We start from the raw sequence: 57671 nt of genomic DNA on the forward strand, positions 1-57671 counted from the left end.
GGGGGGGGGGGGGGGGGGGGGGGGGGGGGAAGGGGGGGGGGGGGGGGGGCGGGCGCGCTCCCCCCCCCCCCCCCCCCCCCCCCCCCCCCCAGGCCGGCCCCTTCAGGCGCGCACGCGCAGCACGAGCTTGCCGTGCACCTTCCCCTCGTCCAGCCGGCGGTGCGCCACGGCCGCCTCGCTCAGCGCCAGCACCTCGGTGGCGCGCGGGGCGAGCCGGCCCGCCGCCAGCAGCCCGTTGATGCCCCGGGCGGCGTCGGCGAGCTGGGCGGTGTCGGCGTGCGAGATGGCGAAACCGTGCACGGAGCGGTCCCGCAGATACAGCGCTCCCGCGGGCAGCACCGGGCGGGAGCGCAGCCCGGCCAGGATGACGATGCGGCCCCGGCTCGCCAGCAGGTCCACCGCCGTCTCCAGGTCGTTGCGGCCGGAGGTGTCGACATGGACGTCCAGGCCGTCCGGGGCGGCGGCCCTGATCTGCCCGGCGACGTCGGGGGAGCGGTAGTCGATCACGTGGTCGGCGCCCAGCGACCGTACGTAGGGCTCGTCGCGGGCGGAGGCGACGGCGATCACCCGGGCGCCGGCCCGGGCCGCCATCACCACGGCCGCGCTGCCCACGTTGCCGCCCGCGCCGAGCACCGCGACGCTCTCACCGGCCCGCAACCTGCCGTGGGTGAACAGCGCCAGGTGCGCGGTGGCGGCCGGATGGGCCAGCGCCACCGCGTCCACCGGGTCGACCCCCTCGGGCAGGTGGTAGAGCCGGTCCACCGGCACCACCGTCTGCTCGGCGGCCGCCCCCTGGCGGCCGTCGTGGCCCAGGCTGTTGCACCACACCCGGTCACCGGCCCTGAAGCCGGTCGCCCCGGGGCCGGCCGCGGCCACCGTGCCGACCAGGTCACGGCCGATGACGAAGGGAAACTCCAGCGGAGTGCGCCACGCTCCGGACCGCACGAAGGTGTCCACATGGTTGACGGCGCTCACCTCGACGTCGACCAGCACGTCGTGCGGACCGGGCACGGGCGGCGGCAGTTCACCGTGACCGATGACGTCGGGGGAGCCGAGCTGGGTTATGTAAGCGGCACGCATGGTCGCCGAGTCTGGCACCGCCCAGGGCCCTGCGGCCGGACCGGCGCCGATCGCGGGCCACGGTCCGTCAGGTCGACCCATCGTGTGTCAACTCCGGCCCCACGCAAGCAGAAAACGCGCTTACGCTGCCGGCCGTGTCCTACACCCTGACCGACGTGAGGCCCGACGCCCCGCAGATGTCGGCGCACCTGCGGCCCCTGCTGCGCGCGCTGCGGCCCGCCCTCACCGATGACGGCTTCGACCGGTTCGCCTTCGAGGCGCACGCGCAGGGCCTGGTGTTCACCGCCGCCTACGACGCCGGCGGCCACTGCGTGGCGGTGGCCACCCACCGCGTCCTGGCCACCAGCCGCGGCCGGATCCTGTTCGTCGACGACCTGGTCACCGACCCCGCCCGCCGCTCGGCCGGCATCGGCACCACCCTGCTCACCCACCTGAGCGAGCGTGCCCGAACACTCGGCTGCCGGCGCATCGAACTCGACTCCGGCACCACCAACCTCGCCGCCCACCGCTTCTACCACGCCCGCCGACTCGGTATCACGGCCCTGCACTTCGCGCTGGACGTCGAGGACAGGTGACCGGATGCCGCGAGGGCGGCGGGCGAGGGCGGCGGGCGAGGGCGGCGGGAGGGCAGGTCCGAAAGGCTCCGGGGCCGTGGCCGGCGGCGCGGCCGGTCTCAGCCCACCGCCTTCCTGACCAGCGCGCTGATGCGTTCCTCGTCGGCCGCGGTCAGTTCTTTCACGGCGTAGGCGGTCGGCCACAGGGCGCCGTCGTCGAGTGCCGCCTGGTCGCTGAAGCCGAGCGTGGCGTACCGCGACTTGAACTTCTCCGCGCTCTGGAAGTGGCAGACGACCTTGCCGTCTCTGGCGTACGCGGGCATCCCGTACCAGAGCCTGGGCGCGAGGTCCGGAGCGGCGGCCCTGACGATCTCGTGGATCCGTTCGGCGAGGACGCGGTCCGCCTCCGGCATCTCGGCGATCTTCGCGAGGACGTCCCGCTCCGCCGCCGCCTCCTTCTCCGCCCGGGACGAACCGCGCCGCGCCGCCGCCTTCTTCTCCTCCCGCGCGTGCTCCTTCATCGCGGCCCGCTCCTCGGCGGTGAACCCGTCGTACTTCCCGGCGCTCGTGCCGGAGTCCTCGGCGGGCGACTTCGTGGACGGCATCGCAGGTTTCCTCTCGTACGGGGTCGGACGGGGCGAGGGGGCGGGGTCAGGACGCTGTGGGGGCCAGGGCCGCCTCAGCTTCCCAGACGAAGCCGTCCGGATCGGTGAAGGCGCCGGCAGTGCTGCCGAGGACGACGCGGTGGGAGCCGGCGCTGTCGGCGGCGACGCCGAGATCCCTGGCCAGGGCACGGCGCTTGTACAGCGCCAGCTTGAGGGGGCTGGAGTCGCCGGGGGCGAACTCGGCGTACCTGCCGCCGAAGCTCCTGGCCACGCTCAGGCCCCGGCCGGCGTAGAACTGCCTGGTGGCCTTCACGTCCTCGACGCCGAGCAGCAGGACGACCTCGTCGATGTCGCGGGTGGCCGGGCCGGTGTCCTTCTTCGCCGAGGTCGCGATCTTCCAGATCGTCCCGTCCGGGGCCCGGACGACACCGCCGTAACCCCACAGCGACCTCGCGGCGGGCTTCAGCACCGTGGCACCGGCGTCCACGGCGGCGCCGACGAAGCCGTCGACGGTGGCCGGCCCGGACACCGTGAGCGCCAGCGTGAAGCCGCGGAATCCGGTGGAGGGCGCCTCGCGGGCCCGCAGGCGCAGGTACGTCTCCACGCCGAAGGCGCGGTAGAAGCGGCGGGCGGCCCCGGGGTCGGCCACCTCCAGGGTGACGGACGCGAGGGACACGGTGGCGGTGGAAGCGGTGGTTGCCATGCCTCTCACGCTAGGGGCTGTACGGCGGCCGGCGCTTCTCGATTCCTGACCGGTTCCAAGACCTTGATCGATCCGGCCACCCGCGGACGGTCACCGCCACGGCCTGCGCGGCGTGCTCGCTTCCCCCGCCCGCGCGCCCGACCCCCCGCCGGTCACCGTCCGGGGACAACGGAGGCTGAACGCCGGTTGACACGTGCGGGGCGGAAGGGGCCGGCGGTTGCGGTGGAGGTAGTGTGTTCGAGGCTTGAACGGATCTTCGTACGCGCCGCGTTGGCGACCGCGTAGGGCAACGCGTCTGTCCGGGCCGCCTGCACACGACCTCTGAGACTGGAGCCGGATGAACGTGTCGAGCGGCGGCAGACGGCTGCGCAGCCGTGCCACCACAGCAACCCTCGTCTTAGCGACCGCCCTGATGACCGGGCCGAGTTACGCGGCTCCCGGCGACCCCGGCCCGCAGGGCGACACCTCGATCGAGGCCGTCCACACCCAACTCGACGGCCTCTACCGCCAGGCGGAGGTGGCCACCGAGGCCTACAACGCCGCCGACGAGAAGGCGAGCAGGCAGGAGAAGCGGCTGACGTCGCTGCGCCGGGGCCTGTCCCGCGCCGAGCGGCGGGTGGACGATCTGCACGACCTCTCCGGTGCGGCCGCCCGGACGCAGTACCGCGGGGGCGATCTCGCCGCCACCGGCATCCAGTTGCTGCTCGGCGACCACCCCGACCAGGCCCTGGACGAGGCGTCCCAGGCCCGCCAGGCCCTGCGGAGCCTGGTCAACGTCTCCCAGACGCAGAAAGCCGCCCGCGCGCAGCTGAGCCGGCAGACCGACTCGGCCGCCAGGGAACTGCGGGAGCTGAGGAAAAGCCGCGCGGACAAGGCCGAGGCGAAGCAGAAGATCGAGCAGAAGATCGCCGAGGCCGAGCAGATCGAGGCGGGGCTGAAGAAGGAACAGGCCCGCAAACTCGCCCAGTTGGAGAAGAAGCAGGCGCAGCAGGCCACCTCCCGCTGGACGGGCCCCGACACGAGCGGCACCAAGCCCGCCCCGTCCGGCCCGGGCGGCGGCGGGACGAAGGCGAGCGGAGCGGCCGCGCAGGCCGTCGACTTCGCGCGGGCACAGATCGGCAAACCGTACGTGTGGGGCGCGGTGGGCCCCTCCTCCTACGACTGCTCGGGACTCACCTCCACCGCGTGGGCGGCGGCCGGGCACCCCATACCCCGCACCTCGCAGGCACAGTGGCAGGGACTGACCCGGGTGGCCCTGGCGTCCGCACAACCCGGGGATCTGATCATCTACTTCAGTGACGCCACGCATGTGGGCATGTACATCGGCGGCGGGCAGATCATCCACGCCCCGCGGCCCGGCCGCACGGTCACCATCGCGCCGGCCGCCTCCATGCCCATTCTCGGCGTCGTACGACCCGGAGTCTGAACCGATGCCCCACTCGCTGACACCCGGTGACGCGGGCAACCTGCCCGCGCGTATCGCGCAGCCGCTGATCCGGCTGGACGCCTACGTGGCCGAGGACGGCTCGACGGTCGTCAACGGCCATCTGCTGGACATGGGCGGCACCCGCCCGGCGAACGAGACGATCCTCGACGCCGTCGCCATGTTCGCCCGCACCGTGGGGGCGCCGGTGGCGGCCACCGTCATCGACCGCACCGAACAGCAGGTGGCCCGCGTGCGGGTGTATCCCGACGGCTCCAGCCGGACCATCGCCGACGAGGACGACCTGCCGCCCGGCCCGGAGCGCACCGCCGCGGAGGAGGGGGCGTTCCCTCCGCTGGCCCGGGTCGAGCGCATCATCCAGCACGCGCAGCGCGAGGAACTGCACGCCGCGTTCGTCCTCGCCAGCGCACTGCGCGAGCACCTCACACTGCGCAGGGGAGCCAAGGACGAACTCGCCCTGGAAGCCCGGTCGATCGAGGCCTACCTGGCGTACCTGCGCGGCGACTACTCGCTGTCGGTGACCCTCGCGCTGGCCGTCGCCCGCATCCGCTGCCGCACCGACCTGGGCCGGGCGGCGCCCGACGTGGCCCGCGCCACCGCGGCGTGGCAGCGCCTGACGGACGGCAGCCAGGTGACCACCCGGGGCCAGGAACTGCTGCACATGTGGGAGCGACTGTCCGAGCACGGCCTGCTGGAAGCCTCCCACCAGGCGATGGCCAAGGCCGTCCGCAGCCGGCTCGAACACGGCGGGTGGTCCCTGCCGGCCCCGGGGCAGACACCGGCCCTGACCGCGGCCCGGGGACCACTGTCGGCCGAGGACAAACCGCTGAAGCCCACCCGACGGGGCCTGCGCCGCTTCACCCGCCGCCCCGGCCGCTCCACCGGGCCGTCCGCCTAGGTGTTCTGTCCACAGAGGTTGGTGACAGGGCGCAGTTCCAACAGGTCCTGGAGGATGCTCCAAGCAGTGCCGGGCTGGCCGGGTACGAAGCTGAACGCGCGGGCGGAGCAGGTGGCTGCCGCTCCTACCCGCACTGGCACTCAATTGCACGATCTTCCAGGGCTTGATCACTGATGTTCCCAGAAGACCCGCAGGCTCGCGGTGGCGTACCGGTTACCGGCCGGCCGCGAGACGGCCGAGCCATTCGTTGAGCAGGTGCTGCTCTGCGCTGCTCAGGGTTGTCTGTTCGGGCAGTGCAGCGCGTAGGGCCCGGGCCGCACCGGCCGGGCCCGGGTCCTGCACGTCGGGCCTCTGGTTGGTGACGGCGGCGACCATGGCTTCTCGCAGGCACATGAGCAGGGCCGGGTCGCGTTGATCGTCGGGCATCGACAACCAGGTAAGCACGGCCCCGCGCGCGGTCGCGTGGATGATCGCGGCCGCGAGGTGCTCCTCGACGCGTAGCCAACCAGCGGCGGCGAGACGGCGAATGCGGCCCAGCAGAATCTGCATGCCTGCCTGGAAAGCGGCAGACGTCGTGCCGCGCCTGGGCTCGCCGTACATCATCGCGTACAGCGCGGGGTTGGCGAGCCCGAACTCGACGGCGAGGTCCCAGCCTGCGCGCAGGTCCTCGACCGGGTCTGTGGGGCTGGGAGCGGCGTGTTTGGCCGCCAGGAACGTGGCGTAGCCGTGCTCGGCCACCGCATCGAGCAGTTCGTCCATGTCGGCGAAGTGGCGGTAGATCGCCGGGGGCTGCAATCCGGCCGCCGCCGCGACCGCACGGGTGGTGACCGCATCGCGGCCCTCGCGCGCGAGCAGGTCCGCGGCGGCCTCGATCACACGTCGGCGGGTGAGCTCGCGCCCGCCGGGGGCGGGGGTGACGTCGTTCTTTGTCCCTCGAGGCATGGATCAATGATAAGAGATTCGATACATCATCGCCAGTATCAATGATACTGTCTAGATGTTTCCGATGGAATCCACGAATGGGTGCCGCTTGGTACCCGAGCCGGCGAGCAGTCCGGACGACGGATTCGGCGAATACCGGCAGACGCGGCAGCACGTACCGCGAGTCGTCTCGGCAAGGCCCCAGGACCCAAGGGCATCGGCCGTTCGGGGCCCGCACGCGCTTGCCCCGAAAGACATCACTGACAACAGGAGTACGCAGTGCCAGACAAGATCAAGATTGTGGCTCTCGAGGAACACATCGCCCTGCCCGCGCTGCTCGACGCGTGGGCCAAGGCTGGGGTGCCGCAGATCCCGCAGCTCGGATTCGGCGACGAGCCCTTCGCCCGGCGGTTGCGGGACTTCGGCGAGCAGCGCCTGGCCGATATGGACGACCAGGGCATCGACGTCGCGGTCGTGTCCCTGGCCTCGCCGGGCGTGCAGAACCTCAGCGCCGCAGACGCCGTCTCCGTAGCCCGCGAGGCCAACGACACGTTGGCCGAGATCGTGGCCGGGCGGCCCGACCGCTTCCAAGCCTTCGCCGCCATTCCCACCGCGGCGCCCGAGGCCGCCGCGGCCGAACTGGAGCGCGCGGTCACCCAGCTCGGGTTCCCCGGCGCGATGCTCTACGGGCGCACCGGCGACAAGCTCGCCGACGCCGGGGAGTTCGACGACCTCTACGCGACCGCCGCGCGACTGGGAGTCCCGCTGCACTTCCACCCGCAGACCCCTACGAAGCCGGTTCTGGACGCGTACTACTCGGGCTTCGATGACGGCGTCGGGCTGGCGCGCAGCACCGGCATGGGCCTCGCGACGGCAGGGCTGGGCTGGTACTTCGACCTGGGCATCCAGTACCTGCGGATGATCTTCTCCGGGGTGTTCGACCGGCACCCCGAGCTTCAGGTGATCGCCGGCCACTGGGGCGAGGTCGTCCTGTTCTACCTGGACCACACCGGGATCATGGCGCACAACGCGAAGCTGGAACGCCCGCTGGCCGACTACTTCACGCAGAACTTCTGGGTGTGCGGCAGCGGCACGGTCAGCGAGCGCTACATGCGGTGGACCTCGGAGGTCGTCGGGACGGAGCGCATGATGTACTCCACCGACTACCCCTATACATTCGGGACCCGACCTGGCGGATTCCCCTTCCTCGACACCTCCAACGGGGTCGCCCGCTCGTTCCTCGAGCAGGCGCCGTTCAGCCATGAGGAGAAGGCCGCGATCGGATCCGGCAACTGGGAGAAGCTGACCGGGCACGTCACGGCCAAACGCTGACCAAGGTACCCGGCTGGGGCAGGCCTAGCCGCGGTGCCACTGCTTCAGCCGTGACTTCGGGTTTCCGCCTGGTCGGGGCAGCCTTGGCGGCCGGCCGACGGTGACCGCGTCGGCCGGTGGACGGCAGGCCGGGGCCAGGGCAGCCAGGCCCCGTTCCTCTCCATGGAGGAGTCAGTACCCCCCGATGGATCCGGCACCGCGGCTTGCGATCGTGGTGAATCCGGCTGGCCGCAGGTCGTCGGTGCAGAGGGGGAGAGCAGTTGAGGGTGTCCCAGAGGCGGCCTGCCGCGCTCGGGTCCGGCCAGGAGGGGCGAGCCTGGCCGTCACAGGGGCGATGGGCTGCCCGCGTACGCCGCGTGGAGGCTCCTCAAGGGGCTGGCCATCGGCACACGCCCTCGGCCTCGCCGAGCGCTACACCGCTCGGGGCGTGTCGTAAGCCCCCGCCCCGGCCGGGTCGGCGGCTCGTCGCCGCTGTGCGGCAGGTGGCCGGCGCAGGTCCACGAAACAGCGCGGCCGGACTCCGGACTCGCCGCCCTCGGGGCGGCCGGCCCCCGGCCACCACGCTTCCCCGGCCATCACCCTGCCCGCCCGACACCCGCGCCTTCACCGGCCCTTGGCCGCGCCTTGGCCCGCCTTGGCCGCGCCTTGGCCGCGCCTCGACCGGCCCCGTCCACCGTGAGGACACGCCGCATGACCCGGCGCCCGCGCGCACGCATCCCCGCGTGGGCAGGTACGACAAGGAAGCGGAAACCCCTCACATGAGCGACACCACCGTTGCCCCGGGCGGGCAGGACACCCTGGCCGTGGACCGGCTCGACACGCTGACAGCCGCCCTGGCCCGGGATGTGGCCGGCGAGGCCTGGCTGCCCGGCCCGCTGGAGCGCTGGAGCGCGCGGCGACTGCTCGACGCGTCGGCGGCGGACGGCGAACCGACCGCGGAGCGTATCCGCGCCGTGCTCTGGGAGGGCGCCATAGCCCTGCCGCACGCCGGCGGGGGCCGCCTCGCCGCCCTGCTCGCGCACCTGCTCGCCGTGGCCGACCTGCCCGCCCACGACGCCACCGCGGCCAGGCAACGGGCCCTGGCCCTGCTGGAGCAGGTCGCCCACCCGGAAGGAGAACACGACCGTGCCCACCACTGACCCCACCCCCACCCCGGTCGATCTGTGGGTCGACCCCGTGTGCCCGTGGGCGTGGATGACCTCCCGCTGGCTGCTGGAGGTCGCCGGACACCGCGCCCTGGACATCCGCTGGCACGTGATGAGCCTGGCCGTCCTCAACGAGGGCCGCGAGGACCTGCCCGAGCGCTACCGCCGGCTGCTGACCGAGGGCTGGGGGCCGGTACGGGTGATGACCGCCGCCCGGCAGAAATACGGCGAGGAGGTGACCGGCCCCCTCTACACCGCGCTGGGCACCCGCATCCACCGCCAGGGCCTCGGCCCGGGCCGGGAGGCGATCACGGGCGCGCTGCAGGAGACGGGCCTGGCACCGGAGTTGATCGACTGCGCCGAGCAGGACACCTACGACCGCGAACTGCGCGCCTCCCACCAGGAGGGCATCGACCAGGTCGGCCAGGAGGTCGGCACCCCGGTGATCGCACTGCCCGGCCCGGACGGCACGAGGAGGGCTTTCTTCGGCCCGGTCGTCACCCCCGCCCCGCGCGGACGGGACGCACTGCGGCTGTGGGACGGCCTGCTCCTGCTGGCGGCCACCCCCGGCTTCTACGAACTCAAACGCTCCCGCTCCCAGGGCCCCGTCATCGACTGACACCCCGGTCCGGCTCGCGTCGCCCGGTCCGGCTCGCGCCGCCCGGCCCGGTCTCCCCACCCACGGGAGCGCGGACCCAGAGCCTGCCGTCACGGTCGCCCGCCACGCCCTCGCAGCCGGCGCCACCTCACCAGCCGGCCAGGCACCCGGCGGTCGGGCCAGGCACCCGGGGTCGGGCCAGGCACCCGGCCGCCGGCAGGCACGCACGAGCGCTGCGCTCACGTCCGGGACCGGCCCGCGACAACGCCCGCCCGCAGTGATGCGGGCCGGCGCGCGACACCGTAGGCCACCCCACGTCATCGCAGCCCGCCCCGGCACCGTGGGGCCGCCCCGGCACCGTGGGGCCGCCCCGGCACCGTGGGGCCGCCCCGGCACCGTGGGCCCGCCCCGGCACCGTGGGCCGGCCCGGTTCTCACACCACGGCTGCCACCGGCCTGCCCGCCGTGCGCAGGGGTGGTTCGGGAACGCGCAGGGCGAGCAGGCCCAGCAGGGCGAAGAACGCCGCCCAGGCAGCCCAGGCCCAGTTGAAGCCGACGCTGACGCTGATCAGCGGCGGCCCGACGACCGTCGTGACCGCGAAGCCGAGGTTGAGGGCGGCGAGATGGCTGGTCTTGTGGCCCTCGGGGATGTGCAGCAGCGCCGCCCCGGTGGTGCCCGCGGTGATCAGCAGTTCGCCCAGCGACAGCAGGACCGCCGCCACGACCACGACCAGCAGGTCCAGCCGGCCGCCGCCCAGCACCGTCAGCGGCACCGCCAGCGCGCCGAGTCCCGCCAGCAGACCCCCGCGGCACATCAGCGCCCTCGCCCGCGTCAGCCGGTCGGATCCCTTGCTCAGCCGTACCTGCAACGCCACCACGACCGCCGTGTTCAGCAGCTGGATCAGTGTCACCGTCCACGACGGCGCCTGGGTGCGCTGCACGATCCACAGCGGCATGCCGATGCCCAGCAGCAGCGCCGACAAGGTGAACGCCCCGTACAGGGCGGTGATGGCGAGGAAGGCGCGGTTGCGCAGGATGCGGGCGCGCCCGCCGTGCCGGGCGGAGACGGCGGCCGCGCAGGCGGGGAAGCCGCGGCAGATGACCGCGCAGCACAAGAACAGCACGGCGGAGGCCACCAGCACCGTCCGGTAGGCCCATGCCTCGCCGGCGGCGATCGCCGCGCCGGTGGGCAGGGCGCCGGCGGCGAGGCCGGCGTTGCGCAGGGTCCGCAGCCTGGCCAGGGTGCCCACGGCCTGGGCGTCGCCGGCCCGGCTGATCACCCCGGACTCGATCAGCGGGCCGATGCCGCGGCTGAGCAGCCCGGCCACGGCCGCCGCGCCCAGTGCCTGCCCGAAGGAGGAGACGGCCGCCATCGCGAGGAAGGCGGCGCAGCGGATGGTGAACAGGGCGCCCAGCGCGGCCCGGACCCCGTAGCGTTCCGCGGTCCGCGCGATGGGCATGGCGCCCAGCAGGGACGCCACGCCCGAGGTGCTGAGGACGACGCCGACCTGCTGGTTGCTCAGGTCGGCGGCGTGGGCGAAGAACAGCACCGACAGCGACAGATACATGCCCAAACCCAGCGCGTCGCACAGGCCGACCGCGTAGAAGCGGCGCAGCCCCGGCACGGCCGCCCTGCCCGCAGGGGGGGAGTCAGTCACGGTCGGCCCCCGTCGTCGCCCCGAAACCCGGCACCAGCCGGATGTCCAGGGCCCTTTCCACCCGGCGCATGACGGCCAGGGCCGCGGCCCGGTCGCCGGCTTTGACCATGAAGCTGGCCAGGTGCATGCTGCGCTGGCGGCTGACGCGCTGTCCGGGCAGGAAGCGGGGGGAGACGTAGACGAGTTCGGGGAAGGCGCGCAGCAGTTCCGCGGCAGGGGTCTGGGCGGCCACCCGCCAGGAACCGGCCGGGATGGGCAGGAACCGCACCAGGGCGACCTGGTCGAAGGCGGGCGGTGCGGCCGGCTGCCGGCCCAGTGCGCTGCGGCCGATCTCGGCGGCGTAGTCGTAGCCGGCGGCCGCCTTGAACATGGTGGGCAGCGGCCCGCCGGCGCGCGCGTTGACCTCGATGACGCGCGGCCCGCCGCCGGTCAGCGCGATCTCGGTGTGTACGGCGCCGCAGGTCAGCCCGATCGCTCTGATCGCCTGGTCGGCGACGTCGATGACGGCCGCCTGGGCCGCCGAATCCAGCCGGCTGGGCAGGACGACGCCCTCCTCGACGTAGCCGTGCTCCAGCGGCAGCCGGTCGGAGATCGCCAGATGGTGGGCGCTGCCGTTGCTGAGCAGCGACTCCACGCTGCAGTAGGCGGCGTATCCGCTGTCGCCGTCGGCCTCCAGCGCCATCTGCTCCTCCAGCAGATACGCCTCGTCGGACTGGAGGAAGGCGGTCTTCTCGGCGCGCGTGACGGTGAAGGAGTGGATCAGTTCCGCGTAGGTGGACACCAGCCGCACGCCCTGACTGCCGGCGCCCAGGGACGGTTTGAACACGCCGGGCAGTCCGACGCGGGCGGCCGCCGCCGCGAGGTCCCGCTCGCTGGTGATGATCTCGAAGCCGGGGCAGGGCACGCCGTGTTCGGCGAAGACCAGACGCTGGCGGGCCTTGGACTGCGCGACGGCCACCGCCTCGGGCGGGTTGCCGGGCAGGCCCAGGCGGTCGGCGATCCGGGCCTGGGGGCGCAGCAGCAGTTCGGAGTAGGTCACCACGCCGTCCAGCGGCCGGCGCCCGTGCAGGGCGACGGCCGCCGTGACGGCCGCGTCCAGGTCGCCGGCGTCCACGAACTCACCGCCCAGGTCCCGCTGTTCGAAGTCGGCGCGGAGCTGGTCGGAGGGGTTCCAGGCGCTCACGTACACGACGCTGACGCTGTCGCAGACGGTGGAGAGCGAGTCGAGGGCCTCGGCAGGGGCGTGACCGCCGATCCCGGCGAGGAGCAGAAGATGGGAGCCCATGATGGGTGAGGCCTTTCAGCTGAGGACGGGGAAGGACGCGGGGGACGTCCGGGAGGTCACAAACGACAGGAGTTCGCCGGCGAGGACGTCGAGCCGGCGCTCCAGCAGGCGCAGCGGCGCTCCGGGGGCCAGGTCGGCGGCGGTGGTGGCGACATGGGTGGGCGCGGCCCATCCGCTGAGCGCCCGTACGACGGTGCGCAGCTGGTCGCAGGCGGTGCCGGCGCCGCGCGGTCCGCCGCCGGCGGCGATCAGGCCGACCGGGCGGCCGGCCAGCGCGTCGCCGGTGAGGTGGTCCAGCGCGTTCTTCAGCAGCGCGCTGTAGGAGCCGTGGTAGACGGGCGTGGCGAGGACGACGGCGCCGGCGGCGGCGACGCGGGCGCGCAGCAGCGCGGTCTGGCTGCCGGGCGGCGGGTGGTCGTAGTCCTCCAGCGCGTGCGCCTTGGGGAACTCCACGGCCAGATCGATCACTTCGAAACCGCCGCCGCCGTCGGCTTGGCCGAGGCGTTCACCGGCGCGCGCCAGGACCTGCCTGCTCACCGAGTTCTTGGCGGCGCTGCCGAGGATGCCGAGGATCATGACGTGGCCCGCCGGCCGGCCGGGCCGGTGACCACGCGTACACCGTGCTCGGCCAGCGCCAGCAGCCGGGTCAGTTCGGCGTGCGAGTCGTGGACGAAGACGTGGGTGCTGACGCCGGTGCCCGAGAACGACGAGGCGGGGACGGTGTCGCCGACGCGGGCGTGCACGGAGCGGGCGTGGGCGAGCGGCGCGACGGCCGAGTCGTCGTACTCCAGCAGCCGGCCGCCGCCGCAGTAGTGCACCGTCCAGCCGGCGTACGCGGCGACGGGCTCGCGCCGCCCGGCCAGGGGGTCCTCGCCGGCGTCCGCGAGGATCTTGGCGTGGCGCAGGTCGACGCCGTTGGTGGCCCGGAACGCCTCGGTGACGCCGGCGCCGCCGGGACGCGCGGCGACCTCGCAGAACGTCATCCTGCCGGGGGTCACGAACGCCTCCAGGTGCAGCACGCCGGTGCGTACCTGCCAGGCGTCCACGACCTGCGCCAGCAGCCGGCCGGCCGCCGCCCGGACCGCCGGGTCGGCCACGGTCGCCGACGACAGCGGCCGGCCCGCTCGCAGCGCCATGGTGTCGCGTTCGTAGAGGGAGACGTTCCACACCGGTTCGCCCGCGCGGACCACGGCGTCGATGTGGCACATCGGGGCGTCGACGAACTCCTCGCACAGATGCGTGCCGGGGGTGAACTCCTCGGCCAGCCAGCGCTGGAGGCGCGGCCACGAGGACAGCACCACCACGCCCTGGGAGCCGGAGGCGGCCCGCGGTTTGAGGACGACCTTGCCGTAGCGGTCGAACAGGCCGGTCACGTCCTGGGGACTGTGCGCGAGCAGCCCGTCGGCGCAGCGGATGCCGTGGCGGCGGGCGATGCGCTTCATGACGGCCTTGTCCACGAAGCGCTCCACCTCCTCAGGCCCCTCACCGGGGGTGCCCAGCAGCTGCCGCAGCCGGGCGGCGGGCTCCAGCAGCCGCTCCGACAGGGCGGCCACCCGGTGCACGGGGTGCGCCGCGTGCACGGCGAGGGCGAGCTGGTCGAGCGCGAAGCCGTCGCCCAGATCGGTGCGGACCACCACATCGGCCGGCCCGCCGGTGTCCGCGGAGCTCAGCACGCTCAGCCGGAAGCGGTCGGCGGCAAGGACCGGCGCGCCGTCCGGCAGGCTCCAGGTGCCGGCCCCCAGCCGGTCCAGCAGCAGGACATGGGTGCGGGACTGGGATGCGGAGCGCAGCACCAGCGAGCGCTCCACACGTCCGGCGGCCCGCTCGGCCTGTTCCCGGTCGGCGGCGGCGACGGTGTGCCGCAGCCATACGGCCGGTCCGGCGCCGTCGTGGACGTGGCCGGCCGCGGTGAACACCTGCGCCCTGAACAGGCCCGGCAGGCCGCCCAGTTCGGTGGTGGTGGGGGCGGCAGTCACCCGCGCCCGGCCGGTGGGTGCCGGCAGGGCGCGCTGCACGGCGACCCTCTCCCGCACCCGGCCGCGCGGGCTGCGGCCCAGCGCTGTTTCGGCGACGGCGCCCACCAGGCTGCGGGTGTGCACGGCGTCGTGGAGGTCGATGGTCGCCGCGTCCAGGCCGGGCAGCAGCACCGGGGCCGCGCCGGTGGGGGAGCCGGCGGGGAACAGACAGCGCACCACCCCGTCGAGGCGGGCCTCGCGCACCGCGTGCGCGGCCCGACCGGTGAGCGCGGCGAGCGGCTGCGCGTCCAGGCCCGAGGGGCACACGCGGGCATCGCCCCTCTCGTCGACGACCGTGAGGACGCGGACGTCACCGCCGTGTGCGGCCACCACGACGGTGTGCCCGCGCGGCGGGCAGCCGGCAGTGGCGGTGGACGGTGGCGGGCCTTGCCGCAACTGCTGTGCGGCGGGGGAGGGGGAGAAGCTCAGCAAGGAGCGCACCGGCCGGGCGGCGTGCACGAGCCGGGCCGCGGCCCGGATGCCGGAGCCGGTGGACGCGCTGTGCCACATTCCGCGGTAGTGCCGCCGCCACAGCGCCCGCGCCTCCCGCTCCCCCTCGACCCCGCCGGTCCACACCACGCTGACGCGCGCGGAGACCGCCCCCAGCGCCGCCAGGATCCGCTCGGCGGGATCCTCCCCGCCCAGCAGCACCAGCAGATGCTCGCCGCAGGGGGCGTCCTCGGGGGAGAGCCCCGCCGCCGCGCCGGGTCCGGCCGTCGTCACTTCGGCCACGGCCGCCACCGCCTCGGCCCCGGCCACTGAGGCCTCGGCCCCGGTCACTGAGGCCTCGGCTCCCGCCGCCTCGGCCCCGGCCGCCACCGCCCCGGCTTCCGCCGCCGTCCCGGCTTCGGCCCCCGCTTCGAGTTCCAGGGACCGCAGGATGCGCCCGGCGGCCTCGGCGGCCGACCGCGCGGCCTTTTCGCCGGTGCGGCCGCGGGCCAGTACGTAGCCGAAGCGGTCATGGTTGGTGCGCAGGCCCGGCACCCGGTCGCCGGGGCCGACACCGACGTAGGTCTCCAGGACCTCCGGGCTCAGCGCGTCCACCGGCTTCCCGCCCCGCACGACCGCGGCCACCGGGCTGTACAGCTGGTGCAGGGCGACGACCGTCTCGGGCGGCCCGGCCTCCTCCACCCGCTCCCCGACGGCCAGCGCCACCAGGTCGCGGGTGAGGGAACGCCCCAGCGCCAAAGACATCTGACGGGCCACCACATGCCCGGCGACCCGGGCGTTGATCTCGATCAGCTCCGGCCCGGTCGGCGTGAGCAGCAGTTCGGCGTGGACGGCGGACGAGCGGATGCCCAGCACGCGGACGACGTCCAGGACGAAGGCGCGGGCGCAGGCCTCCTGCTCGATGCGGGCGGGGAAGTGGCCGCCGAGCTCGGCGGCCTGGCCGGGCGGCGCGGGCAGCCGGGCGGCGAACCCGAGCAGCACGACACGCTCACCCTGCACCAGCAGCTCCGCGCTGACGTGCCGGCCCACCGCGTACTCCTCGACCAGCGCCCGCGGCGGCGCACCGTCACGGCCGTCGCACGCACCCAGGACCTGGGACAGGGCGCGGGCGGCGTCCGCCCGGCTCCAGGCGATGCTCACCCCCACCGACCAGCCGCCCGCGGTGGGCTTCACGACCACGGGCAGCCCGATCTCCTCCACCGCCGCCAGCCCCTCGGCCTCGGTGGCGGCCACCCGCCAGCGCAGCGAGCCGACACCGTGCTCGGCCAGGCGGGCGCGGACGGCGGCCTTGTCACCGAGGATCCGCGCCGCGGCCGGCGATTCATGGGGCACGCCCAGATCCCGGGCGAGTTCGGCGACGGCGAACGGATACACCTCGTCGCGGCAGATCACCCCGTCGGGCGGATTCACACCGAGCCGGCCGCGCAGCCGGCTCGCGAGATCGCCGGCGGCGAGCCGGGGAACCTCCAGGATGCGTGCGGCGCGCGAGGACAGCTCGAATCCCGGCTTTCCCCGATAGGCGTCCAGGTTCGCGGTGACAAAGCTCACCTCGATTCCCGAGTCCGCCATCTCCGCGACCATGTCGAATCCGCGGACGGACGTCGTCTCGACCAAAACTATGTGCACGCCGCTCAGCTCCCTGGCCTCATCCTGCGTTCCGCGTCAGCGTCCGCCCACCACGCCGGACGCCTCAAGGAGCGTGCCGGTAATGGGTCAAGTAGCCCGCCCCGCGCGCCGATTGCACGACCACGGGCCCTGTGGTCAACCCGGCGGCCCGAATACCGGAAGTTGCCAGATTGCGTGCCGGACGCTCGCCACACGCCGACCCTCCCGCCTAACTTCGGCGCTCGGTGAACCCGATAGCCCGGCGATTTCGAGAAGCCGGAAAAAAGAGAAAGACCGAGCGGCCCGAGAAACCTGAGCGACCCGAGAAAAAGGACGAGACGGCGTGCGAACCATTGACCTTCCGGCCTACGGACCAGGCCATTCCGCTCCCCTCACCCATGTGGGATTCAGGCCCGACGGACAGCGCCTGGCCACCAGTTCCTACGACGGCACCGTGATCGTCTGGGACACCGCAGACCCGTCTCGTCCCACCCCGCTGGCCCGGCTGCGCCACCGCCGCCTGGTCAACGCCTCCGCCTGGAACCCCGTCGACCCCGAGGTGCTGGCCACCGCGTCGGCCGACAAGACGGTGGCGATCTGGCGGATCGGCGAAGACGGCGGCACCCACCTCCACGCGGTGCTGGCCCGGCACACCGACGACATCAACTCGGTGGCCTGGCTGCCCGACGGCGAGCGGCTCATCTGCGTCTCCGAGGACGGCCGCGCCACCCTGTGGTCGGCTGCCGACGGCGTCTTCCTCGCCGAGGTCGCCTCCCACGAGGCGCACTGCATGATGGTGTCGGTCAGCGCCCAGGGCCTGGTGGCCACCGTCGGCGAGGACGGCCTGGTCGCCGTCCACGACCCCGACCAGCCGACCACAGCCCTCACCCGCCGCTACGACTCCTCCATCGAGGGCTGCGCCTGGTCCCACTCCGGCCGGATGCTGGCCGTCGCCCGTGACGACGGCGCCGTCGACCTGCTCACCGCCGGCCTGGAGGTGGTGCGCACGGTGGCGGTGTCCACCGCGGCGGCCCGCGCGGTCGCCTGGGCCGAGGACGACTCCTCCTTCGTCGTCGGCGCCTACGACGGCGCCCTGCACCACTTCGACATCGCCGGCACCCGCCTGCACCGGGTCGAGGACCGCCGGCTGTGGCCGCGCTCGGTGGACGTCGCCCACGACCTCGTCGCGGCCGGCAGCTTCTGGAACGGCCCACACCTGTACGACCTGGCGACCGGCCGCGAGATCACCGCCCCCGACCGGCCCACGCACGGCCCCAACGCGCTGGCCCAGCACGGCGAGGAACTCCTCGTCGCCACCGACTCGGGCCTCGTCCTGGCCCTGCGGCCGGGCGCGTCGGGCCGCGGCCCGGCCCGCGTCATCGAGGTCAGCGACGGGCCCGTGCTGTCCCTGGCCGGCGACGGCCACACCCTGTACGCCGGCACCTACTCCGGGCACGTCCTGCGCCACGACGGCACCACCCTCACCACCAGCGCCCGCCTCGGCTCCCCGCTGCCCTCCCTCACCCTCCACGACGGCCACCTCGTCGCCGGCACCTACAACGGCGAGTTCCTCCTGCTCGACCCCGACACCCTCGCCGTACGCGAACGGATCGAGGCCCACGACGGGTCGGTGAAGTCACTGACCGCCCTCGACGCCGGCGGCTTCCTGTCCGCGGCAACCGACCGCACCGTCCAGGCGGGCGGCCCGCGCGGACGCAGCACGCTGTGGGAACACGGCAACCTCGTCAACGCCGTCGCCGCCCTGGGCAGCGAGGCCGCCGCCAGCGCCTCCCGCGACCACACCGTCAAAGCCGGCCGGATCGTCCGCCTGCCCGACACCACCTGGCGCGCCGAGCGGGTGCAGACCCTGCTGGGCCCCGACGAGTCCGTGAAATGCGTGGCCCTGCTGGGCAGCGCGGAACATCCCGTCGTCCTGGCCGGCTCCTACGACTTCGGCCTGTACGCCTGGCAGGTCGACTGGGACGACTCGGCGGCCACCCTCGCCTCCGGCCACGTCCTGGCCGAATTCGCCCAGGGACTGTCCTGCATGCTCCGCCTCGCCGACGGCACGGTCGCCGTCGCCGGCTGGGACGGCCGCATCGACCTCGTCGGCCTCGACCTCGCCGGCCGGCCCGCCGTGCGCAGCTCGCTGCACCTGGCCGACCTGCTGACCGCTTCCCCGGCGACCACCATGCCCGCCGCACCCACGATGGAAAGCAGAGCAGCATGAACTCCCTCACCACACTGCCGCAGGCCGCCTCGATCCGCGCCCGCGTACCCATCACCCTCCAGCGCGCCGCCGGCCGCCCGGCCGAACTGGTCACCTTCCACAACCTGCCCGACGCCCTGGAGCACATCGCCTGCGTCCTGCCGCACACCCCGCACACCGTGCCCCTGGTGCGGCTGCACAGCGAATGCCTGACCGGCGACGTGCTCGGCTCCGCCCGCTGCGACTGCGGACCCCAGCTCGACGAAGCCCTGGCCGCTCTGGCCGACGAGGGCGGCGTCCTGCTCTACCTGCGCCAGGAGGGCCGCGGCATCGGCCTCTACAACAAGCTCGACACCTACGTCCTGCAGGACCAGGACATCGACACCTTCAGCGCCAACCGGATCATCGGCCGCGGCGAGGACGAGCGGGACTACCGGGCGGCCGCCGCCATGCTGCGCGCCCTGGGCCTGACCCGCATCCGGCTGCTGACCAACAACCCCGACAAGGTCGCCCAGCTGCGCCAGCTCGGCATCCGGGTCGAGGCCGTGCTGCCCACCGCCGTCCACCTCACCCCGCACAACTCCCGCTACCTGCTCGCCAAGGCCACCAGCGGCCACACGCTGGCCCTGCTGAAGGAGGCGAGCGCGTGAACCTCGACGACGTCGCCCGCAGCCCGCACTTCCAAGAACGTGCCGGCCTCGCCGACCCGGCCCGCGTCCACACCCTCCCGCAGCAACACCCCGTCTCCGTGGAGCGGTTGCGGCTGGCCGCCGCCGTCGAGGACGCCGCGCTGCCGCTGGCCGAACGGCTCGCCGCCGGCGCCATGCTGGCCCTGCTGGGCGATCCCCGCATCACCGCGCAGCCCGCCGTCTGCTGCGTCCCCGGCGGCGCCGTTTCCATCGGCCTGCCCGCCGAGGAGATCGCCCACGTCACCCGCGCCTGGGCCGGCCACGGCGTGGAGGAGTCCTGGATCGCCAAGGAATGCCCCGAACACACCGTGACCCTGGCCGACTACTGGATCGCCCGCTACCCGGTCACCAACGGCGAATGGCACACCTTCCTCACCGACACCGGCATCGAGGACCGCCCCTCCACCTGGTACCTCGGCGCCTACCCCTGGGACCGCTCCAACCATCCCGTCGCCGGCATCGAGGCCGCCCACGCCGACCACTACGCCCGCTGGCTCAGCGACCGCACCGGCCACCCCTGGCGGCTGCCGTCCGAAGCGGAATGGGAGTACGCCGCCAAGGGCCCCGAGGGCCGCCCCTACCCGTGGGCCGGCGCCTTCGACCCGGACGCCGCCAACACCCGCGAGTCGGGCGTGCACACCACCACACCCGTCGGCGCGTTCCCGGCCGGCCAGGCCCCCTTCGGCGCCCACGACATGGGCGGCAACGTGGAGGAGTTCACCGCCGACGACTACGCCCCCTACCCGGGCGGCGAGCACATCGCCGACCACCTCGTGGAGTCGATGGGCCGCTACCGGATCGCCCGCGGCGGCAGCTTCGCCCGCTTCGGCGACCTCACCCGCACCCGCCGCCGGCACGGCGCCTTCCCCGGCCCCCTCTACCCCGTCGGGTTCCGCCTGGCCACCAGCGAGCGCCCGTCATGACCGCACCCGCACCCACCACCCTCACCCCACCCGCACCCACCGCGCCCGCCGCGGTGCGGCGCACGCACATCACCCAGGTGCTGGCCGCCCGCCGGCCCAGCCGCGCCGACATCGAGGCACCCTTCGCCCCGCTGGAGCGGCGCGCCCACCGCCTGCTGCCCGGCCTCGCCGACATCCGCCCCGCCATCGGCGCCACCCCGCTGGTGCCCGTGCCCAGCCGGGCCGGGCGCGGCACGGTGTGGCTGAAGGCGGAGGCAGCCAACCTGACCGGCACCGTCAAGGCCCGCACCGCCTACGCCCTGCTGTGCGCGGCCCTCGCCCGCGCCGGCACCCGCGACGTGCGGCTGGTGGAGTACTCCGGCGGCTCCCTGGCCCTGGCCCTGGCCGACATGTGCTCCCACCTCGGCCTCGACCTGCACCTGGCCGTACCGCACGGCGCACCCGGCCACCTCGTAGAAACCCTGCACCGCTACGGCACGCCTGTCACCCACGGGCCCGAAGGCGGCGGATTCCTCGGCGCGATGGACGAAGCCGTCCGCATCGCCGCCCGCGAACAGCGCCACCTGCTCCTCCAGCACTGCGCCCCCGAGGCGGCCGCCGTACACCGCGAACACACCGGCCAGGAGATCACCACCCGCCTCGCCCAGCAGGGCGTACGGCCCGTCGCGTTCGCCGCGGCGGTCGGCTCCGCCGGCACCCTCGTCGGCACCGCCCAGGCCCTGCGCGCCCGCTGGCCCGGCTGCCGGCCGCTGGCCGTCTTCCCCGCCGAGGCGCCCTACGGCGACCACCGCGCCCCCACCGCCGCCCGCCGCATGAACGGCACCGGCGGCCTGGGCCACTGCCTCAAACAGCCCCTGCTGGCCCCCTACCAGGACGACTTCACCTTCACCACCATCAGCTATCCCCAGGCGCTGGAGGCGATGCGGCGACTGCGCCGCGGCCAGCAGATCGCCGTCTCCGCCAGCGCCGCGGGCGCCTGGCTGAGCGCCTCCCGCATCGTCGACGAAGGCCCGCGCGGCCGCCACGCCGTGGCCGTCGCCGCCGGCCGCGGAACAGCCGAGGAGTGGGCCCATGCCGCCGACCACTGACACCCCCACCGACCACGACCACCACCACAACCCTGAGAGTGGTTACGGCGACTACCGGCGCGTCGTCGCCGACTCCTTCGGCCACTGGTACGGCCAGGGCCGCGACTCGTGGACCGGCGCCGACACCAACGCCCAGGTGACCGCCTTCGCCCGCGCCCAGGCACCCCCCGCACCGGGCCCGGCCCGCCGGCGCGTTCTGGACGTGGGCTGCGGCCGCGGCCACCAGACCGCCCAGCTCGCCGAACACCTCGACGCCGACAGCACCGGCCTGGACCTGCTCAACGTGTGGGACGCCCCGCCACCCGCCCGCGGCCAGGCCCGCTTCGTGCAGGGCGACTTCCTGGACTTCACCACCGCCGGCCTGGACCTGTTGGTCGACAACGGCTGCCTGCACCACCAGCGCCGCAGCGACTGGCCCGCCTGGGCCGCCCACGGCGCCCGCCTGCTGCGCCCCGGCGGCGTAGCGGTCGTCAGCGTCTTCCTCAGCCCGCACGGCGAGATCACCGAACTGCCCCTGGACGACGGCCGCCTGAACTGGTGGCTGACCGAGCAGGCCGTCACCGCCCTGTACACCGACGCCGGGCTCACCCCCGCCGGCCGCCTGGTGATCGACCGGAACTTCCACTACCAGGGCCACCGGCTCGAATACCTGGTGCTGTCCTTCCGCAAGACCGGGCAGTGAACACGATCCACCGATGAACCCGTCCCCCTGTGAAAGGGACCGACCATGCTCAAGGAAATCGACCTGGAACGGCCCGGCGGCCGCGAGCACCTGCGCGGCGCGCTGCGCGACGGGTTCTTCCTCGTCCGCAACACCGTTCCCGAAAGCCTCCTGGACGAGGCGTACGCCTTCCTGCACGCCTTCTTCGCGCTGGACGCCGACGCCAAGCACACCTGCCGCACGCCCGGCAGCAACGGCCAGTCCGGCTACACACCCGCCCTGGTGGAACACGCCGAGAAAGGCACGGTGGCGGACTGGAAGGAGCTCTTCCACTGGGGTGCCCCGCTGCCCGCCCGCCACCCGCTGCGGCTGCGCTACCCGGCCCGCTACCCCGACCCCTACTTCCCCGACCACCTGGTGCCCGGCATCGGCTCCGCACTGCGCGAACTGCACACCCGCATGGCGCGCTTCCAGCACGACGTGGTCCGCGCCCTGGCCGGCGCGCTGGGCGCCCACCCCGACTACTTCACCGACATGCTGGAGGACGGGCCCGTCGTCAACCGGGCCACCTGGTACCCGCCGATGGACCAGGCCCCCTCCACCCGGCACGTGTGGGCGGTGGAACACCAGGACTTCGATCTCATCACCGCGCTGCCCCGGGCGACCGCGGCCGGCCTGGAAGTCCTCCTCGACGGGCAGTGGCTGGCCGTCGACGCGCCGCCCGGCTACGCCGTCGTCAACGTCGGCATGGTCCTCGACCGGCTCACCAACGGCCTGGCCCGCGCCGCCGTCCACCGCGTCGTGGCCCGCCCCGGCGCCCGGGAAGGGCGCCTGTCCATCGTGCAGTTCTGCCACCCCGCGCCCTGGACCACCCTGTCCCCGCTGCGCATCCCGGACGCCGACAACGGCCCGCAGCGCTTCGCCACCCTCACCGCGGACGAACTCTTCCAGCGCACCATGTACCGCATCAGGCGCCTGGACACCCCGCCCGCCCCCACCCCCATGCCCGCCCGATGACCGGCCCCGGCCCCACACCCCGCGAAAACCCCACCCCCGGACCCCGCGAAGGACGTGCCCCCGCATCCCGTGAGAGCCGTACCCCCGCCTCCGGTGAGGGCCGTGCCCCCGGGCCGCGTGAGAGCCGTATCCCCGCACCCGGCGTGGGCCGTGCCTCCGCGTCCCGTGAGAGCCGTACCCCCGCACCCGGCGTGGGCCGTGCCCCCGGGCCGCGCCAAAGCCGTATCCCCGCCTCCCGCGAAGGGCGTATCCCCGCACCCGGCGTGGGGCGTGCCCCCGGCCCCCGCACGGGCCGTGCCCCCGCATCCCGCAAGGGTCGTGGCGTCCCGCTGATGCGGCTGATCGCCGAGGACCTCAAGGCGGTCCTGGACCGCGACCCGTCCTGCTCCGGCCGGGCGGAGGCGCTGCTGCACGCCGGCTGGCAGGGCCTGGCCCTGCACCGGCTCGCCCACCGTCTGCACACGCGGGGCCGCCGGCTGGCCGCCGCCGCCCTGACCCGGCTGGCGCGGCTCTTGACCGGCATGGAGATCCACGCCGGCGCCCGCATCGGCCGGCGCGCCTTCATCGACCACGGGTTCGGCGTCGTCATCGGTGAGACCGCGGTCGTCGGCGACGACGTGACCCTGTACCACGGTGTCACCCTCGGCTCCCGCGGCTGGCTGCGCGACAGTGCCGGCGAAAGCCGCCGCCACCCCGTCCTGGGCGACCGCGTCCTGATCGGTACCGGCGCCTCCGTCCTGGGCCCGGTCACCGTGGGCGACGGCTGCCGTATCGCCGCCCACAGCCTGGTCCTGCACGACCTGCCGCCGACCCCGCAGGCCACCCGCCGGCCCACCCCCGACAACCCCGCCCGGCCGCCCGCCGAGGCCCGCCCCGCCCGGCCGCCCGCCGACCCGCCGCGACTGCGGCGAAGGTGACGAACTCCGCCCCGATTCCGCTCCGTTGCCGCCGTCCTCACGGATGCTGCACCTGACCCGCACACCCCGTCCCGGCCCGCCGGGACAGCCACGTCCTACTCACGGACAAGACGGAGAGTGATCCACGTGCTCAGCAGACGCTCCCTCATACGGGCCTCGGCCGGCGCCACCGCCGCGGCCGCCCTGACCGCCACCACCGGCGGCCTCGTGCTCGCCGCCGGCACCGCGGTGCCCTGGAACACCCTGCGCAGCACGCTCACCGGCCGCCTCGTCCTGCCCGCCGACACCGGCTACGACACCGCCCGGCAACTCCAGCTCGCCCAGTACGACGCCATCCACCCCCAGGCCGTCGCCTACTGCGCCACCGAGACGGACGTCGCCGCCTGCGTGCGCTTCGCCCGGGACAACGCCCTGGCCACCGCCGTCCGCAGCGGCGGCCACAGCGCCGCCGGCTACTCCACCAGCCCCGGCCTGGTCATCGACGTCTCCCGCCTGGCCGCCGTCCGTCTCGACGGCGCCACCGTCCACCTCGGCCCCGGCAGCCAGGGCGTCGACGTCGTCAACACCCTGTCCGCCTACGGCGTCCAGGTCGCCGGCGGCACCTGCCCCACCGTCGCCATGGGCGGCTGGCTCCAGGGCGGCGGCCTGGGCTACACCTCCCGCAAGTACGGCATGGGCGCCGACCGCCTGGTCTCCGCCCGCGTCGTCCTGGCCGACGGCCGCACCGTCCGCGCCTCGGCCGGAGACAACCCCGACCTGTTCTGGGCGCTGCGCGGTGGCGGCGGCGGCAACTTCGGCATCGTCACCGACTACGAGGTCAAGCCCGTGCAGATCCCGGTGCTGACCCTCTTCAACCTCAACTTCCGCTACGCCGACGCCCTCCAGACGATCCTCGCCTGGCAGGACTGGATGGCTTCGGCGCCGCGTGAACTCGCCTGCGAGCTGATGTTCCTGTACTCCACCGACGCCCCCGCCGGCACGGAGCCCACCGTCGTCCTCACCGGCGCCTACCACGGCGCCAAGGCCGACTGCGACCGTCTCCTGGACCGCCTCACCACCGCCGTCGGCCACCCCGGCACCAGCCGCAGCAGCAGCGAACTCCCGTACGCGCAGGCGATGATGCAGGTCTACGGCTGCGGCGACAAAACCGTCACCGAATGCCACCGCATCGGCTTCACCCCCGAGGCCCAGCTGCCCCGCGACGCCCACACCACCCAGCGCAACCTGTACTTCGCCAGGCCCTGGACCACCGCCGCCGCCCAGGCCGCCCTGGACGCCTTCACCGCCGACGCCGCACCCGGCCAGTTCCGCTTCCTGGGCCTGTTCCCCTACGGCGGCCGCATCAACGACATCCCCGCCGCCGCCACCGCGTTCGTCCACCGCGGCGCCCTCTTCAACGCCGGCTACGCCGTCACCCTGCCCAGTGCCGACCCCGACCCGCAGGACCGCGACCGCGCCCGGGCCTGGGTCGACAGCGCCCACACCACCATGGACGCCCACTCCAACCACGAGGCGTACCAGAACTACATGGACCCGGCCCTCACCACCTGGCGCCAGGCCTACTACGGCCAGAACTACGCCCGCCTGCAGAGCGTCAAGCGGGCCTACGACCCCGACCGCTTCTTCCGCTTCGCGCAGGCCATCGACTGACCCCGCCGCCCCGCCCCGCCCCGGCCGTCGACTGACCCCGCCGCCCCGCCTCGCCCCGGCCATCGACTGACCCCGCCGCCCCGGCCCTGTCTCCGACCGAAGGACCCACCAGTGACCCGCACCGACGACCCTCTACGTGACGTCATCATCATCGGCTCCGGCCCCGCCGGCTACACCGCGGCCCTCTACACCGCCCGCGCCCAGCTGAACCCGCTCGTCTTCGCCGGTTCCCTCCTGGTCGGCGGCGCCCTGACCACCACCACCGACGTGGAGAACTTCCCCGGCTTCCCCGAGGGGATCCAGGGCCCCGACCTGATGGACCACATGCGGGCGCAGGCCGAACGCTTCGGTGCCGAGATCGTCGACGACGACATCACCGCGGTCGACCTCACCGGTGACACCAAGACCGTCACCGACTCCACCGGCACCCGCCACCGCGCCCGCACCGTGATCGTCGCCACCGGCTCCCAGCACCGCAAGCTGAACCTGCCCCGCGAGGACGAACTCTCCGGCCGGGGTGTCTCCTCCTGCGCCACCTGCGACGGCTTCTTCTTCAAGGACCGCGACATCGCGGTCGTGGGCGGCGGCGACACCGCGATGGAGGAGGCCACCTTCCTCACCCGCTTCGCCCGCTCGGTGACCATCGTCCACCGCCGCGACACCCTGCGCGCCTCGAAGATCATGCAGGAGCGCGCCGTCACCAACCCGAAGATCACCTTCGTGTTCGACAGCGAAGTCACCGCCCTCCACGGCGAGGACCGGCTGTCCTCGCTGACCCTGCGCGACACCCGCACCGGCGAACACCGCCCGCTCGCGGTCACGGGCCTGTTCGTCGCCATCGGCCACGATCCCCGCACCGACCTCTTCAAAGGCCAACTCGCCCTCGACGACGCCGGCTACCTCCGGGTGGACGCCCCCTCCACCCGCACCAGCCTGTCGGGCGTCTTCGCCGCCGGCGACGCGGTCGACCACACCTACCGCCAGGCCGTCACGGCCGCCGGCACCGGCTGCGCCGCCGCCCTGGACGCCGAACGCCACCTGGCCACCACCCGCACCGCCTGACAGCGGCGGCGACCTACGTGCCGGGCGGCGGGCGGTCCACCCGCCGACGGTGCGCGCTCACGGCGCCGGCGCCGGGGCCCGTCCACGGCAGCGAGGGTGGCCGTCCACGGCGCCGGTCCACGGCGCCGGGGTGGGCCGTTCACGGCACCGGGGTGGACCCCACGGCGCCGGCGGCGGGGCCGTCCACGGCACCGGGGCGGGCCGTTCACGGCACCGAGGGGAGTGCGGCCCGTTCCACGGGGACGCCGAGCCGGCCGGCGACGGCGGTGAGGACTGTTCCCAGGGGGAGCGCGACACGGGTGAGGGCGTGCGGGTCGCCGCGGGTGGGGTCCCGGTTGACGATGACGACGGGTTTGCCGGCCTGGGCGGCCTGGCGGACGAAACGCAGCCCGGACATCACCGTCAGCGAGGAGCCCAGGACCAGCAGCGAGGCGGCCTCGCCGACCAGGTCGCGGCAGTGCGCGACCCGCTGCGGGGGAACCGTCTCGCCGAAGAACACGACGTCGGGCTTGAGGACGCCGCCGCAGACCGTGCAGGCCACCACCGAGAAGTCGCCGACCTGGTCGTCGGTGAGGTCGGCGTCACCGTCGGGGTTGATGCCCGCGGCCACCGGCGCGAAGCCCGCGTTGGCCTCCTCCAGCCGCCCGGCCAGCTCACGGCGCGCACTGCGCTCCCCGCAGGACAGGCACACGACCCGGGCCAGGCTGCCGTGCAGTTCGACGACGCCCTCACCGCCGGCGGCCTGGTGCAGGCCGTCGACGTTCTGGGTGATCACCCCGGCGAGCAGTCCGCGCCGCCCGAACGCGGCCACGGCCCGGTGCCCGGCGTTGGGGCGGGCCCGCCCGAAGGTGCGCCAGCCCAGATGGCTGCGCGCCCAGTAGCGGCGCCGGGCGGCGGCACTGCCGGTGAACTCCTGGTAGGTCATCGGGGTGTGCCGGCTCAGGCTGCCGCCCTCGCCCCGGTAGTCGGGGATGCCCGACTCCGTGGAGATCCCCGCCCCGCTGAGCACCAGCACACCACCTGAGCCCAGCATGTCGGCGACCGGTGCGAGATCGGTGGTGCCCGGCAACAGCTCCCCAACAGGGGTCCAGCTCAGAGTGGGACGCATGCGCATGCCGCCAGGGTACGGAAAACACGCCGGCATCCCGGTTCGGCCGGCTCCCGGCACACCTCCCCGGGCGGCGTCCGGGGCGAGGCAGAGTTCAGCGACATCGCGGTGGGAGCCACACCCTGGTGGAACTCGCCACCGCCATCAACGCCAGAGCTCACCGACGCGAGATCCGTGGTGCCCGGCAACAGCCCCCGCAGAAGTCCAGCTCAGAGTGGGACGCAGGCGCATGCCGCCAGAGTACGGAACAGTCGGCAACCCCCGCTTCGGGCCGGGGCCGGCCGGCTCCCGGCCACCACGCCCCGCCCGCCCTGCGACACCGCCCCGCGGCGACGGTGCCGGCGAGAAAACGGCTACAGCAGGCCCCCGGGCACATCCGCCGGTTCCGGGTGCAGCGCCCCGTCCTTGCGCAGCAGCGCACTCACCGCGTCGCCCGACGCGCGGTCCAGGCCGGCGTCGGCCGGCAGCGCCCCGAGCGCCGTCGCCACGTCACGCCCGTACAGGTCCACCGCCCCCTCCACCAGATCCGCCAGCGCCTGCGCCGCGTCCCGCGCGCGCACCCACGCCGCGACGAGCGTGACGGCGGCGATGACCGCGGCGGGCCACCACCACAACGCCACCAGGAGGTACATCACCCCCCAGCCCGTCAGCCGGGCGTTCGCCCGGTACGCCGCGTACGCGCCCGTCAGTTCGGCACGCGCCGGGTCCGGCAGCACCAGCCACAGCCTCGGCCACAGGGCCTCCAGATCGACCCGGTACGCGTGGTGCACCCGCAGGTCCACCGCCCGCAGCCGGTCCCCGATCCATGTCGGCCGGTCGGCCGGCACCGGACAGATCCGCCGGCACCGCTCCAGCGCCGCTCGCAGCGCCGCCCGCGCCCGCGGGTCCGCCCCGTGCGGCGGTACGGCGCTCAGCGCCACCGCCCGGCGCGCCGCGACGACCTCCGCGTACGCCCGCCGCCACCGCTTACGGCGCCGCTCGGCCAGCCACCGCCCCGGGCCGCGCCGCCCCTCCGCCGCCCACAGCAGCACCATGCCCTCGCCGAGCGCGGCCGCGGTCAGACCCGCGCCCGCAGCGGCCGCCAGCGCGCCGGCCGCCACGAGCACGACGATCCCGGCCTGACCGGCGCCCCGCGCCGCCGCAAGGCCGTCGATCCAGGAGCTCAGCCCGCGCAGGTCAAGCGCCCGCCCCTGGCCGAGCACCGACGCGACCGTCACCACCGCCACGTACAGCGCGCCCGGCAGCAGGAGCAGCGTCACCCAGCGCTCGGCCAGCTTCCGGCCCAGTTCCCCGAGGAAGGCGTTCACAGCTCGATCTCCACCCTGACCAGCGGCGTCCCCAGCGCCTCACACACCGGCCCGGCGTCCTTGTCCGGGGCCCCGGTGCCGAGCTGGATGAACCGCGAGCAGCGGTGCGCCGCCGGACATACCCAGCCCCGCAGCACCGGATGCCCGACGGTCCCTGACAGCGGCTGGTAGGCCCGGGTCCCGGTGGTCAGGCCGTCGATGCCGTGCCGGGCGAATCCCTCGTCCAGCGCGTCGAGATCGCCGCGCACCCGCTCCGGATCGGTCCCGGCGCGCAACGCGCCCAGCACCCGCTCCAACTGCGCGGCCACCCCGTACTCCCCGGCCCGGCGGGCGAGTTCACCCCCACCGAGCAGACGGCACAACCGCTCGAGCCGGTCCGCCACGTCCTGCATGCGCCCTCCCGTCCAAGGTCGTCATGGCAGAGAATGGCAGACAGTGGCCGGTAGCGGGACGGGAGCGCCAAGTGGCTGTCGAGCTGAGTCTTTACGCCGAACTGCGCGCCCGCGTCAGCCGGTTCGAGGACACCGGGGACCTCGCGCCGCTGCTTGCCCCCACGACCGCACACCTGCTGCTGCTCACCGACCAGGCGCTGCACGACCATCCGCCGCCCGAGGCCGACATGGCACAGACCGTCGCCGTCGCGAGCTGGCAGCTCCACCTGGCCGCCCCGCCGCTGCCCGTCAGCGCACGCACCCTGCGCAACCGGGCCCTGGAGCTGTGCGCCTGGCTCCAGGCACTCGCGCCCGCACTCCTGCCGCCCGACATCCAAGCCGCCGTACGGCGACTGCCCCGGCTGCCGAGGAGCCTCGCCAGGATCACCCGCGAGCCCGGCCTGCGGCTGGAGGCGCTGTACGACCACGCCGCGGTGGCCGTCGAGCGCTACCGCGCGATCCGCGACCCGGCGACCCTGCGCACCGCCATCATCCTGCTTCGCGAACTGGTCGGCGCCACCCCGGGGTTGTTCGCGATCCTGCCCGAGGACCAGCGCTCCCGCAGCGTCCGCGCCCGGACCGCACTGGGCGTCGCCCTCCAACACGAACTGGCCCGCACCGGCGACCTCCACGTCCTGCAGGCGGCACGCGGTGTCAGCGAGGAGGCCGCCCGGCTGTGCGCCGAGCACGATCCGCAGCGGCCGCTGGTCATGTTCAACCACGGCTCGCTGCTCCTGGACGCGTTCCGCCGCACCGGCGACGAGGCGGCCCTGAAGGAGAGCCTGGAGACCAGCATCGTCGCGCTGAACCTCACACCCGCGCACGACCCCCTGCGCGCCGTGCGCCTGTGCCACGTCCAGAACCTGTACTCGGCGCTGTACGAGCGCTCCGCGGACCCGGCCGTCCTGCGCTCCGCCGTCGACTTCGGCGCGCAGGCCGCCCGCACCGTGCCCGACGCGGAGCCGCAGCGGGCCGCGATCCTCAACAACTACGGCAAGGACCTGCGCGAGCTCTACAAGGAAACCCGCGACCTGCGGCTGCTGCGCCGCTCCGCCGACGCGCTGCGGGCCTCGGTGGCGGGCTCCGCCGCCAACGACCCGAACCGGATCTCCCGCAGGCTGCTGCTCACCCGCTGCCTGCTCGACCTCGCCGGGCAGGATCAGGCGGGCAAGGACCCGGCGCTGGTCGCGGAGATCCTGGCCGTCGCCGAAGCAACAGTCCACCTCGCGCCGCCCGGCCACAACGCCTACCGCGACGCCGCCGAGCTGCTGCGCAAGGCCGAGCAGCTGGCCCACACGGCCGGGCAGGACCCCGCCGACCCCGCCGACCCCGTCGAGGAGGCGCGGCAGCGCGTACGGGCCGAGCCACCCGGGCCCCGCTCGCGCCGCGCCCGGCGGGCGCTCGCCGGATTCCTGATGAGGCGCTACGACGAGAGCGGCGACCTCTCCGCACTCGCCGAGGGCATCGAGCTGATGCGGGAACTCGACGGCGGCCCCGACGGCCCGGACCCCGACCTCACCGCCGGCGAACAGCTCACCTGGCTCACCGAGTTGAGCCAGGGGCTTTTCGAGCTGTACCAGCGCCGCCGCGACCTCGACGCGCTCAGGGACGCCGAGACCTACGCCCGCCGGGTGGTGGCCTCCTCGCCCCCCTCCGGCGTGGGGCGCGCCGTGGCGCTGGCCCACCTCGGCGAGGTGCTGGTACGCGGCGCGAACCGGCTGAGCGACGAGGACGCCTACGTCGAGCGGATGTCGGAGGGCGTCAGCTGCTGCCTGCAGGCCCAGCGGACCTGCCCCGACGACCATCCGCTCAAGCCGTCCGTCACCGCCCAGGCAGGCCGCGCCGTCCTGGACCTGTGCGCCGGGCCCGAGCCCCATCCGGCCCTGCTCTCCCTCGCCCTGGCCCTGCTGCGCGAGGCCGTCGCCGCGATCCCGCTCGACGCAACGAACGGCCCCATGGTGCGGCTGGCCCTCGCCGAATGTCTGCAGGCCCACCACCAGGCCGCGGCGGTGCTGGAGACGCCGGAGCCCGACGCCCTCGCGCAGGCCGCCGCGCTGGCCCGCGAGGCGGCCGCCGCCGTGCCCGAACAGCACCCGGACCGCGCCGAGTTCCTGCTGGCGCTCGCCGTGGCCCGCGCCACCGACCACCGCGAGGCACACGCGGCAGGCGACACGGAGCGCGCCACACAGGCCGCCGCGGAGGCCGAGGAAGCCTTCCGGCAGGCAGCCGCGATCACCACGGCCCGGCCCGCCGCACGGCTCGCCGCCGCGGCCCGCGCCGGCAACTGGGCCATGGACCGCGGCGACGCCGAGGCCGCACTCGACGCCTACGGGACGGCCGTCGAACTGCTGCCGCTCATCGCCCCGCACGAACTCACCCGCCGAGACCGGCAGTTCACGCTCCTGGACAGCGCCGGACTGGCCTCCTCCACGGCGGCCGCCGCCGTCGCGGCCGGCCACCCCGCACGGGCCGTGGAACTCCTTGAACGCGCCCGGGGCGTCCTCGCCGCCGATGCCCTGGGCACCCCCGACGCCACGCTTGCGGACCTGCGCCGCGAACAGCCCGAACTCGCCGCCCAATTAGAGGAGATGCGCTCGGGCGTGCCGGCCGCGTTGGACGGCACGGCCGAAGAGCGGCTGCGCCACGGCGTCCGCTGGACGCAACTGCTCAACCGCATCCGCGCGCTGGGCCACACCGACGTCCTGGACGGGCCGACGATCCACGAGCTGCGGGACGCGACAGGGCAGGGCCCGGTCGTCCTGGTCTACAGCAGCCCCTGGCGCTGCGACGCCCTCATCCTCGACCCTGCCGCACCGCCCACGGCACCGGTCGCCGTCGTCCCGCTGCCCGGTCTGACCGCCGAGGACGCGGCCGCCCGCGCACAACGACTGAAGGACGCGCTCGCCGCCCTCCACGAGCCCGGCGACGACCCGTTCGCCGCCTTCGACGCCCAGGAACACGCCCAGAGCGAGCTGCACGACGTGCTCGCCTGGCTCTGGGACACCGTCGCCGCCCCCGTACTCGACCGGCTCGGCGTCGACGGCTCGGCCAGCCACCCCACGCCCCGCCTGTGGTGGTGCCCGGTCGGCTTCCTCGCCTCGCTGCCCCTGCACGCCGCCGGCCGGCACCGCGAACCTCCGCCCGCAGGCCGGCGCCGCGCCACCCTCCTGGACCGAACGGTCTCCTCCACCACCTCCACCCTGCGCGTCCTGGCACAGGCCCACACCCGCCCGCCCGCACCCCCGACCGCAGGCACGCTGGTCGTCGCCCTGCCGCAGACCCCGGACGCGGAACCCCTCGGCCACGCCGAGAAGGAGGCGGCTCGCGTCGCCGAACTGCTGCGGCCCGCCGGACCCGTCACCGTGCTCACCGGCCCGGCCGCCACCTCGCAATCCGTGCTCGACGCCCTGCCCCGGCATGGCAGTGCGCACTTCGTCTGCCACGGTCTGAGCGACCCGCTCGACCCGTCAAACAGTCGCCTCCTCCTGGCCGACCACCGCGAACGTCCGCTGACCGTCGCCGCGCTCGCGAACCTCCGCCTGCGCGAGGCCGAGCTGGCCTACCTGTCCGCGTGCAGCACCGGCGTCACGCCCCACCGGCTCGCCGATGAGTTCGTGCACATCACCGCCGCCTTCCAGCTCTGCGGCTACCGCCAGGTGGTCGGCACCCTCTGGCCGGTCACCGACGCGGCGGCCCAGGCGGTGGCCGAGGCCTTCCACGCCCGCCGCGCCGTCGGCCTGCCCGGCGCCCAAGCCCTGACCGACGCCCTCCTGGACCTCCGCGACCGCTACCCCGCCACCCCCACCCGCTGGGCCGCGCACGTCCACACGGGAGCCTGAACTTGTCGATCAAGGTCTGGCCGCGCCGAACCCGCGGAAGCCGACACGGCCGGGTCGAGCCGACCACACTCGCCGGACAGGTCCCGTGCCGCGCTCCGGCACGCAGCCCGCTTCACCGGCGGTGAGCCGATCACCCGGCGACCACGGGAGACCTTCACCCTCCACGCGGCGGATCCGGCCGGCCAGGCGGTTCGCGGATCTGCCCGGCCGTCATCCGCGCGGCGCCCGAGAGCGTCCCTCTCAGCGCTGCCACCTCTCCGTCTGACCCGCCGATCGGACGGGCCCTGGTCCGTTTCCAAGAGCCCGGCCCGCAGGCCGCGAGAATGCGTGGACAGCGGACCGTGAAGAACCCTGCCCATGATTGCGGCCCGCCCGCCCGCCCGGCCCGGCCGCGTCGGGGCTGAAGACCGGGGGAGGCGAGCACCGGCTGCGGCGGTGTCCAGGTCACGCTCGATGCCTTCACGGTGGCCGTCCGCCCGCTGGACCTCACACCCATACACATCTGACTGATCAATGCCAGACTTCACATATCGGGAGGTGGTGAGTGGGAGGCAAGGGTGGATGTGGAGGGTGTCGCGGATGAGCTGTACGGTCTGCCGCCGGGCGAGTTCACCGCCGTCCGGGACGAGCGGGCCAAGGCCGCGCGGGCTGCCGGCGACCGGGAGCTGGCCGAGCAGATCCGCGCTCTGCGCCGTCCGACCCTGGCGGCATGGGCGAGCAACCTGCTGGTGCGCGAGCAGCCCGACGAAGTGCGGCGTCTCCTGCGGTGGGGTGAGGCACTACGCCAGGCCCACCAGGACCTGGACGCTGAGCAGCTGCGGGAGCTGTCCGCGCAGCAGCACCAGGTCACCTTCGCGCTGGCCCGGCAGGCCGGCCGGCTGACGGCGCAGGCCGGGCAGGCGATCAGCGACGATGCCCGCCAGGAGGTCCAGGACACCCTGCACGCGGCCCTGGCCGACCCCCAGGCAGCCCAGTCCTGGGCGACCGGACGCCTGACGAAACCGCTGACGCCCGCCGGCTTCCCCACCCTCACCCGCCCGCCGGCGCCGGCCCCCGCATCCTGCCGCGCCTCCCGGCCTGCCGGTGAGGCGACCAAGCAGGATGCCGCGCAGGCCCGGAGCAGGGAGCAGCGCGAGCGGGTGGAGCGGGCCCGGCAGCAGGCCGCGGAAGCCGAGCGGGAGCTGCACGACCGCGAGCGCGAGCTGGCCGCAGCCCAGGAGCAGCAACACCGCGCGGAGGAGAAGCAGCGGCAGGCGAAGCAGCGCGTCAGCGATCTGTCCCGGCAGCTTCATGATGCCGAACGCGAGCATCAGCGGACCCAGGACGCCGCCCGGAAAGCCCACGACCGCACCCGCACCATGGACCGGGCCGTGCGGGAGGCCCGGCGCCGGACCGAGGACGCCACCGCCCCCGCCCACAAGCTCGCCGACCAGCACACCTGATGGGGAAGGCAAGGGATGAGGGATGGCGAGAGCGATCACTCATCGCCCTGCAACGGCTGACGTCGCATGACAGACCGAGACGATCAGCTCTCGAAGCTTCTCGATGTACAAGCGCACGTTCTTGCAGGCGATGTCCGTGTCCGGGTAGCGGCAAGCGAGCCACAGTCCCTCGTGAAGCCGGTTGACCCAGGCGCACACCTGATCGCCGTACGACACACGGAGCAGCCCGTACGCCTTTTGTTCGGTCCAGCATGCCGAACCAGGAATGAGGCGGGCATCCACATACGAGATGATCGAGTACAGGTCGGGTGACGTAGGACGGAAGTCCTCACCCAGCAGGCGCAGCACTCGGGCCAGAGGAATGCGCGCCAACGACCGGTTGGCGTGCAGCTGGGACCGGACCGAGGCGAGCGCAGCATCGAAGTCCCGTGCCGCAGGCACTTCGATCGGCGCGCCACCGACATACCAGCCCACGGAGTCCGACCAGGCGGACTTCAGCCGGGTGTGGAACGGCACGACCGTGCGGTAGACCGGCTGCCCACCGAGTTCGTGGACGATCAGACTGGTCGCTGCCAGGACGCCCACCAGACTCCCGCCGTAGGGCCGGCAATACGTCTCGAACGCTGCGGCCGCGCCGGCGTCGACGAGCGGCTCGCGCATCAGCTTCTGGACGGGCAGAGTGTCACCGGGCTGCAGGCCCAGATCGACACCGAACTCCGGAAGCCTGCCGTCGCACCGGCCGATGAACTCCCGCCAGCGCGTGACGATCGCGTGTGTGTCGTCGATGGCGTTCGCGTTCGCCCGCTCCTGCTCGCAGAAGTCCACGTAACTCGCGACCGGTGCAGCGACGAGAGGCCGCCCCGCGACGTGCGCCCTGTACAGCTCCTGCACTTCGTTCGGGATGCGTTGCAGCGAGTAGGCGTCGACATTGGTGTGGTCAAAGGCCAGGTACACGCTGGTGGAGTCCTCGCGGACGACCGCCGCGTAGAGGAGATTGGGCCAGCCGAGAGCATCTGCCGCCTCGTCGAAACGGTCCTGCAAATGCCGGACGAGCAGGTCCGCGTCGGCGAAGTCGCCCACCACCTCGCGGTGGAGCGTGACATCGTCCTCGTCGAGAGTGAACCGGTGCATCTCGTCGTCCACCCACCTGAACCCGCTGCGCAGCGTCTCGTGGCGCAGTGTCCAGCCGCGCAGAGCCTGTTCCAGCACCTCGAGGTCCACCTGGCCCGGCAGGTCGAAAGCCGTACCGAGCCAGGTCGGCACGAACAAGCCCCCCTCGCGCACCGACCGCGCCGTTCTGATGTGTGACTCCTGGATGTACGCCGGAGGCCGTGGATCCGTCGGCAGCACCGTCGCGGCCGCAACGGTCTCAGGGCTGAACCTCCACTCCACAAGCCGTCCGGGCCGGACCTCGCAGCGCTGAATGTCAGAAATTCGCACAGTGGCGTCTCCCTCGTCGGAACACAGGCTTGATCAACGTGGAGTCGTGTGCGAGCGCCGTGTGCCATGTCGCCCGCGAATCAGCAGAACGTGTGGTACGTCGAACGGTGAAGCGACCCATCCATCGCTTCCATTTCGCTGGTGTGATGTCGTCACGTCGAGGCCGGTCACGACCACGGGGAACGCGCCTCACCTTGGCGTCAGAGCCGTACGGTTCCAGACCGGCTCGATGGCCGAGGCGGACCGCCTCACGGCCTCCGTCCCCCGGAGGAGACGTGGCGTCGACGGTGGCCGGGGCAGGGGCAGACCACCGCGGGGGAGCGAAGGCGGGCGTGACGGAAACCGGGTCGGATCGTTGGACTGGCAGCACGGCACGCCGTGTCCGCGCTCGGACGGCTGTTGACCATTTCTTCCTTCGGTGGCCGGCAGCCGTCGGGCATCGGCCATTCCTGCCGTGACAGGGGACGGGCCTGTCGGCCCGGGGCCGGCCACCCTTCAAACAGGCCGACTTGGGGCTTGTTCCCCCACCACCAGTGGGAGAACAAGCCCCCGGTGCTGCTGGACGCAGAAGCTGAATCCGGGCGCAGAGCGCAACGTGAGGAACTGCAGTCATCCGCCGGTCGCACACCTGGTCAGACGTTGCCGTTCGCAGAGCCGCAAGGACGCCGTGCTGGAAGGACCTGTCCCAGGGCTCCGGCGTCCCACCGCGGTCTGTATCGATCGGTGTCGGTGAGGCCAGCAGCCCCGGACGAACGCCCTGACGGTCTTCGATCTTGAGCGGTGCGCCTGCTCAGGGCCTCTGACGTCGCGTTACGCTCAGCGACGGCGGTTGGCGGCTGCTGCAAGGGCCGCAGGCGCGCCGGGAGTCCAGGGCAGCACACGGCCACGGTCCCTCTCCGTGACTACGGGTGCGGCTTCTCGCCCTTCGCCAGCATCGCTACGTACTTTTCGATCCGGCGCGCCCGGGTCTCGGCCTTCTTGGCGTCTTGGATCCGGTACAGGATCGCGTAGCGGTTCTGCCGGTCCAGTGTCTCGAAGAACTCCGCCGCGGCCGGGTCGGCGGTCAGGGCCGCCGTGAGATCGTCCGGCACCGAGGCGGTCTTCGCGCCGTCGTAGGCCGCTTCCCAGCGGCCGTCCGCCCTGGCGCGGTCGACCTCGGCCTGTCCCGGCGGACGCATCCGGCCCTGCTCGATCAGGGCGGCCACCTTGTCCCGGTTGGCCTTGGACCACTTGCTGCGCGGCTTGCGCGGGGTGAACCGCTGGAGCCACCACTGGTCGTCGAACTTTGCCTTCTGGCCGTCGATCCAGCCGTAGCAGAGTGCCACGTCGAGCGCCTGGGTGTAGTCCAGCGCGGCGATTCCGGGGCCCTTCCTGCGAAGCTTGAGCCAGATGCCGGGCGAGACGGCGTGGTTCTCGCCGAGCCATGCCTGGAATGCCTCGGCGGATTCGAATGCGACGATCTCCAAGTCCTGAGTCACCTCAGCAGCGAACCACACTCGGCCGATTGTCGTGAGGCATTCGGCACGGCCCCGGATGCGCGATGCCCGTGGGCCTGCAACACCCCGTATGACTCGGCGGTCTCGTCGCAGCGGAGCGCTACGCCGCACCATGGCCTCACGCGGCTGACGCACCGCTCCCCACAACCCCGACGGCGCGACGAGCGATCACAGTACGACCGAGACGATCCACGGCCGCGATTCCCTCTTCACCGTAGCCACCACGCCAAGAGCGATGAGCAACCAGGTCGACAGTCACATGATCGACGGCATCTGCGGGGCCCCTTAGCCCAGCACGGCGACTTGGACGGCGGCACACCATAACCCTGCTGCCTTTCCGGCGTTTGCAGATGTGCGGGTGAGTACCCGCGGTGATGTGAGGAAGGTAAGGATCTATGAGACGGGCTACTCGAAACCGTGTGCTCGCCGTTGCCGCTGCCTCCGGCGCGATGGCCATGGCACTTCCCGCGTCTGCCGCCTTCGCAGCCGACGGTGCTGACGCCGCGGGTACGGCGGCCGGTTCGCCCGGGGTGCTCTCCGGGAACGACATCCAGGTTCCGTTGTCTGTGCCGGTAAACCTCTGCGGCAACACGGTGGACGTCGTGGGGCTGCTCAACCCGGCCATGGGCAACGCGTGCAGAAACCAGGAGGCGGTGAAGGCCGACGGTGCGCAGACCCACGGCGGATCAAACTCGTCCGGCGAAGCCTCGGCGCACGGCCGTGCCACGGACTCGCCCGGGTTGATCTCAGGCAACGCTTTGCAGCTCCCGATCGATCTGCCACTGAACGTTTCTGGGAACAGTGTCAACGCGGTCGGCGTGGGTAACCCAGCGATTGGCAACCAGTCGGTCAACGGCGGTGACCACACTCACCCCCACGCCCCCCGGCATGTTCCGGCCTCGAAGCCCCCGGCGTCGCAGCCGGCCCCCCGGCACCCGGCTGTTGCGAACATCCCGGATACGGCGACGTCCACGCTGGCCCACACAGGAGCGGATCTGGCCGTCCCTGCCCTCGCCGGCGGCGCCGTGTCCATCCTCGCGGGTGCGATCCTGTACCGCCGCTTCCGCCCAGGCCACTGACCCGGATGCCGGTACAGCCCCATCGGGCGCGTCCGGTGGTGTCCAGGCGGGCTGCCAGCCCGGTCGTGCTGCGCGCCATGGCATCGACGTGAGTGCCACAGCGCTGCAGCAGCTTGTGCCGCACCTGATGTGCGGTTGTCGCGGCTCCCTTGCCGCAGATGCGTAGTCGGAAACCGGCCACCCGCCATGCACTGACGATTCGAGCAGCGAGCGCTACGCTCCTTGCCGCAGTCGATGAAGGCGCAGCGGCCAGTCGCAGCCCCGCCCCGTATGGGCTGGTCGTGACCCACTGCCGGATCTCGATGCGTTGCCTGACCCGCGGGCCAGGCAAGCCATGTGGAAACCCGGTCTGCGTGTCACGACGCTGACACAGGACCGGCCGCAGTGCGGGAGATCAGTTGGCCGGCGCACAACTTCGGGGGCACAGCGTCGTTGGATAGGTGCGTTCCCTTCACGGGCCCCAGGAGGAGGTCACAGCACTCCTCCTGGGGCCCGGTCCAGATGCCTTTTGGCCAACTCGGCAGCCGAGGTGCATGGCACGCATGCCATGGGCACCCTGAGTTCCCCTCTCAGTCTGCCGGGGCGTCGCCCTCCGACGCACGGAAGGCGCGACCTCCAGGGGATGACGCCCCGCCCGCCTCACCACATCTTGTCGGCCTGCTCCGAACCGTGCGGTCGGCCTTGATACGGCAAGTCCACCACCGCGCCAAGAGGCTCGTCGGCCGTACCCGCAAAAGAGCGCAGTCGACCGAGTGGCCGGCCGGCCAGGACAGAAGCAGCGAGAGACCAGGCGGTGCGCGCGGCTCTCCGCGGCGGAGCATCTTCTGGCCCCGGTCGGCGGCGTCTGCCTGCCGACCCGGGGCAAGACCTCAACAAAGGTCGCCGGGCGGGCAGTCGGCGGTGAAGCAGGAAGTCCCACGGCGCGAGCCGTAAAGGATTCCCCTCGTACACGCGCTGTGGCCGCTTCTGACCTGGAATGCGTGACGGGCCGCCTGACAACGGACGGCGGTCGGCGGCGGGCCCGAGGAAAACGGAGGCGGCACGAACGCTTCACGCGTCCACGCCGCCTCCGCGCAGCCCGATCCAGAGATGGTGCCGGCCAAGTCGGAAAGGTTTGCAGATAAAACGCCTTGCGTCACGCGGAAGAGCAGGAGCGTTGCGCCGACGCAAGGAAGGGCTTGAGCCGGAGGCCGGTCAGAGCGCCCGGCTGTTGCAGCCCATGTCGGAACCGAGGTGGCTCTGCTGAGCGCCCGCGGCCCCTTCTCCGTTCAGCAGGTTCCCGGCCAGGCCGGTGAGGGCGCCGATGCTGCCGAGCACCTCGATGTTCATGTCGTGCGAGCGGCACTCGACGCCCTGCGTGATGTCGAAGTTGCTGTCACCATCGTGGCCCGGTTCGCCGTGTGCGAAGGCGGGGTTGGCACCCATGGAGCCGACACTGCCGAGGAGGGCGCTGAGAAGAACGACCTTGTGCAACTTGCGCATGAGAAGCGCTCCTTGGAGGGAGTGTGAGGTTTTGATATGTCGAGTCAGGACTGCGGATGTGCGGAAGGCGGGCTGTCAGCCCAGTCGGGGAAGTCCCAGTTGTCCGACGGGGGGTGCCGCGATCTGTCCGAGGCCGACCGGAGCCAGCCCGGGTGCGCTCGTGGGCGTGATCGTCGGGTTGACGAGCGGGTTCACTTGAGGGTTGAGCTGCGGGTTCACCTGCGGGGCGACGAACATCGGAGGCTCTGAGAAGGCCTGGGGGACTGCCACCTGCGGCGCCACTTGCGGCATGACCTGAGGCATGACCTGCGGGATGACCTGCGGTGGGGCGGCCTGAACCGGCTGTACGGGGGCGACCTGCGCCGGCTGTACGGGTGCGGCCTGAACCGGCTGCGCGGGCGCGGCCTGCTGCACGTTCGGCGAACTGGAGGCTTGGGCTGTGCCCTGCGACGAGGCCGAGGCCGACGCGAATCCGGTCTGCTGTGGTCCGGACGGGGCGGCCTGTGGGGCTGGTTGGGGAGCGGCGGCCGGAGTAACTGGCTGATCCGGAACCGATGCCGGAGTGGCATTGGGCTGCCCCTCCGGTGAGTTGGCATAGCTGCTGCCGGCGCCGATGCCGGCCAAACCGCTGGCCGCCGCGACGACGAGCGCGGCCTTGTGAAGCTTCCGCATGAAACCCTCGGCCCTTCGTTACCTGAAATGTGAGTCCATTGCATTCAATGCGGTCACGCGTGCAGTTGGTGCGTTACTCGCATCGCGCCGGAGGCTACGGTTTTCTCGAGGAGCACGCGGACTTCGTATCGGAGCTGGCAGCAGATCCTCTGCCTCTTGCCTGATTTACGGTCGCTGCCCTCTCCTCCGGGGAACGAGGTCTCGGCGCGTTGGTCACGGCACTCGACGACGCATCACCCATTTGCCGTCCGCCGACCCGGCTCTCACACCTTGCGTCAAATGGGTGACCAACCTGCCGGAACCCGTGTCGAGTTGGTGTCCATTTCGTTCCCCACGGGGCGATAGGGATGGCCCATCGCAGCCGAATAGGGCAGCGAGGACAGCGAAGACTGCGCTGCCCCATCGGTCATTAGCTTCCGTGCACAGGTCAATTGAAGAGCCGAGGAACTCATGCGCATGCTTCACAAGGTCGCGCTCGTCGCCGCAGCAGCCGGCGGCCTGTCCGGTGTGGGTGCCGGCCCAAGCTCCGCCGTCACCCCGTCCGTCCACAACGGCGCTGCACCGCCCCCGGTTTCGCAGCCCGACGCCCAGGCCGCCTCGGCGTCTTCCGCTCAGGCGACCGCGCAGACCTATGGCTCACCGGCTCCGCAACAGCCGGTACCGTCGCGTGGCACCCAGGTTTCCCCGCAGATCAATCCGCAGCTGAACCCGCAGGTCAGCCCACAGATCTCTCCGCAGGCGCCGCAGGCGCCGCAGAGGCAGCAGGGCACGGCTTCGGCGGGGCAGGCCAACCTGTTCCGTCCGTACCAGGAGTGCAGCCCGCAGACCCTGCTCGATGCGAACGTCCCGGTGGCCCTGCTTGCCGCATCCCAGACCCGGGGCGTTGAGTGCACCCAGGCCAACAGTCAGTCCAACTCGTTCGCCACCGCGCAGCAGCCCTGACAGACGGCTATGTCGACGCCGGGCGCGGCCGCAAACGACCGGGCCCGGCGAGGACGGCTTTCGGTGCTTTCCCGGCGACATGAGACCAGCGTGTCGTTGTCCATTTCAAGGCATTTGTCGCTAATATTCCGCACTGTAACCGTGATCTTCCACAGATCGCAAAAAACTCACCCCCACCGGAGATGAAATGCGCAAGCTTCGCAACGTTGCGGTCCTGGTCGCTGCCCTGAGCAGCATCGGACTTGTGGGCGGTACGGCCTACGCCGGCGGCCACGGCGAGGGCGAGGGCGGGGGCGGCGACCAGTTCAGCGTCACGCAGAGCTCCAACTGCAAGTCGCACGACCTGAACCTCGACGTCCTCGGCCAGGTCGGCGTGCTGAACGGCCTGCTGGGCAACGCCCTCAACGGCGAAGGCAACCCGGGCGCCCAGTCCACCGACATCGGCTCCACCATGGGCTGCAACAACAGCGCCTTCTGAAGTCCCCTCCGGCGTAAAGACGCCGAACAGTGAAAGGTCCCGGCACTGGGCCCCAGGCGCAGTGCCGGGACCTTCCACATGCGCCAAGCCACTTTTTCTGAGGCGGCCCGGCGTAGCGCTGGACGCTGAGTTCCGGCGCCTCTGAACCCTTTGCGTCCCCTAGAGGCGATCTCTCGCAGATCGCATTCACCTCACTTCTTCTGGAGATGACATGCGCAAGCTCCGCACGGCCGCCGTCCTGATGGCCGTACTCGGAAACGTCGGACTTCTGGGTGCCGGCGTAGCCTCCGCCGATCAGGGCTGGGGAGGGGGCGACGGCGGCGGCTTCAACGTCGTGCAGAGCAGCACCTGTCAGTCGCACGACAGCAACATCGATATCCTCGGTCAGGTGGGCATCGGCAACGGGCTGGGCGGCAACCTGCTGAACGGCGAGGGCAACCCTGGGGGCCAGAAGACGGCGCTGGGATCAACCATGGGCTGCAGCAACAGGGTTGGCGGCTAACCGCTCACAGTGGGACCACACGCGGGCGAGTGACTCATTGACCCGCAGGGTCACGTCCCGAACCCGCAGTTCCGTTGTCTGCAAGCCCTGCGCCTGGTGTTTGCGGTCTGCCGTCGACACGGCCTCGGACGTGTCGACGGATTGCCTGAACTCCGAGCGTAACAACGGCCTTCGCCTGATCTTGTGTTCCGTCACGGAAGCGCGGGATCAATGCGAAGGCCGTCGCTGTGAGTGTGTTGCATCCAGCCCAGTGACTCCACGGCAGGTCCGCGAGCAGGAGGGTCAGGCGTCCCACGTCGTGGCCGGCATCAGAGACGACCAGGACGGGCGGGTCGCCGGCCCGCCCCTGACTGCCCCGAATTTCCGCTGGAGCACCTCTGGGACCTGGCCGGCTGCGACGGGCATCCTCTCGTCGCCGAAGCCCCGCGCAGCAGCACGTTCTGCCCCGGTTCGATGCCGCTCAGGTCCAGGTCGGCCGGGTTGGCCGGGGTGACGTGGGTGAGGTGGTGGATGCGCGGCAGGCTCGCCGTGCGCGCCTCACGCGCCGACAGCCGGGCCCGGACGTGGCCCTGGGCCATCACGACGGCGTCCAGCTCGTTGAGCCGGGTGCCGTTCTCCAGGCGGGTGCCCTGCGGGCCGCCGGGCACCCCGTGCGTGTCGGCCGCGGCGACCGCCCGCGAGCGGCGCACACGCACCCGCAGGACCGCGGCCGAAATACGGCCCTGCACGGCGTCCGGCCCGGTTCCAGCGCCGACGAAGCAGCAGGGCCAGCCGGGGACGGGGGACTTCGGTCCCTTCGGGTAGGAGACCTTGCCGTCCCCGAAAACGAAATGCTGGCCCGGGAAGCCTTCCCGTACCAGCATTTTCCGTGAGCGCTCAAACGCCGAAGTGCGGCTTCTTGAACCCCTCGGGCAGCTTGGCCGTGTTGGAGCACTCCACAACCGGTCCCACTTTGCCAGGGTCGCTTTCCAGCAGTTGGTCCTGCGTGACCACGTGCGGCCGGTCTGTTGTCGAGCACTGCTGGTCCTGCTCGATGACGTGCGTGCCGTCCTTGTCGATGTACGTCTCGCCCTTCTGGGCGCACATCACGCCCTCCTGCACGGTGGTGGGGCAGTCACCCGGGTTTCCCTGGGCATGTGCATGTGTGGCGCCGAGGCAGATGGCGGCGAGGCTTCCGACGAATGCCGCGGCGGCCGCAGTCTTCTGTGAAAAGAGCATGTGTCGCATTCCTTTGTGGTGAAAAATCGGACAGTCTTTTATTGACCTGCGTCGCCCGCGCCGAGAAAACCAAGCAGTTGTGTCTTTTCGCTCCGGCAGGATGGCTGTAGCCCGGACGCGAACTCAGCGTCCGGGCTACCTGCACCACGGAGAATCACTCAGCACACCGCTCGGTACGTAACCCCGACGCCGAGTGAGACCGCGGCAAGCCTTGACTCCTGGCTCTGCTCTTAGCCGTTACCACCCTGCTCCTGGGGCTGACCCTGCTCCTCGGGGTGACCCTGCTCCTGCGGCTGGCCCTGCTCCTCGGGCTGACCCTGCTCCTGAGGCTGGGCCTGCTCCTGCGGCTGAGCGGCAGGCTGAACCTGCGGCTGAGCCTGAGGCTGGAAGTAGTAGCCACCCCCGACGGCCACGGCGTTGGCAGAGGAGTTGGCGACGGCGGTGACCGGTACAGGCGCGCCGTCGTTGCCGTCGGCGAAGCTGATGCCGGCACCGAGGGCGGACAGCCCCGCAACGGCAGCCGCTACGACTGCGGCGCGCTGAAACTTACGCATAGCATGACCCTTTCCTGACCCAGGCACACTGCCTGGATTGACGACTCGGGGTAATCGTAAGCACACTAAGCGTAATCAATAGGGGATTTGCGCCCCCATGTCGGGCCGGTGCCCCGTGCACGGGAGAGCGCCTGAGGCCGTAGGGGCGTGGTTCGGTCATCGCGGTCCTCAGGGGAGGAGGCCGAGTAGTTTCCGTTCCCCGTCCATCGGGTCTCCAGGCGCCGAAGGCGAACAGGTGACCTGAGGGCCGAGTCGTGTCGTGCCGTTGCCCGTGGGGGCGGGCAGCGTCAGGGACTGCACGGGCAAGCAGGTCTCCTGATGAGGAATGGCGCCGGCCTTGGGGTTCTTGCCTTCGACGTGCTGCACGCAGATGACGTCCCCCTGGAGGCTGCGAGTGCAAGATGCCGGGCCTCCCGCGGCGTGGGCGCACGTGATGCCCGTGGACGCCACGGCGAGCCCGCCGATGAGCCCCGAGAGGGCCGCGATCTTTTTCCTGCTGAACATGTGATGCGTGTCCTTAATGCGGGCGCCCGGGCGCCGCTCCCTCACGATCGGCCGCGCCGCAGGCGTGGTCCGCGACTCTGGCCCTTTTCCAACCTTCCGCGTCGGCTGCGCGGTTGGCCTGACAGGCGGGTGAGCGCGACATCATCGACGCCCTCGCCGAGGCCGGCATCCTCTGCTGGGTACCGCGGCCGAGGAGACGCCCTCTCGGCCGGCCGTCAGGACGTCAACGCGTCCCGCGCAAGGTCCGGGCACTGGCCGAACAAGCCGTCGCCACCCTCGAGTCCTGGCGGCTCCTGCGCAAGCTCCGGTGCTCGACGACGCGGATCACCGGCCTCGTCCAAGCGGTCCCCGTTCTCCGTCCGGCAAGCTCGCGCGGAGATCAAGGCAGCCGGCCGGAATTCGGTCCCTTCGGGCTGGCCCGAAGGGATCCCGTACCGGCCGTCGCGACGATGACGCCGCTGACCTCAGCCAGTGAAGGCGCTGTTGTACTGGCCGCAGGTGGTGTCCAGGGTCTGGCCGAGCCCGAGCACTGCGATCGGGATGTCGTTCTCCGACACCGTCTGCGGGCTGCACTCCTGGTAAGGGCGGTAAACGTCCAACACCTGCGGTCCGTCCTGGGTGTCGGCGGCAGCCGTTCCGGCACCGACGGCGGCCAGACCGCCGGCCGCCACTGCTGCTGCGATCACGACCTGCTGAAACTTACGCATGGAACCCTCGGTTCTCCATTGCTTACGCATGATGGCTAGTTGCCTAGAGTGACCGGGCAAACACTAGCAGTAGCATCCAGTGGCGGGCGCGCGGAGGTCATACGTGTCCTGCACACGAGCTGGCCCCGGCGTGGACACCAACTGGCGCTACAGAAGGACCTCTTGCCGTTCGGCATACGGCAGGAGCGCACCGCAGACGAGGGTCGAGCACCGCACACCGTCGCGCCAACCCGAGTTGCCGGGTCCCAGAGTTACGTCACGACCATGAGCTGTGCGGGTCTACGACCCGGCGGCCGGGCGTACGGGCCCGGCGAAGGCGCCGAGGTCCTGGTCGAGGTCGGCGGGCAACCGGCGTGGGCGGAAGCCGGGCGCGCCCTGGGGCCGGGCGAGGGCCTGCTGGTTCCCGCGAACTCCTGCGGCGTCAGGTGATGTTCGGCTACGCGGCGTACGAGATCCAGACGGATTTCCAGCCGGCCGGCCTTGGGCGCGCTGGCCGGCGGCGTACGTTTCGGCTGGCCATGAGCCTCGGGTGCCCGCGGCGGGGAACCGCTCCAGGACGGTGCGGGATGGCGGGGTGGTCGTGGCCACTACGTGTCACCGCCGCGCGAGGGGATTGAACAGTGAGCCCTCGCCAACTTGACGTCACAGGTCAAAGGGCTGGTGTGCTCGTCTGTCGCGGTGCTCGTGCTGGTCGTGGGCGGCAGTCGGCGGAGTAGATCATCTGGCGGAGTTGTCCCGGGGGCGGATCAAGCGGCGAGACAAGTCATGAGCGTCAGAGGTGGCGATCGGGCAAGGGGGATGGCTGCCTGAGTCGTCCCTGCCTGGAGGTTTCGTCAATGCGGTCGTTCGGTCGGGGACACGGTGCGCCGTTTCCAGCCTCGGCGAAGTTCGTGGGTGATCTGCTGAGGCTGCTCGAAGCCAGTGGCTGGGGTGGTGCTCCGCGGTATCTCGGTGCGGACAACGAGGGCCGTGAAGTCCTCAGTTACCTCGATGGCCACGTGGCATGGGAGCCGCGACAACCTGCCGCTGTGTCATCGGACGAGAGTCTGGTGACGGTCGCCCGGCTCGTGCGCCGTAGCCGCCCGGCGACGCCGCAGCCAGCGCGCTTTCCCCTCCCGAAAGCGCGAAACGGACATCAGGTCACGTACCGCCCTCTCGGGCCCAGTGGTCGGTGTGCGGCCCCCGGCGGAAGACAGATCCGCCGGGGGCCGCTTGTACCAGTCCGCTATCGGGTTCTCTTCGGCCTGCGCAGCACTATCGCGATGGCTGCCCCGAGGAGAATTCCGGGGATGACCAGGATTCCGAGTGACAATTTTGGCATCACGAGGTGAGCCAGATAGATGCTGCTCACGCTGGCGATGGCAGCGATGATGGACCCGATACGGTCGGGTTTACGATCTGGTGAGCGCATTTGTGTCACCTTTTTCAGCCCCATCGGTAACTGCCCATTCCGGCTGCACAGCCGAAGGCGCCGTTGAACCCGGCCGCGGACCAGTCGACTGGCCCAGCCCACCAGCCATACGCGAGAGTCGCTCCACCTGCACCTCCGCCCCACCATGCGCACTGTCTGACGTAGTGATTGCGTGACACGCGGCCGCCCCAGCTCCGGAGAGCGTAGTAGGTGGCACGCACCACGGGGTGATGTCTCCCCCAGCGACTGAGCCGTCGGTGCACATGCCGATAGTAGCGGTGCCAGTGCCACCACTTGCCGTCGAGGTCGTAGTGGTTGATCGGGTCCCCGTTGCAGTAGTCGTAGGCGTTGGCGCTGCCACCGGGAACGGGGTCGACGGACAGGAAGCGTCCGGTGACGGGGTTGTAGAGGCGCGCGCCCATGAGGGTGAGGCCGGTGACGGTCTCGCTGGAGCGCTGCTTGCCGCCGAGCCATCCGTAGCGGGTGGTGTTCTGGCCGGTGCGGGGGTTTCCGTACTCGTCGTAGTCGAGAACCGTGGGCGCAACCGAGGTGTCGGCGGGCAGTTGCAGGGCGGTGTCGCCGTGCAGGTTGGCGAACTGCAGGACGGCGCCGCCGGTCTTGGTGGTGCTGGCGGCTAGGTTGCCGTCGGGGCCGTCGACATTGCGGGTCAACGCTCCGGTGGCCGTGTCTTCGACGGTCCAGCGGGGGTTGTCGCTGTCGGAGCCGTAGTGGTTGAGCTTGGACGCGGTCTGCGTCCAGCTGCCGGATGCGTTGGACTCGGTGGTGAACCCGCGACGGCGCAGTGCCGAGTCCAGGGTCGAGGTCTGGCGCTGGTTGCCGGCGGTCTGCTGCTGGACGAGGTCGTTGGTGTAGTAGCTGATGGCGGAGCCGGGCAGGGCGGTGGTACGGCCGAAGGCGTCGTAGGTGTAGCCGCTGTTCACGAGCCGGTCGGCGGTGTCGTAGGAGTAGGAAGTGGTGGTGGCTCCGCTGGTGGTGCAGTCCTGACCGACGTCGGCGGCGGAGGTGGCCAGGGTCTTGCGGTTTGTGTTCTTGTCGAAGGTATAGGCGCGGGTGGTGCAGATCGCGTCGGGAGTGGTGTCCTGCGTCTGGGTCAGGCGTCCGGCCTTGTCATAGGCATAGGCCTGGGAGGCGGTGACGCCGGGGGTGCCGGTGTGGGTGGCCCACTGCCCGTGGACGGTGGCCGTGATGCTGTCGGAGAGCAGGATGGCGCCGTCGCTGTCACGGGTGTACGTGCGACTGCTGGCGGTGCCGTCGGGGTCATGGTCCTCGGCCATGGTGTAGCCGCCGGGCAGGCCCTCGGTTGCCAGGTCACCGTCAGCGTCGTAACGGGCGGTGAAGGCGCCGGCGACCGAGTCGGTCATCGACGTGGTCAGGCCGCGCGGGTCGATGGTGGTGTCGTAGGTGTAGGTGGTGGTCGACGGCACGCTGTCACTGACCTTGGTGGGCCGGTCCAGAGCGTCGTACTGAGTGGTGGTGACCGCGCCGTCGGCGTCGGTGTAGGACATCAGGCGGCCGAGCTGGTCGTACGCCTTGGTGATGGTGCCGCCGGCGGTGGAGGTCTGCTTGGCAGCCTGGCCGTTGGCACTGTCGTAGGTGGTGGTCACCGCTGGGATCGCGGTGCCCAGGCCGCCGGAGACGGTGACGGTGCTCGGCCTGCCCGCGTTGTCGTAGCTGTTGGTGGTGGTGCGGGTGGTACTGCCCGAGGTTTCGGTGATGGTGGTGGGGTTGCCCCACCGGTCGTACTGGGTGGTTTTGGCGGGCAGGGTGGCGGGGTTGGAGCCGCCGCCGGTGATGGCTGCGGCCGGTCCGGTCTGGCAGACGGCGTCGGCCCACTCGGGGTGTCCGCCGCAGGTGCCGGTTCCGTCACCGGTGTAGTAGCTGGTGACCGTGGTGCCCGCGTCTGTCCCGCTGGAGGCGGGCTGGCTGGTCTTGATGACCCGGCCCTGGTCGTCGTAGCCGGTGGTGGTGGTGATCGCCAGTCCGCCGGGATCCTGGGTGGTTGAGGTGGGCAGTCCCTTGGCCCAGTCGTAGGCGGTGGCGGTGGCCCGGGTATCGGCCAACAGGTCGGGCCAGGACCGCGGCTGGGCGCCGACGGTCTGCTTGGTGACCTGGTTTTTGACCGTGGCGCTGCCGTCGGTCGGGCGACCGGTGTCGTACTCCTTGAGGGTGTGCTGGCGGGCCGTGGTCTGGCTGCCGGCCTTGGCGAGGGTAGTGGCGCCGCTGGTGAGGTCGGCCACCAGGGTGATCTGGTGCAGCGGCCCGTAGGTGTCCGTCTCCCGCTGACCGTCGGCGCTGTACACCGCAGTGGTGGACAGCAGTTGGGCGCGCTCGGCGGAGGCCAGTGCGCTGATGCCCAGGTCGGTGAGCTGGTTCTTCTGGGTCTGGGTGGTCCCCAGAGCGAGCTCGCGGTTGCCGGCGGTCAGCGAGCGGACCCTGTTGCCGAACTGGTCGTACTCGGTGACCGAGATGTGGTCGCCGGGGGTGGCGGTGTCGACCTCGCGCCCGGAGGCGTCGAGGTAGTGGATGTCGGCGCGACTGTAGTCGCCTGCCGTCAAGCCGGTCCCATCGTTGGAGGCGGGCCCTTGGTCGGCGGGGAAGACGGCGGTGGCGTCGGTCGGGGTGTCGCTCTGCCCCCAGGATGCGGTCGCGCTTGCGCCGAGGTTCTCGGGGGCTGCGCCGCCGGTCAGAGGGACGCCGTAGACGACGGTGGTGGTGGCGGTGCCATTGGTCTGGCTCGCGCTGCCCGGGGTGAGCGTGGCGCGGGAGGCCTTCAGCAGCATGCCGTCACCGGCCGCCGGGTTGGAGCCTGCCTTGCCGTAGGTGAAGCTCCACGGCAGCTGACCGGGCGGAGTGAGCGTGGTGATGTGTCCGTCGCTGTCGTAGCCGTAGACGGTCTTCAGCGCGGGGCTTATCCGCGGGTCCCACTCTTCGCGCAGCCTGCCGTTGTCGTCGTAGGCGTACTGGGCGACGGCGGTGGCGGTGGCGGCTGAGGCGCCAGGTGCGGTGGACCACAGCTTGATCTGGCTCACCTGCCCGGCGAAGTCGCCCAGGGCCGTGGAGGTGGCGGTGGTGGTCGTCGGGTAGACGAATTCCAGCACCCGGCAACCCTTGGCCGACGGGTCGGCGTCACAGGCACCCAGAGTGGTGGCGGTGGTGGAAGCGATGATCCGCTTGGGGCGGGCCAGAGTCGTGCCGCCGGACGTGACGGCCTCGGAGACCACCTTGGTGGTGGAGTTGGCCAGGCCGTCCGCCAGCGAGCTGGTCACCGTCCATGTGGTCGCCGACGAGTTGACCTTGGAGAACGTGGTCACTGCGCCGTCGGTGTCGGACAGGGTGAAGTCACCGGAGGTGAAGGATCCCTTGAGTGTCAGGTCCTCCGACCCGGGCTCGGGAACCCAGCCGGTCTTGGTGGCGTTCGCGGTGAATTTGATGGTGTCGCCGTCCACGGTGACGGCGTTGAGCGAGGTGGCTGAGGTCTTGACGATCTGCGTGTAGTCGGAGTCGACCGTCTCGGCAGTGGTGCCGGAGAGCCATTCCTTGCCGAAGATCGGCGCCTGCCCCTCCTGCGCCGTCCCGGCCTGCGGAGTGCGGGAGGAGGCGGTGCGGGACACGGACATGCCGAAGAACGAAGCGTCGGTGTCGGAGAGGGTGTAGTCACCGGTGAGGAGGTTCACCGAACCGGGACCGACTTCGTCGGAGGCGGCGCCGTCGGCGGCGCGATCCACGACCACGCTGATCGGGTCCGAGGCGGTGGCCGCACTGTTCGGACCGGTGAAGTCGGCACGTACCTGCACCGTGCCGTCCGGATCGACGGTGGACGTGGCGTTCCACGTCAGCTTCGGGCTCTTACCGCTGGTCATGGCCAGTGGCCATGAGTCAAGCGGCTGACCGGCATCGGAGACATCGCCTGCCGGGATCGGTGTCCAGTCGTCGGCGTCGCCTCGCCGCCACGAGAAGGTGGCCTTGTCGTACTTGGCGGCGTCGGCTTCGGCGGCGAGGGGGACGCGGGCGGCGGTGCGGGTGCCGTCGTCGGGGGCGGTGACGCCGCCCGGTCCGACGTGGAAGGTGTAGGAGGCCGGTTCGGACTTGTTGTCCGCCTTGTCGGTGGCCCGCACCTGCAGCGTGTTGGTGCCGGCCTTGGCCGGGGTGACCGAGAAGGTCACCGGCGTGGTGCCGGAGGTGGCCACCTTGGTCCAGGTGGTGCCGTCCAGCGACCACTCGATGCCGTTCTGGTCACCGGAGGGCGGGGTGACGGTGAACTTGCCGGCCTGGCCGGCGCCCTTGACCCACTGGTCGGTGGGGTAGTCGGTGGAGGTCACCGAGGCCGGCGCGGAGGGGGCGGAGGTGTCGACGGTGAAGGTGGCCCAGGCGGACCAGTCGTTGTTGTAGTGGAGGCCGTCGTAGGGGTTGGTGCGGAACTTGTACGTCTTGCCGTTGGTCAGGACCCCGGCGGCAACCTTGACGGAGGCGGGCTGGCCGCTGGGGACGTACGGCGACACGAGAAGGTTGCCGACCTGGGCGTTGGTGGCGGCGTCGTAGATCTGGAAGGTGCCGTCGACCTTGTCGTTGTTGACGTCGGTGAAGGTGTCCCGCAGGGTCGGGGTGGTGGTGTTGACGTACCAGGTGCCCGAGGAGTCCTTGAAGAACGGCGGGCCGGCCTGCTGGTCGGTGCCGGTCTTGGGCCGGTAGTTGTACGTCACGGAGAGTCTGGGCGGGTTGGTGGCCGCGTTCGCGGAGTTCACCCGCTTCCACGGCGTGGACGCCGCCTCGTCGGTGGTGCGCAGGCCTATGTTGCCGCGGGTGGCCTTTGCGGATGCCCATGCCTGGACGAGGCTGGTGACGTCGGCGTTGATCCATCCGTCGGGCTGGCTGGAGCAGCTCGGGCTGCCGGTCGTCTCGGTGGAGGTGGCGTACTTGGTGTTCCACGTGGGCTGGCTGGTCCAGCGTGAGGACGTGGAGGCGGCCCCCGTCGCCCACACCTCCCACGGGTAGGCCTTGCAGTCGGTGTTGCCCGAGTGGAAGTCCCACAGGGACAGCTTCGCCGAGGAGACCAGGGAGTCAGAGATCGGGGAAGTGTTCCAGGTGACGAAGGAGCGCGCGGTACGTGCGGTGCCGTCGGTGTTCTTGGTGCCCGGGTTGCCCAGGTCGAGTTCGGTGTCGGCGGACCAGTCCACCGTCTCGCCCTGCTGCACGTAGGTGTCGAAGACGTTGCTCAACGCGGCGGTGGAGGGGTCCACCGTGACCGGGAACTGCGTCTTCCTGTCGGCGAGGAAGGCGGTGTCCGGCGTGAGGAGCAGGTTGATGTCCGAGCCGTGCTGGACGACCTTCAACCCCACCTTGGCGCGGTGGGTGTGCTCACCGGACACCTTGTCCACGGTGGCGTCCCACATCACCGGAGCGGGCATCACCGCGCGCTTCTTGCCGGTCCTGGAATCGGTGAACAGCACGCTGCCGTCGGCCTGTTGCTTCGCCTTCAGGCCCTTGGCCTTCAGCGGCATGGTGTAGGCGTAAGCGCCGGAGGCCGGGCGCTGCTTGATGGTGACGTACTGCTCGAAGCCGGTGCGGGTGGCCTCCACCACGACGTCCGCTCCGGGTACCGCCTCACGGTAGGTGGCCTTCGGGCCGTTCAGGATCGGCTTGGGCAATCCGCCCTTCCATCGCAGTTCGACCTGCTCCTGGCCCTGGCCGAGGGTGACGAGGGTACGTGCCGCTGCCTTGCCGGCCGCCTTCAGGGATGTGGGCGTGGTGCCGCCCCGGCCTGCGAGGATGAGGCCCTCGGGGTGAGCGGCGGGCGCGACCGAACCGTCGGCACGGGCTGCCAGGTCCAGGTCGACGTCGACCCATTTCCCGTCGCGCTGGAACCGTATCGGGCCGGCCGACAGCTGCGTGGTCAGCGATCCGCTGGGGTTCACCCATGTCGTAGATGTCTCGGTTCGCTCCGACAGTGCCTCGACCCGCTTGCCCGACAACCGGGCCGCCACCCGCGCCGAGGGCAGGTCGGCCGCCTGTGTCGCCCAGTGCTTCCCCGCCTTGGGGGCCGAGGGCTGGGGGAGCGGTGATGCGAAGGCGGCCTCGCTGCCGGCAAGGAGTGAGACGGACAGCGCCAGAGCGAGTGAGCCGGCTATGGGCACGACCGCTCTCTGAAATATCCCCCGCCGCCACCTGGACGACGGAGGGAGGTGTTGCTGATGCACTCTCAACCTCCGTGTGAGGACCCTGTGATGGGCCGAAGGAGGGAGCATACGTAACGCGTATGACACGGTGGGTCAGCAAAAATAGGGAGACCGTGGGTAAAGCGGTACGTTGCCGCACATCCAGAGTTGATCATCTTGCCTTGATCTTTACGTTGCGGGGAAACCGCTCCAGCCTCTGACTGCCGGACCCGCGGCCGGTGGCATTTTTGAAGATCATCAGTCGTCCCGCGACTGCCGCAGGCGTCCTGCACGCGCCCGCGCCGGCATGCTCGCTGAGCGCGTGAGAGCGAGCGGGTCAGCGTGCCGTCCCCGCGGTGGCCGGCTGGGGACGGCACGTCGGTGATCAGCTGAGGACGGCGACGCCGTCGGTGGTGACGGCGGGCCGGCCCGAGGTGCCAACCTTCGTCGTGGGTGCCGGCGACGAGTTCGGCAAGGGTGAAGTGGGAGTCCTCGACGGACATCCGATGGTGGACACGGACGAAGTAGCTGCGTTCCGAGACCCGGAAAACCTGTCGTCTCTGACGCCGGCGTCCTGCTTCGGTGAGAGCCTGGCCGACAGTGTTGAGGAGTTGCCGCATCACAGCGAGGGCGTGGGCCTCGCTCCCCTCGACCTCGCGGCGGGCGGTGCACCTGAAGGCCTCTGCCTGCGCCTCACTGTGCAGGACGACCCATGGAGACGGGTGCTCTCCCCCTCTTGAGACCAGCGTGCCCGTGCGAGCCTACAACTGGCGGCAGCCGCCAGATGAGTGGCCCTGCGGGACAGGCGAGAGCCTGGGCACTGGGCTTCTGCTCGGCGGCGCGGGGCTATGAAGCGGCGGCGGCCACGCCTCCTCAGGGCCTCCTCAGGCGGAGGCATACGCCCGTCTGCAACCCTCGCCGCAGACAGGGACAGAAACCGGGTGAGCTGCAGGCCTTGCCGGCGACGATCTCGTCAGTCTGCCGAGGCTGGTGCGGGAGACGCGGATCCGCTCCAGGCCCAGGCGTGGGCCAACGCTGTCATGGCGTCGTCCCCGTGGGCCGCCGGTAGGCTGCGGCGGTGCGTACGGTCGAGCTTTTGCTGGATGAGGCGGCGGACCTGGCCGTCCGGGAGGCATGGCGGCGGCTGGCGGACGCGGGGCTGCCCAGTCAGGCGCGCCAGCGTTCACCGACCAACAGCCCGCACCTCACGTTGGCCGCCTGCGCGGAGTTGACCGCCCCCATTCGCTGGGAACTGGCCGAGGTGGCCGCCGCTCTGCCGCTGCCGGTGCGGTTCACCGGCGTGGTCCGCTTCGAACGGCCCACCTCGGTGCTGGCCTGGGCGTTGGACCTCGACTCCGTGCTGGCGGGCTTGCACCGCCGGGTGTGGGAGGCGGTCGCCTCGGACAGCCCGCCCGCCACCCTCAACCCCTTCCACGAACCCGGGCGCTGGAGCCCGCACATCACCCTCGGCCGGACCCGGCGGGCCGGTGCCTTCGCCGGACGGCGGGTCGCCGAGCTGCTGCCGGCGCCGCCGCTGTCGGTCCGGCTCACCACCTTGCGCAGCTACGACACCGAAACCGGCGCCCTGGAGGTGCTTGAGCCCCGTTCCTGAGACGAGCCGCCAGCCCCGACCGGTCAGCGCACCGCGAAGTGGCATCCGCGCCGTCGCGGTGGTGGGTGGCCGCGTCGCAGCTCCTGCCACAGTTCCCGCAGCTGGAGCAAGTGCGCCGCACAGCAACTCCTCCAGCCGGAGGACCACTTCTTCCACGGTCCCGAACTGTCAGGTACCCGAGGCCACCACTGATCATTTTCGGGCGACTTTCAGGAGCCCAACACGACCATGAACCGTGACTCAGCGTGGGCAGGTCACGGAACTTGAGCCAGAGCCAATTCACGTGAACATTCCAGACGCGTCCACACGCCGGATGCCTCCCGAACTCACAGACAAATGCTGCTGCTGGAAGCGAACGAAGCCACGCCACCGGGTGTCGGAACTGACCGCGGTCGGCGACTCCTCGAACGTGGCGGGGTCCGCGCGGTGGCAGCGGTTGCAGATCGGGCCCTCGGGGCGTCGGGCAGCGATGCGTTGACCGTCGCGGTGACACCGTGCGCAGGTTGCCCGGCGGCTCCGGGCATCACACGGTCCGCAGAGCCTTCCCTCGGGCCGCAGTTGGCGCAGGTCGCTTCGCACCGTGCCGCAGCGTGCGCAACCAGGACGGACCACGGGGTGCCCCTGGCGGCGTGCAGTACGTCGGCGAGCCGCAGCAGAACCGGCGGGCAGAGTGAACTGCCCGACGTCAGCGCGTCAGGGTGGCCGGCCAGTCACGGCCTCACCCGCAGGGACCTGAGAGGCGAAGGCGCACGCGGCTTCTTGGGTGAGTAGCGGCGGCTCCGTCCTCCCGTGACGGGAGGACGGAGCCGTTTCGCCGGGGAGCGGGGGCGGGGGGTCAGGCGTGGCGGCGGTTTCCGGTGATGACCCGGTACAGGGCCAGGAGGATGAGCGAGCCGATGATGGCTGCGATCCAGGTGGAGAGGTCGAAGAAGCCGTCGATGGAGTCGACGCCGAAGATGACCTTGCCGAGCCAGCCGCCGAGGAGACCTCCCGCGATACCGATGAGCATCGTGACGATGATGCCGCCCGGGTCCTTGCCGGGCATGAGCGCCTTGGCGATGATGCCCGCGAGCAGACCGATGAGTATCCAGGCGATGATGCCCATGATGTGTGTCTCCTACCTGGTCGTATAAAGACTGTGTCAGGACACCCGTGTGTTCCGTGTCGGCGAATTCAAACCCCCTGCACGCCTGGGGACTCCTGTCGAGGGTGTTCGCCGCATGTGAACCGGCTGGGCAGCGGGAGTTGGCGCGCAGGCGTGTGCACATGATCACGAGCCTGACGGGACAGCCCCGTGCTGTCCCGCAACCGGTGTGTCTCGGTGAGGTTCGCCGATGGCGTTGGGGGCGAGCGGGCACCGGGCGACAAAACCGGGTCGACGTAGATCGGTGCGGTAGTCGATCATGCGTTCATGCCTCTGAGGGAGACCCTTGCCCGAGTTGATGCCGACCTGGCTGCTGGTCGGGTTCCTGTCGCGCGCCAGCGTCTGCGCGGTCTCATCTCATCCTTTCCGCAGGACCTGACGCTCCGCCGTCGTCTGGCCGAGGTCTACCGGCTCTACGGCGAGGCGGCCGAGGCCGGACGCTGGATGTACCTCGCAGAGGACCGGAACGCTGATGAGACCGCCGCTTTCGAGGCGCGGTACGGGTCTCCCGGGTGCCGGATGAAGGCCCTCGCCTGGCACGGCCCCGAGGCGAAGGCGGCCACCGACTTCGCCAGGGGACAGCTGGTCGCGGTGCGGACCGCCTGCGCCGAGGCGTTGGGACACCCCGTCGACTGGGACGACCCCGCCTCCTGCCGAGGTGACCTGGAAGGCGAGCACGAGGCGCCCTTCGAGCCCTGGACGGCCGGCGGTGTGCTGGCGGGCGTCGGTTGCCTGGTGGCGGCCCTTCTGTTCCTCTCGATCTGGGTGAATGGACTCGTTGCCCTCTTCGACTGACTCTGGACCTTCCTGGAACTGCCGGGTCGGCGTTTGACGCGGTTGCGGACGCCGAGGAGGGCCAGGCATTGCACGGGTTCCCACCTCGCGGATCTGGTCCGTGGCGGCATCCACGCCTATGCGTCGTAGCCTCTGGTCCCTCTGCAGGAGGGTTGAGGACGGGTCCGCAGCGCACCGGCAGGAAAACTCCGCGCCCTGGGGCACGACCACCGCACACCGTTGAGGAAGACATGGGCGACGCACCCCCCGGGGACGACCCGGCCCAGGAGGTCCCGGCCGAAGGGATTCCCGCGCTACTGCTGCGTATGGTCCCGGAATCTGCCGAGTCCATCGCCGAGATGTTCCACAGACCCGCGGAAGCTGCCGTTCTGACCGAGGACGCGGCGGCGATGTTGTATGGACTGCTCGCCGGCTGCTTCACCGATCCGGTGCTGATGCCGCAGCTGAGGAGCGACAGCCCGGACACGGAACTGCTCAGCCGGTGCTGGGACTTCGTGGAGCGCGTCGTGGACCAGCCCACGCAGCACGTCAGAGGCGCCGTCTATTTCGCGGTGCTGGATCAGCTCCTGATCGACAGCGGCCTGGTGGAGGCCGCCTGGCCCTGCATGAAGGGCCGGACGCGGGCGCGGACCTTGCGCATGCTGGACGGCTACGACGTACGCCTGCCCGGCATCAACTGGCGCTGAGGGAACTGCCGTCGCGACCACGGTGAAGCGGGGCCGCGGTGGGGGTGAGCCGCCTTTCGTCCCATGCTCACACAGGTGAGTGGACGGTTTGTGAGCCTTTGAGTGGATCTGGTGTCGCCTGATGGTGTGGCGGTGGGACGG

47 protein-coding genes and 2 pseudogenes are annotated in these 57671 nt (G+C 71.9%); 27 read left to right on the forward strand and 22 right to left on the reverse strand.

What is annotated here, in order from left to right; all coding sequences use genetic code 11:
- Window positions 1-102 precede the first annotated feature (102 nt).
- On the reverse strand, window positions 103-1080 hold the full coding sequence (locus tag AC07AZ_RS28905) for an NADPH:quinone reductase (RefSeq protein WP_478852811.1): 978 nt from the start codon (window positions 1078-1080) through the stop codon (window positions 103-105).
- Window positions 1081-1214: 134 nt separating this feature from the next.
- Here AC07AZ_RS28905 and AC07AZ_RS28910 point away from each other — a divergent pair, with 134 nt between their 5' ends.
- Window positions 1215-1655, forward strand: a complete 441-nt coding sequence (locus tag AC07AZ_RS28910; protein WP_478852814.1) for a GNAT family N-acetyltransferase — start codon at window positions 1215-1217, stop codon at window positions 1653-1655.
- A 98-nt stretch (window positions 1656-1753) separates the two neighbouring features.
- Here the strand turns inward: AC07AZ_RS28910 and AC07AZ_RS28915 are convergent, their stop codons facing one another.
- Both AC07AZ_RS28915 and AC07AZ_RS28920 read right to left on the reverse strand, forming a co-directional pair.
- Complete coding sequence (locus AC07AZ_RS28915; RefSeq protein ID WP_478852816.1) at window positions 1754-2239, reverse strand: iron chaperone; 486 nt, start codon at window positions 2237-2239, stop codon at window positions 1754-1756.
- A gap of 46 nt (window positions 2240-2285) precedes the next feature.
- Window positions 2286-2942, reverse strand: a complete 657-nt coding sequence (locus tag AC07AZ_RS28920; protein ID WP_478852818.1) for a glyoxalase — start codon at window positions 2940-2942, stop codon at window positions 2286-2288.
- 337 nt (window positions 2943-3279) lie between these two features.
- On the opposite strand from AC07AZ_RS28920, the gene AC07AZ_RS28925 reads away from it, so the two are divergent.
- Together AC07AZ_RS28925 and AC07AZ_RS28930 are read left to right on the forward strand one after the other, a co-directional pair.
- Window positions 3280-4368 carry a C40 family peptidase gene (locus tag AC07AZ_RS28925; protein ID WP_478852820.1) on the forward strand — a complete coding sequence of 363 codons (1089 nt, stop codon included), beginning with the start codon at window positions 3280-3282 and terminating at the stop codon, window positions 4366-4368.
- A 4-nt stretch (window positions 4369-4372) separates the two neighbouring features.
- Window positions 4373-5284 (forward strand): hypothetical protein, encoded by a 912-nt coding sequence (locus AC07AZ_RS28930; protein WP_478852823.1) that lies wholly within the window; start codon window positions 4373-4375, stop codon window positions 5282-5284.
- A gap of 213 nt (window positions 5285-5497) precedes the next feature.
- On the opposite strand, the gene AC07AZ_RS28935 is transcribed toward AC07AZ_RS28930, so the two are convergent.
- Entirely contained in the window at window positions 5498-6226 is a 729-nt protein-coding gene (locus AC07AZ_RS28935; RefSeq protein WP_478852825.1) for a TetR/AcrR family transcriptional regulator, read from the reverse strand.
- A gap of 258 nt (window positions 6227-6484) precedes the next feature.
- Between AC07AZ_RS28935 and AC07AZ_RS28940 the strand changes: the two genes are divergently transcribed.
- The 3 genes from AC07AZ_RS28940 (at window position 6485) to AC07AZ_RS28950 (ending at window position 9301) form a co-directional block, all read left to right on the forward strand.
- Window positions 6485-7537: an amidohydrolase family protein gene (locus AC07AZ_RS28940; protein WP_478852827.1), complete on the forward strand. Its 1053-nt coding sequence runs from the start codon at window positions 6485-6487 to the stop codon at window positions 7535-7537.
- 758 nt (window positions 7538-8295) lie between these two features.
- Window positions 8296-8676, forward strand: a complete 381-nt coding sequence (locus AC07AZ_RS28945; RefSeq protein WP_478852829.1) for a hypothetical protein — start codon at window positions 8296-8298, stop codon at window positions 8674-8676.
- Window positions 8663-9301 (forward strand): mycothiol-dependent nitroreductase Rv2466c family protein, encoded by a 639-nt coding sequence (locus AC07AZ_RS28950; protein WP_478852831.1) that lies wholly within the window; start codon window positions 8663-8665, stop codon window positions 9299-9301. Before AC07AZ_RS28945 ends, AC07AZ_RS28950 begins: the two co-directional genes overlap by 14 nt.
- 412 nt (window positions 9302-9713) lie before the next feature.
- On the opposite strand, the gene AC07AZ_RS28955 is transcribed toward AC07AZ_RS28950, so the two are convergent.
- The 4 genes from AC07AZ_RS28955 to AC07AZ_RS28970 are packed head-to-tail and all read right to left on the reverse strand — an operon-like array spanning window position 9714 to window position 16313.
- Window positions 9714-10937: an MFS transporter gene (locus AC07AZ_RS28955; protein ID WP_478852833.1), complete on the reverse strand. Its 1224-nt coding sequence runs from the start codon at window positions 10935-10937 to the stop codon at window positions 9714-9716.
- The gene (locus AC07AZ_RS28960) at window positions 10930-12222 is read right to left on the reverse strand and encodes an ATP-grasp domain-containing protein (RefSeq protein WP_478852835.1); all 1293 of its coding nucleotides are present in this window, start codon (window positions 12220-12222) and stop codon (window positions 10930-10932) included. The genes AC07AZ_RS28955 and AC07AZ_RS28960 overlap by 8 nt, the downstream gene beginning before the upstream one ends.
- A 15-nt stretch (window positions 12223-12237) precedes the next feature.
- Window positions 12238-12798 (reverse strand): NADPH-dependent FMN reductase, encoded by a 561-nt coding sequence (locus AC07AZ_RS28965; RefSeq protein ID WP_478852837.1) that lies wholly within the window; start codon window positions 12796-12798, stop codon window positions 12238-12240.
- Entirely contained in the window at window positions 12795-16313 is a 3519-nt protein-coding gene (locus AC07AZ_RS28970; RefSeq protein ID WP_478852839.1) for an ATP-grasp domain-containing protein, read from the reverse strand. The genes AC07AZ_RS28965 and AC07AZ_RS28970 overlap by 4 nt, the downstream gene beginning before the upstream one ends.
- A gap of 379 nt (window positions 16314-16692) precedes the next feature.
- On the opposite strand from AC07AZ_RS28970, the gene AC07AZ_RS28975 reads away from it, so the two are divergent.
- From AC07AZ_RS28975 to trxB, 9 genes are all read left to right on the forward strand, one after another.
- Window positions 16693-18522 carry a WD40 repeat domain-containing protein gene (locus tag AC07AZ_RS28975; RefSeq protein WP_478852841.1) on the forward strand — a complete coding sequence of 610 codons (1830 nt, stop codon included), beginning with the start codon at window positions 16693-16695 and terminating at the stop codon, window positions 18520-18522.
- Entirely contained in the window at window positions 18519-19151 is a 633-nt protein-coding gene (gene ribA / locus AC07AZ_RS28980) for a GTP cyclohydrolase II RibA (protein WP_478852843.1), read from the forward strand. Before AC07AZ_RS28975 ends, ribA begins: the two co-directional genes overlap by 4 nt.
- Complete coding sequence (locus tag AC07AZ_RS28985) at window positions 19148-20113, forward strand: formylglycine-generating enzyme family protein (RefSeq protein WP_478852845.1); 966 nt, start codon at window positions 19148-19150, stop codon at window positions 20111-20113. Before ribA ends, AC07AZ_RS28985 begins: the two co-directional genes overlap by 4 nt.
- On the forward strand, window positions 20110-21201 hold the full coding sequence (locus AC07AZ_RS28990; protein ID WP_478852847.1) for a pyridoxal-phosphate dependent enzyme: 1092 nt from the start codon (window positions 20110-20112) through the stop codon (window positions 21199-21201). The genes AC07AZ_RS28985 and AC07AZ_RS28990 overlap by 4 nt, the downstream gene beginning before the upstream one ends.
- Window positions 21185-21883 carry a class I SAM-dependent methyltransferase gene (locus AC07AZ_RS28995; RefSeq protein WP_478852849.1) on the forward strand — a complete coding sequence of 233 codons (699 nt, stop codon included), beginning with the start codon at window positions 21185-21187 and terminating at the stop codon, window positions 21881-21883. Before AC07AZ_RS28990 ends, AC07AZ_RS28995 begins: the two co-directional genes overlap by 17 nt.
- Before the next feature lie 45 nt (window positions 21884-21928).
- Window positions 21929-22879 carry an isopenicillin N synthase family dioxygenase gene (locus AC07AZ_RS29000; RefSeq protein ID WP_478852851.1) on the forward strand — a complete coding sequence of 317 codons (951 nt, stop codon included), beginning with the start codon at window positions 21929-21931 and terminating at the stop codon, window positions 22877-22879.
- Window positions 22880-23211: 332 nt separating this feature from the next.
- On the forward strand, window positions 23212-23796 hold the full coding sequence (gene epsC, locus AC07AZ_RS29005) for a serine O-acetyltransferase EpsC (RefSeq protein WP_478852853.1): 585 nt from the start codon (window positions 23212-23214) through the stop codon (window positions 23794-23796).
- A gap of 126 nt (window positions 23797-23922) precedes the next feature.
- Complete coding sequence (locus tag AC07AZ_RS29010) at window positions 23923-25446, forward strand: FAD-binding oxidoreductase (protein ID WP_478852855.1); 1524 nt, start codon at window positions 23923-23925, stop codon at window positions 25444-25446.
- 111 nt (window positions 25447-25557) lie between these two features.
- Window positions 25558-26508 (forward strand): thioredoxin-disulfide reductase, encoded by a 951-nt coding sequence (gene trxB / locus AC07AZ_RS29015; protein ID WP_478852857.1) that lies wholly within the window; start codon window positions 25558-25560, stop codon window positions 26506-26508.
- Window positions 26509-26713: 205 nt separating this feature from the next.
- Here the strand turns inward: trxB and AC07AZ_RS29020 are convergent, their stop codons facing one another.
- The 3 genes from AC07AZ_RS29020 to AC07AZ_RS29030 form a co-directional block, all read right to left on the reverse strand.
- Entirely contained in the window at window positions 26714-27622 is a 909-nt protein-coding gene (locus AC07AZ_RS29020) for an NAD-dependent protein deacetylase (RefSeq protein ID WP_478852859.1), read from the reverse strand.
- Between the two features lie 347 nt (window positions 27623-27969).
- On the reverse strand, window positions 27970-28923 hold the full coding sequence (locus AC07AZ_RS29025; protein ID WP_478852861.1) for a hypothetical protein: 954 nt from the start codon (window positions 28921-28923) through the stop codon (window positions 27970-27972).
- Window positions 28920-29315 carry a hypothetical protein gene (locus tag AC07AZ_RS29030; RefSeq protein WP_478852863.1) on the reverse strand — a complete coding sequence of 132 codons (396 nt, stop codon included), beginning with the start codon at window positions 29313-29315 and terminating at the stop codon, window positions 28920-28922. Before AC07AZ_RS29030 ends, AC07AZ_RS29025 begins: the two co-directional genes overlap by 4 nt.
- A gap of 71 nt (window positions 29316-29386) precedes the next feature.
- Between AC07AZ_RS29030 and AC07AZ_RS29035 the strand changes: the two genes are divergently transcribed.
- Together AC07AZ_RS29035 and AC07AZ_RS29040 are read left to right on the forward strand one after the other, a co-directional pair.
- Window positions 29387-33193: a CHAT domain-containing protein gene (locus tag AC07AZ_RS29035; protein WP_478852865.1), complete on the forward strand. Its 3807-nt coding sequence runs from the start codon at window positions 29387-29389 to the stop codon at window positions 33191-33193.
- A gap of 557 nt (window positions 33194-33750) precedes the next feature.
- Window positions 33751-34635: a hypothetical protein gene (locus tag AC07AZ_RS29040; RefSeq protein ID WP_478852867.1), complete on the forward strand. Its 885-nt coding sequence runs from the start codon at window positions 33751-33753 to the stop codon at window positions 34633-34635.
- A gap of 39 nt (window positions 34636-34674) precedes the next feature.
- On the opposite strand, the gene AC07AZ_RS29045 is transcribed toward AC07AZ_RS29040, so the two are convergent.
- Together AC07AZ_RS29045 and AC07AZ_RS29050 are read right to left on the reverse strand one after the other, a co-directional pair.
- The gene (locus AC07AZ_RS29045; protein WP_478852869.1) at window positions 34675-36075 is read right to left on the reverse strand and encodes a condensation domain-containing protein; all 1401 of its coding nucleotides are present in this window, start codon (window positions 36073-36075) and stop codon (window positions 34675-34677) included.
- Between the two features lie 902 nt (window positions 36076-36977).
- Window positions 36978-37571 (reverse strand): YdeI/OmpD-associated family protein, encoded by a 594-nt coding sequence (locus tag AC07AZ_RS29050; protein ID WP_478852871.1) that lies wholly within the window; start codon window positions 37569-37571, stop codon window positions 36978-36980.
- Window positions 37572-37966: 395 nt separating this feature from the next.
- On the opposite strand from AC07AZ_RS29050, the gene AC07AZ_RS29055 reads away from it, so the two are divergent.
- Entirely contained in the window at window positions 37967-38650 is a 684-nt protein-coding gene (locus AC07AZ_RS29055) for a chaplin (protein WP_478852873.1), read from the forward strand.
- 1194 nt (window positions 38651-39844) lie between these two features.
- On the opposite strand, the gene AC07AZ_RS29060 is transcribed toward AC07AZ_RS29055, so the two are convergent.
- Both AC07AZ_RS29060 and AC07AZ_RS29065 read right to left on the reverse strand, forming a co-directional pair.
- Entirely contained in the window at window positions 39845-40132 is a 288-nt protein-coding gene (locus AC07AZ_RS29060; protein WP_478852875.1) for a hypothetical protein, read from the reverse strand.
- A 75-nt stretch (window positions 40133-40207) separates the two neighbouring features.
- Window positions 40208-40804, reverse strand: coding sequence for a hypothetical protein (locus tag AC07AZ_RS29065; RefSeq protein ID WP_478852877.1), 597 nt, complete (start codon window positions 40802-40804; stop codon window positions 40208-40210).
- A gap of 456 nt (window positions 40805-41260) precedes the next feature.
- On the opposite strand from AC07AZ_RS29065, the gene AC07AZ_RS29070 reads away from it, so the two are divergent.
- The 3 genes from AC07AZ_RS29070 to AC07AZ_RS29080 all read left to right on the forward strand — a co-directional run bounded on the left by AC07AZ_RS29070 (window position 41261) and on the right by AC07AZ_RS29080 (window position 42726).
- A complete protein-coding gene (locus AC07AZ_RS29070) occupies window positions 41261-41746 on the forward strand; it encodes a hypothetical protein (RefSeq protein WP_478852879.1) in 486 nt (161 codons plus the stop codon).
- Between the two features lie 187 nt (window positions 41747-41933).
- Window positions 41934-42224 (forward strand): hypothetical protein, encoded by a 291-nt coding sequence (locus tag AC07AZ_RS29075; RefSeq protein ID WP_478852881.1) that lies wholly within the window; start codon window positions 41934-41936, stop codon window positions 42222-42224.
- 211 nt (window positions 42225-42435) lie between these two features.
- Window positions 42436-42726, forward strand: coding sequence for a hypothetical protein (locus AC07AZ_RS29080; protein ID WP_478852883.1), 291 nt, complete (start codon window positions 42436-42438; stop codon window positions 42724-42726).
- Between the two features lie 422 nt (window positions 42727-43148).
- On the opposite strand, the pseudogene AC07AZ_RS29085 reads toward AC07AZ_RS29080, so the two are convergent.
- The 4 genes and pseudogenes from AC07AZ_RS29085 to AC07AZ_RS29100 all read right to left on the reverse strand — a co-directional run.
- Window positions 43149-43421, reverse strand: a pseudogene (locus tag AC07AZ_RS29085) (FAD/NAD(P)-binding protein); the annotation flags it as partial.
- A gap of 181 nt (window positions 43422-43602) precedes the next feature.
- Entirely contained in the window at window positions 43603-43944 is a 342-nt protein-coding gene (locus tag AC07AZ_RS29090; RefSeq protein WP_478852885.1) for a hypothetical protein, read from the reverse strand.
- Between the two features lie 230 nt (window positions 43945-44174).
- A complete protein-coding gene (locus tag AC07AZ_RS29095) occupies window positions 44175-44498 on the reverse strand; it encodes a hypothetical protein (RefSeq protein ID WP_478852887.1) in 324 nt (107 codons plus the stop codon).
- Between the two features lie 168 nt (window positions 44499-44666).
- Window positions 44667-45002 (reverse strand): hypothetical protein, encoded by a 336-nt coding sequence (locus AC07AZ_RS29100; RefSeq protein WP_478852889.1) that lies wholly within the window; start codon window positions 45000-45002, stop codon window positions 44667-44669.
- Between the two features lie 125 nt (window positions 45003-45127).
- Here AC07AZ_RS29100 and AC07AZ_RS29105 point away from each other — a divergent pair.
- Window positions 45128-45373, forward strand: a pseudogene (locus AC07AZ_RS29105) (IS5/IS1182 family transposase); the annotation flags it as partial.
- 93 nt (window positions 45374-45466) lie between these two features.
- On the opposite strand, the gene AC07AZ_RS29110 reads toward AC07AZ_RS29105, so the two are convergent.
- Entirely contained in the window at window positions 45467-45709 is a 243-nt protein-coding gene (locus AC07AZ_RS29110) for a hypothetical protein (RefSeq protein ID WP_478852891.1), read from the reverse strand.
- A 264-nt stretch (window positions 45710-45973) separates the two neighbouring features.
- On the opposite strand from AC07AZ_RS29110, the gene AC07AZ_RS29115 reads away from it, so the two are divergent.
- Window positions 45974-46138, forward strand: a complete 165-nt coding sequence (locus AC07AZ_RS29115; protein WP_478852893.1) for a hypothetical protein — start codon at window positions 45974-45976, stop codon at window positions 46136-46138.
- Window positions 46139-47134: 996 nt separating this feature from the next.
- Here AC07AZ_RS29115 and AC07AZ_RS29120 read toward each other — a convergent pair.
- A complete protein-coding gene (locus AC07AZ_RS29120; RefSeq protein WP_478852951.1) occupies window positions 47135-53242 on the reverse strand; it encodes a DNRLRE domain-containing protein in 6108 nt (2035 codons plus the stop codon).
- 407 nt (window positions 53243-53649) lie between these two features.
- Between AC07AZ_RS29120 and AC07AZ_RS29125 the strand changes: the two genes are divergently transcribed.
- Both AC07AZ_RS29125 and AC07AZ_RS29130 read left to right on the forward strand, forming a co-directional pair.
- On the forward strand, window positions 53650-54033 hold the full coding sequence (locus tag AC07AZ_RS29125) for a hypothetical protein (RefSeq protein ID WP_478852895.1): 384 nt from the start codon (window positions 53650-53652) through the stop codon (window positions 54031-54033).
- A gap of 338 nt (window positions 54034-54371) precedes the next feature.
- Entirely contained in the window at window positions 54372-54905 is a 534-nt protein-coding gene (locus AC07AZ_RS29130) for a 2'-5' RNA ligase family protein (protein WP_478852897.1), read from the forward strand.
- An 835-nt stretch (window positions 54906-55740) separates the two neighbouring features.
- On the opposite strand, the gene AC07AZ_RS29135 is transcribed toward AC07AZ_RS29130, so the two are convergent.
- Window positions 55741-56010 carry a GlsB/YeaQ/YmgE family stress response membrane protein gene (locus AC07AZ_RS29135; protein ID WP_478852899.1) on the reverse strand — a complete coding sequence of 90 codons (270 nt, stop codon included), beginning with the start codon at window positions 56008-56010 and terminating at the stop codon, window positions 55741-55743.
- A 306-nt stretch (window positions 56011-56316) separates the two neighbouring features.
- Between AC07AZ_RS29135 and AC07AZ_RS29140 the strand changes: the two genes are divergently transcribed.
- Both AC07AZ_RS29140 and AC07AZ_RS29145 read left to right on the forward strand, forming a co-directional pair.
- Window positions 56317-56844 carry a DUF6584 family protein gene (locus AC07AZ_RS29140; protein WP_478852901.1) on the forward strand — a complete coding sequence of 176 codons (528 nt, stop codon included), beginning with the start codon at window positions 56317-56319 and terminating at the stop codon, window positions 56842-56844.
- A gap of 230 nt (window positions 56845-57074) precedes the next feature.
- A complete protein-coding gene (locus AC07AZ_RS29145; RefSeq protein WP_478852903.1) occupies window positions 57075-57530 on the forward strand; it encodes a hypothetical protein in 456 nt (151 codons plus the stop codon).
- The last annotated feature ends 141 nt before the right edge of the window (window positions 57531-57671 follow it).

It is taken from the genome of Streptomyces sp. NPDC043878, from assembly GCF_056435735.1.

Excerpts from the sequence above, each read along its gene's own strand:
- AC07AZ_RS29135 (WP_478852899.1), bottom strand. The coding sequence starts at position 56,010 with ATGGGCATCATCGCCTGGATACTCATCGGTCTGCTCGCGGGCATCATC.
- AC07AZ_RS28945 (WP_478852829.1), top strand. The coding sequence starts at position 8,296 with ATGAGCGACACCACCGTTGCCCCGGGCGGGCAGGACACCCTGGCCGTG.
- epsC (WP_478852853.1), top strand. The coding sequence starts at position 23,212 with ATGCGGCTGATCGCCGAGGACCTCAAGGCGGTCCTGGACCGCGACCCG.
- AC07AZ_RS29030 (WP_478852863.1), bottom strand. The coding sequence starts at position 29,315 with ATGCAGGACGTGGCGGACCGGCTCGAGCGGTTGTGCCGTCTGCTCGGT.
- AC07AZ_RS28990 (WP_478852847.1), top strand. The coding sequence starts at position 20,110 with ATGACCGCACCCGCACCCACCACCCTCACCCCACCCGCACCCACCGCG.
- AC07AZ_RS29065 (WP_478852877.1), bottom strand. The coding sequence starts at position 40,804 with ATGCGGAAGCTTCACAAGGCCGCGCTCGTCGTCGCGGCGGCCAGCGGT.
- AC07AZ_RS28960 (WP_478852835.1), bottom strand. The coding sequence starts at position 12,222 with ATGGGCTCCCATCTTCTGCTCCTCGCCGGGATCGGCGGTCACGCCCCT.
- AC07AZ_RS28935 (WP_478852825.1), bottom strand. The coding sequence starts at position 6,226 with ATGCCTCGAGGGACAAAGAACGACGTCACCCCCGCCCCCGGCGGGCGC.
- AC07AZ_RS29060 (WP_478852875.1), bottom strand. The coding sequence starts at position 40,132 with ATGCGCAAGTTGCACAAGGTCGTTCTTCTCAGCGCCCTCCTCGGCAGT.
- AC07AZ_RS28920 (WP_478852818.1), bottom strand. The coding sequence starts at position 2,942 with ATGGCAACCACCGCTTCCACCGCCACCGTGTCCCTCGCGTCCGTCACC.
- ribA (WP_478852843.1), top strand. The coding sequence starts at position 18,519 with ATGAACTCCCTCACCACACTGCCGCAGGCCGCCTCGATCCGCGCCCGC.
- AC07AZ_RS29070 (WP_478852879.1), top strand. The coding sequence starts at position 41,261 with ATGCTTCACAAGGTCGCGCTCGTCGCCGCAGCAGCCGGCGGCCTGTCC.
- AC07AZ_RS28915 (WP_478852816.1), bottom strand. The coding sequence starts at position 2,239 with ATGCCGTCCACGAAGTCGCCCGCCGAGGACTCCGGCACGAGCGCCGGG.
- AC07AZ_RS29140 (WP_478852901.1), top strand. The coding sequence starts at position 56,317 with ATGCCTCTGAGGGAGACCCTTGCCCGAGTTGATGCCGACCTGGCTGCT.
- AC07AZ_RS28925 (WP_478852820.1), top strand. The coding sequence starts at position 3,280 with ATGAACGTGTCGAGCGGCGGCAGACGGCTGCGCAGCCGTGCCACCACA.
- AC07AZ_RS28965 (WP_478852837.1), bottom strand. The coding sequence starts at position 12,798 with ATGATCCTCGGCATCCTCGGCAGCGCCGCCAAGAACTCGGTGAGCAGG.
- AC07AZ_RS29145 (WP_478852903.1), top strand. The coding sequence starts at position 57,075 with ATGGGCGACGCACCCCCCGGGGACGACCCGGCCCAGGAGGTCCCGGCC.
- AC07AZ_RS29000 (WP_478852851.1), top strand. The coding sequence starts at position 21,929 with ATGCTCAAGGAAATCGACCTGGAACGGCCCGGCGGCCGCGAGCACCTG.
- AC07AZ_RS28995 (WP_478852849.1), top strand. The coding sequence starts at position 21,185 with ATGCCGCCGACCACTGACACCCCCACCGACCACGACCACCACCACAAC.
- AC07AZ_RS29110 (WP_478852891.1), bottom strand. The coding sequence starts at position 45,709 with ATGCGTAAGTTTCAGCAGGTCGTGATCGCAGCAGCAGTGGCGGCCGGC.
- AC07AZ_RS29090 (WP_478852885.1), bottom strand. The coding sequence starts at position 43,944 with ATGCTCTTTTCACAGAAGACTGCGGCCGCCGCGGCATTCGTCGGAAGC.
- AC07AZ_RS28905 (WP_478852811.1), bottom strand. The coding sequence starts at position 1,080 with ATGCGTGCCGCTTACATAACCCAGCTCGGCTCCCCCGACGTCATCGGT.
- AC07AZ_RS29100 (WP_478852889.1), bottom strand. The coding sequence starts at position 45,002 with ATGTTCAGCAGGAAAAAGATCGCGGCCCTCTCGGGGCTCATCGGCGGG.
- AC07AZ_RS29020 (WP_478852859.1), bottom strand. The coding sequence starts at position 27,622 with ATGCGCATGCGTCCCACTCTGAGCTGGACCCCTGTTGGGGAGCTGTTG.
- AC07AZ_RS29115 (WP_478852893.1), top strand. The coding sequence starts at position 45,974 with ATGAGCTGTGCGGGTCTACGACCCGGCGGCCGGGCGTACGGGCCCGGC.
- AC07AZ_RS29075 (WP_478852881.1), top strand. The coding sequence starts at position 41,934 with ATGCGCAAGCTTCGCAACGTTGCGGTCCTGGTCGCTGCCCTGAGCAGC.
- AC07AZ_RS29095 (WP_478852887.1), bottom strand. The coding sequence starts at position 44,498 with ATGCGTAAGTTTCAGCGCGCCGCAGTCGTAGCGGCTGCCGTTGCGGGG.
- AC07AZ_RS28930 (WP_478852823.1), top strand. The coding sequence starts at position 4,373 with ATGCCCCACTCGCTGACACCCGGTGACGCGGGCAACCTGCCCGCGCGT.
- AC07AZ_RS29055 (WP_478852873.1), top strand. The coding sequence starts at position 37,967 with ATGAGACGGGCTACTCGAAACCGTGTGCTCGCCGTTGCCGCTGCCTCC.
- AC07AZ_RS29080 (WP_478852883.1), top strand. The coding sequence starts at position 42,436 with ATGCGCAAGCTCCGCACGGCCGCCGTCCTGATGGCCGTACTCGGAAAC.